This window comes from Pseudomonas sp. GW460-LB5 (genome assembly GCF_059423245.1).
Genome location: NZ_JBWKXT010000005.1, coordinates 50,192 through 93,429, shown reverse-complemented (window position 1 = coordinate 93,429; position 43,238 = coordinate 50,192). Strand labels below are relative to the sequence as shown.

General features: G+C 62.6%; 48 protein-coding genes. 20 read left to right on the top strand and 28 right to left on the bottom strand.

Going from position 1 to position 43,238, the window contains the following annotated elements; genetic code table 11:
- Positions 1 to 83 precede the first annotated feature (83 nt).
- The 5 genes from AC07XM_RS05785 to AC07XM_RS05765 are packed head-to-tail and all read right to left on the bottom strand — an operon-like array spanning position 84 to position 3,967.
- Complete coding sequence (locus AC07XM_RS05785; protein WP_096425432.1) at positions 84 to 716, bottom strand: SCO family protein; 633 nt, start codon at positions 714 to 716, stop codon at positions 84 to 86.
- Positions 713 to 1,606: a heme o synthase gene (gene cyoE, locus AC07XM_RS05780; RefSeq protein WP_016484263.1), complete on the bottom strand. Its 894-nt coding sequence runs from the start codon at positions 1,604 to 1,606 to the stop codon at positions 713 to 715. Before cyoE ends, AC07XM_RS05785 begins: the two co-directional genes overlap by 4 nt.
- The gene (locus AC07XM_RS05775; RefSeq protein ID WP_016484262.1) at positions 1,591 to 2,670 is read right to left on the bottom strand and encodes a COX15/CtaA family protein; all 1,080 of its coding nucleotides are present in this window, start codon (positions 2,668 to 2,670) and stop codon (positions 1,591 to 1,593) included. Before AC07XM_RS05775 ends, cyoE begins: the two co-directional genes overlap by 16 nt.
- A 9-nt stretch (positions 2,671 to 2,679) precedes the next feature.
- The gene (locus AC07XM_RS05770; protein ID WP_023047106.1) at positions 2,680 to 3,261 is read right to left on the bottom strand and encodes a PA_0111/PP_0108 family redox-active disulfide protein; all 582 of its coding nucleotides are present in this window, start codon (positions 3,259 to 3,261) and stop codon (positions 2,680 to 2,682) included.
- Positions 3,230 to 3,967: an SURF1 family protein gene (locus AC07XM_RS05765; protein ID WP_095116362.1), complete on the bottom strand. Its 738-nt coding sequence runs from the start codon at positions 3,965 to 3,967 to the stop codon at positions 3,230 to 3,232. Before AC07XM_RS05765 ends, AC07XM_RS05770 begins: the two co-directional genes overlap by 32 nt.
- Before the next feature lie 51 nt (positions 3,968 to 4,018).
- On the opposite strand from AC07XM_RS05765, the gene AC07XM_RS05760 reads away from it, so the two are divergent.
- On the top strand, positions 4,019 to 4,222 hold the full coding sequence (locus tag AC07XM_RS05760; protein WP_016484259.1) for a twin transmembrane helix small protein: 204 nt from the start codon (positions 4,019 to 4,021) through the stop codon (positions 4,220 to 4,222).
- Positions 4,223 to 4,251: 29 nt separating this feature from the next.
- Here the strand turns inward: AC07XM_RS05760 and AC07XM_RS05755 are convergent, their stop codons facing one another.
- The 4 genes from AC07XM_RS05755 to coxB are packed head-to-tail and all read right to left on the bottom strand — an operon-like array spanning position 4,252 to position 8,493.
- Complete coding sequence (locus AC07XM_RS05755) at positions 4,252 to 5,139, bottom strand: cytochrome c oxidase subunit 3 (RefSeq protein WP_016484258.1); 888 nt, start codon at positions 5,137 to 5,139, stop codon at positions 4,252 to 4,254.
- A gap of 16 nt (positions 5,140 to 5,155) precedes the next feature.
- Positions 5,156 to 5,722, bottom strand: a complete 567-nt coding sequence (locus AC07XM_RS05750; RefSeq protein WP_102689249.1) for a cytochrome c oxidase assembly protein — start codon at positions 5,720 to 5,722, stop codon at positions 5,156 to 5,158.
- A 10-nt stretch (positions 5,723 to 5,732) separates the two neighbouring features.
- Entirely contained in the window at positions 5,733 to 7,322 is a 1,590-nt protein-coding gene (ctaD, locus tag AC07XM_RS05745) for a cytochrome c oxidase subunit I (RefSeq protein WP_016484256.1), read from the bottom strand.
- Between the two features lie 43 nt (positions 7,323 to 7,365).
- Complete coding sequence (coxB, locus tag AC07XM_RS05740) at positions 7,366 to 8,493, bottom strand: cytochrome c oxidase subunit II (RefSeq protein ID WP_016484255.1); 1,128 nt, start codon at positions 8,491 to 8,493, stop codon at positions 7,366 to 7,368.
- Positions 8,494 to 8,862: 369 nt separating this feature from the next.
- Here coxB and AC07XM_RS05735 point away from each other — a divergent pair, with 369 nt between their 5' ends.
- Positions 8,863 to 9,504: a hypothetical protein gene (locus AC07XM_RS05735; RefSeq protein ID WP_016484254.1), complete on the top strand. Its 642-nt coding sequence runs from the start codon at positions 8,863 to 8,865 to the stop codon at positions 9,502 to 9,504.
- A gap of 126 nt (positions 9,505 to 9,630) precedes the next feature.
- Here AC07XM_RS05735 and AC07XM_RS05730 read toward each other — a convergent pair whose 3' ends face one another.
- The 5 genes from AC07XM_RS05730 to prlC all read right to left on the bottom strand — a co-directional run bounded on the left by AC07XM_RS05730 (position 9,631) and on the right by prlC (position 16,001).
- Positions 9,631 to 11,163 carry a SulP family inorganic anion transporter gene (locus AC07XM_RS05730; protein ID WP_023047108.1) on the bottom strand — a complete coding sequence of 511 codons (1,533 nt, stop codon included), beginning with the start codon at positions 11,161 to 11,163 and terminating at the stop codon, positions 9,631 to 9,633.
- A 191-nt stretch (positions 11,164 to 11,354) separates the two neighbouring features.
- Positions 11,355 to 12,074, bottom strand: a complete 720-nt coding sequence (locus AC07XM_RS05725; protein ID WP_102689248.1) for a carbonic anhydrase — start codon at positions 12,072 to 12,074, stop codon at positions 11,355 to 11,357.
- A gap of 422 nt (positions 12,075 to 12,496) precedes the next feature.
- Positions 12,497 to 13,555, bottom strand: coding sequence for a PA0069 family radical SAM protein (locus tag AC07XM_RS05720; protein ID WP_102689247.1), 1,059 nt, complete (start codon positions 13,553 to 13,555; stop codon positions 12,497 to 12,499).
- 80 nt (positions 13,556 to 13,635) lie between these two features.
- Positions 13,636 to 13,917: a YheV family putative zinc ribbon protein gene (locus AC07XM_RS05715; RefSeq protein WP_016484250.1), complete on the bottom strand. Its 282-nt coding sequence runs from the start codon at positions 13,915 to 13,917 to the stop codon at positions 13,636 to 13,638.
- Positions 13,914 to 16,001: an oligopeptidase A gene (prlC, locus tag AC07XM_RS05710; RefSeq protein ID WP_060519840.1), complete on the bottom strand. Its 2,088-nt coding sequence runs from the start codon at positions 15,999 to 16,001 to the stop codon at positions 13,914 to 13,916. The genes AC07XM_RS05715 and prlC overlap by 4 nt, the downstream gene beginning before the upstream one ends.
- 66 nt (positions 16,002 to 16,067) lie before the next feature.
- Between prlC and AC07XM_RS05705 the strand changes: the two genes are divergently transcribed.
- Together AC07XM_RS05705 and AC07XM_RS05700 are read left to right on the top strand one after the other, a co-directional pair.
- The gene (locus AC07XM_RS05705) at positions 16,068 to 16,616 is read left to right on the top strand and encodes a gamma carbonic anhydrase family protein (RefSeq protein ID WP_016497395.1); all 549 of its coding nucleotides are present in this window, start codon (positions 16,068 to 16,070) and stop codon (positions 16,614 to 16,616) included.
- A gap of 20 nt (positions 16,617 to 16,636) precedes the next feature.
- On the top strand, positions 16,637 to 17,287 hold the full coding sequence (locus AC07XM_RS05700; RefSeq protein WP_016484247.1) for an HAD family hydrolase: 651 nt from the start codon (positions 16,637 to 16,639) through the stop codon (positions 17,285 to 17,287).
- Positions 17,288 to 17,321: 34 nt separating this feature from the next.
- Here the strand turns inward: AC07XM_RS05700 and AC07XM_RS05695 are convergent, their stop codons facing one another.
- The gene (locus tag AC07XM_RS05695; RefSeq protein ID WP_016484246.1) at positions 17,322 to 18,395 is read right to left on the bottom strand and encodes an aminopeptidase; all 1,074 of its coding nucleotides are present in this window, start codon (positions 18,393 to 18,395) and stop codon (positions 17,322 to 17,324) included.
- Positions 18,396 to 18,479: 84 nt separating this feature from the next.
- Between AC07XM_RS05695 and AC07XM_RS05690 the strand changes: the two genes are divergently transcribed.
- Positions 18,480 to 18,893 carry a PA0061/PA0062 family lipoprotein gene (locus tag AC07XM_RS05690; RefSeq protein ID WP_016484245.1) on the top strand — a complete coding sequence of 138 codons (414 nt, stop codon included), beginning with the start codon at positions 18,480 to 18,482 and terminating at the stop codon, positions 18,891 to 18,893.
- A 55-nt stretch (positions 18,894 to 18,948) separates the two neighbouring features.
- Positions 18,949 to 19,362 (top strand): PA0061/PA0062 family lipoprotein, encoded by a 414-nt coding sequence (locus AC07XM_RS05685; protein ID WP_016484244.1) that lies wholly within the window; start codon positions 18,949 to 18,951, stop codon positions 19,360 to 19,362.
- A 34-nt stretch (positions 19,363 to 19,396) separates the two neighbouring features.
- On the opposite strand, the gene AC07XM_RS05680 is transcribed toward AC07XM_RS05685, so the two are convergent.
- Positions 19,397 to 19,630 (bottom strand): DUF1161 domain-containing protein, encoded by a 234-nt coding sequence (locus AC07XM_RS05680; RefSeq protein ID WP_102689246.1) that lies wholly within the window; start codon positions 19,628 to 19,630, stop codon positions 19,397 to 19,399.
- A 73-nt stretch (positions 19,631 to 19,703) separates the two neighbouring features.
- Complete coding sequence (locus AC07XM_RS05675; RefSeq protein WP_016484242.1) at positions 19,704 to 20,129, bottom strand: OsmC family protein; 426 nt, start codon at positions 20,127 to 20,129, stop codon at positions 19,704 to 19,706.
- Between the two features lie 154 nt (positions 20,130 to 20,283).
- Between AC07XM_RS05675 and AC07XM_RS05670 the strand changes: the two genes are divergently transcribed.
- Positions 20,284 to 21,288: an LLM class flavin-dependent oxidoreductase gene (locus AC07XM_RS05670; protein ID WP_016484241.1), complete on the top strand. Its 1,005-nt coding sequence runs from the start codon at positions 20,284 to 20,286 to the stop codon at positions 21,286 to 21,288.
- Between the two features lie 98 nt (positions 21,289 to 21,386).
- Here the strand turns inward: AC07XM_RS05670 and AC07XM_RS05665 are convergent, their stop codons facing one another.
- Positions 21,387 to 21,608: a DUF1161 domain-containing protein gene (locus AC07XM_RS05665; RefSeq protein ID WP_016484240.1), complete on the bottom strand. Its 222-nt coding sequence runs from the start codon at positions 21,606 to 21,608 to the stop codon at positions 21,387 to 21,389.
- A gap of 100 nt (positions 21,609 to 21,708) precedes the next feature.
- Positions 21,709 to 21,924, bottom strand: coding sequence for a dodecin (locus tag AC07XM_RS05660; RefSeq protein WP_012269893.1), 216 nt, complete (start codon positions 21,922 to 21,924; stop codon positions 21,709 to 21,711).
- Positions 21,925 to 22,072: 148 nt separating this feature from the next.
- Between AC07XM_RS05660 and AC07XM_RS05655 the strand changes: the two genes are divergently transcribed.
- A complete protein-coding gene (locus AC07XM_RS05655) occupies positions 22,073 to 22,396 on the top strand; it encodes an ElaB/YgaM/YqjD family protein (RefSeq protein WP_016484239.1) in 324 nt (107 codons plus the stop codon).
- On the opposite strand, the gene AC07XM_RS05650 is transcribed toward AC07XM_RS05655, so the two are convergent.
- Positions 22,393 to 23,289, bottom strand: coding sequence for a LysR family transcriptional regulator (locus AC07XM_RS05650; protein ID WP_060519829.1), 897 nt, complete (start codon positions 23,287 to 23,289; stop codon positions 22,393 to 22,395). The genes AC07XM_RS05655 and AC07XM_RS05650 overlap by 4 nt on opposite strands.
- A 110-nt stretch (positions 23,290 to 23,399) precedes the next feature.
- Between AC07XM_RS05650 and trpB the strand changes: the two genes are divergently transcribed.
- On the top strand, positions 23,400 to 24,617 hold the full coding sequence (gene trpB, locus AC07XM_RS05645) for a tryptophan synthase subunit beta (RefSeq protein ID WP_016484237.1): 1,218 nt from the start codon (positions 23,400 to 23,402) through the stop codon (positions 24,615 to 24,617).
- Entirely contained in the window at positions 24,614 to 25,423 is an 810-nt protein-coding gene (gene trpA / locus AC07XM_RS05640) for a tryptophan synthase subunit alpha (protein ID WP_016484236.1), read from the top strand. The genes trpB and trpA overlap by 4 nt, the downstream gene beginning before the upstream one ends.
- A 111-nt stretch (positions 25,424 to 25,534) precedes the next feature.
- On the opposite strand, the gene AC07XM_RS05635 is transcribed toward trpA, so the two are convergent.
- On the bottom strand, positions 25,535 to 25,867 hold the full coding sequence (locus AC07XM_RS05635) for a DOPA 4,5-dioxygenase family protein (RefSeq protein ID WP_016484235.1): 333 nt from the start codon (positions 25,865 to 25,867) through the stop codon (positions 25,535 to 25,537).
- Between the two features lie 52 nt (positions 25,868 to 25,919).
- Between AC07XM_RS05635 and AC07XM_RS05630 the strand changes: the two genes are divergently transcribed.
- Positions 25,920 to 26,474 (top strand): NAD(P)-dependent oxidoreductase, encoded by a 555-nt coding sequence (locus AC07XM_RS05630; RefSeq protein WP_102689245.1) that lies wholly within the window; start codon positions 25,920 to 25,922, stop codon positions 26,472 to 26,474.
- A 31-nt stretch (positions 26,475 to 26,505) separates the two neighbouring features.
- Here AC07XM_RS05630 and AC07XM_RS05625 read toward each other — a convergent pair whose 3' ends face one another.
- Positions 26,506 to 27,405 carry a choline sulfate utilization transcriptional regulator gene (locus tag AC07XM_RS05625; protein WP_102689244.1) on the bottom strand — a complete coding sequence of 300 codons (900 nt, stop codon included), beginning with the start codon at positions 27,403 to 27,405 and terminating at the stop codon, positions 26,506 to 26,508.
- Between the two features lie 108 nt (positions 27,406 to 27,513).
- On the opposite strand from AC07XM_RS05625, the gene betC reads away from it, so the two are divergent.
- From betC to AC07XM_RS05610, 3 genes are all read left to right on the top strand, one after another.
- Positions 27,514 to 29,031 (top strand): choline-sulfatase, encoded by a 1,518-nt coding sequence (betC, locus tag AC07XM_RS05620; RefSeq protein WP_060519825.1) that lies wholly within the window; start codon positions 27,514 to 27,516, stop codon positions 29,029 to 29,031.
- Between the two features lie 14 nt (positions 29,032 to 29,045).
- Positions 29,046 to 29,969, top strand: a complete 924-nt coding sequence (gene choX / locus AC07XM_RS05615; RefSeq protein WP_102689243.1) for a choline ABC transporter substrate-binding protein — start codon at positions 29,046 to 29,048, stop codon at positions 29,967 to 29,969.
- Between the two features lie 126 nt (positions 29,970 to 30,095).
- Complete coding sequence (locus AC07XM_RS05610; protein WP_016484230.1) at positions 30,096 to 31,661, top strand: SulP family inorganic anion transporter; 1,566 nt, start codon at positions 30,096 to 30,098, stop codon at positions 31,659 to 31,661.
- Between the two features lie 130 nt (positions 31,662 to 31,791).
- On the opposite strand, the gene aroE is transcribed toward AC07XM_RS05610, so the two are convergent.
- Positions 31,792 to 32,616 carry a shikimate dehydrogenase gene (gene aroE, locus AC07XM_RS05605; protein WP_016484229.1) on the bottom strand — a complete coding sequence of 275 codons (825 nt, stop codon included), beginning with the start codon at positions 32,614 to 32,616 and terminating at the stop codon, positions 31,792 to 31,794.
- A 25-nt stretch (positions 32,617 to 32,641) separates the two neighbouring features.
- On the bottom strand, positions 32,642 to 33,553 hold the full coding sequence (gene hemF / locus AC07XM_RS05600; RefSeq protein ID WP_102689242.1) for an oxygen-dependent coproporphyrinogen oxidase: 912 nt from the start codon (positions 33,551 to 33,553) through the stop codon (positions 32,642 to 32,644).
- Positions 33,554 to 33,687: 134 nt separating this feature from the next.
- Between hemF and AC07XM_RS05595 the strand changes: the two genes are divergently transcribed.
- Positions 33,688 to 34,665, top strand: a complete 978-nt coding sequence (locus AC07XM_RS05595; RefSeq protein ID WP_023047734.1) for an NADPH:quinone reductase — start codon at positions 33,688 to 33,690, stop codon at positions 34,663 to 34,665.
- 354 nt (positions 34,666 to 35,019) lie between these two features.
- Here AC07XM_RS05595 and AC07XM_RS05590 read toward each other — a convergent pair whose 3' ends face one another.
- From AC07XM_RS05590 to dprA, 4 genes are all read right to left on the bottom strand, one after another.
- Positions 35,020 to 35,328 (bottom strand): hypothetical protein, encoded by a 309-nt coding sequence (locus AC07XM_RS05590; RefSeq protein WP_023047733.1) that lies wholly within the window; start codon positions 35,326 to 35,328, stop codon positions 35,020 to 35,022.
- 484 nt (positions 35,329 to 35,812) lie between these two features.
- Positions 35,813 to 36,256, bottom strand: coding sequence for a hypothetical protein (locus AC07XM_RS05585; RefSeq protein ID WP_016489943.1), 444 nt, complete (start codon positions 36,254 to 36,256; stop codon positions 35,813 to 35,815).
- Between the two features lie 317 nt (positions 36,257 to 36,573).
- Entirely contained in the window at positions 36,574 to 37,131 is a 558-nt protein-coding gene (tsaC, locus tag AC07XM_RS05580) for an L-threonylcarbamoyladenylate synthase type 1 TsaC (RefSeq protein ID WP_011953122.1), read from the bottom strand.
- 42 nt (positions 37,132 to 37,173) lie between these two features.
- Positions 37,174 to 38,271, bottom strand: coding sequence for a DNA-processing protein DprA (dprA, locus tag AC07XM_RS05575; protein ID WP_016489942.1), 1,098 nt, complete (start codon positions 38,269 to 38,271; stop codon positions 37,174 to 37,176).
- A 206-nt stretch (positions 38,272 to 38,477) separates the two neighbouring features.
- Between dprA and def the strand changes: the two genes are divergently transcribed.
- Genes def through AC07XM_RS05550 form a run of 5 tightly spaced genes read left to right on the top strand, consistent with a single transcriptional unit; the run spans position 38,478 to position 43,001 of the window.
- Entirely contained in the window at positions 38,478 to 38,984 is a 507-nt protein-coding gene (gene def, locus AC07XM_RS05570) for a peptide deformylase (protein WP_012269876.1), read from the top strand.
- A 60-nt stretch (positions 38,985 to 39,044) separates the two neighbouring features.
- Positions 39,045 to 39,977 carry a methionyl-tRNA formyltransferase gene (gene fmt / locus AC07XM_RS05565; RefSeq protein WP_102689241.1) on the top strand — a complete coding sequence of 311 codons (933 nt, stop codon included), beginning with the start codon at positions 39,045 to 39,047 and terminating at the stop codon, positions 39,975 to 39,977.
- Positions 39,974 to 41,284: a 16S rRNA (cytosine(967)-C(5))-methyltransferase RsmB gene (rsmB, locus tag AC07XM_RS05560; RefSeq protein ID WP_102689240.1), complete on the top strand. Its 1,311-nt coding sequence runs from the start codon at positions 39,974 to 39,976 to the stop codon at positions 41,282 to 41,284. Before fmt ends, rsmB begins: the two co-directional genes overlap by 4 nt.
- 23 nt (positions 41,285 to 41,307) lie before the next feature.
- A complete protein-coding gene (gene trkA, locus AC07XM_RS05555; protein ID WP_016489939.1) occupies positions 41,308 to 42,681 on the top strand; it encodes a Trk system potassium transporter TrkA in 1,374 nt (457 codons plus the stop codon).
- An 11-nt stretch (positions 42,682 to 42,692) separates the two neighbouring features.
- The gene (locus tag AC07XM_RS05550) at positions 42,693 to 43,001 is read left to right on the top strand and encodes a tetratricopeptide repeat protein (protein WP_023048056.1); all 309 of its coding nucleotides are present in this window, start codon (positions 42,693 to 42,695) and stop codon (positions 42,999 to 43,001) included.
- The last annotated feature ends 237 nt before the right edge of the window (positions 43,002 to 43,238 follow it).

Sequence of the window (43,238 nt, the reverse complement as noted above, 5' to 3'; positions counted from 1 at the left end):
CCGCTCCCACCAAGTAAGGCGTACGCCGATCCATGTGGGAGCGGCCTTGCGCCGCGAAAGGCCTGCGCAGCAGGCCCGAAATCTCAATCCCGCTTCAAAAGCCCAGGCAACTGCGCCACCAGCTTCTGGTTGTTGAAGGGCGCCCGAATGAACCCACGCTGACGCCCATCCGGCCCGACAACCGCCAGGTTGCCGCTGTGGTCCACGGTGTACCCCGGCTTGCTGGTATCGGCCGGGATGAACGGAATGCTCAAGGCATTGGCCAGCTTCTGGGTATCTTCGATCGACCCCGCCACCCCGACAAAGTCCTTGTCGAAATAGCCCAGGTACTGCTTCAGCTGGTTCGGCGTATCGCGGTTCGGGTCCACGCTCACCAGCACCACCTGCAGCCGGTCGACGGCTTCCTTGGGCAGCTCGCTCTTCACTTGGCGCAACTGGGCCAGAGTGGTCGGGCAGATGTCCGGGCAGTAGGTGTAGCCGAAGAACAACAGCGACCATTTGCCTTTCAGGTCATCCAGCTGCACGGGCTGGCCGTCCTGGTTGGTCATGGTCACGTCGGCCACGCTGCGGCTCTGCGGCAGCAGGATGATGCCGGCATCAATCAGCTCGGCGGGGTTGGCCTGGTCGCGGCCATTGAGCACCTTGTTGACGGTAAGGCCCAGGATCAACGCGACCAGGGCGACGAGGATGAAGACGGTTTTCTGGGTTCGGGTCATAGGTTCAGCAACAAGTAGTGGTCGAGGAGCAACGCGATGAACAGCGCGAACAGGTAGCCAATAGAGTACTTGAAGGTACCGATCGCCGCGTGCGGCCGGCTGCCACGGTACAGCACCCAGGCCCATTGCAGGAAGCGCAGGCCCAACGCCAGGGCAGAGGCCAGGTACAGCAAACCGCTCATGTGGATGGCATACGGCAGCAGGCTCACCGCCAGCAGTATCAGGGTGTACAGCAGGATATGCAGCTTGGTGTAGCGCTCCCCGTGGGTCACCGGCAGCATCGGGATATCGGCCTTGGCGTATTCTTCCTTGCGGTGAATGGCCAGCGCCCAGAAGTGCGGCGGGGTCCAGGCGAAGATGATCAGCACCAGCAGCAAGGGTTCAGCGCTGACATGGCCGCTTACCGCCACCCAGCCGAGCAGCGGCGGGGCGGCGCCGGCCAGGCCGCCAATGACGATGTTCTGTGGCGTGGCCCGTTTGAGAAAGCCGGTGTAGAGCACCGCATAACCCAGCAGCGAAGCCAGGGTCAGCCAGGCAGTGAGGGCGTTGGTGAACACCAGCAGCAGGGCCATGCCCAGCAGCGCCAGCGCCAGAGCGAACAGCAACGCCGGTAGCGGTTCGACCCGGCCTTGGGCCAGCGGCCGCTTGTGGGTACGGGCCATCAGCGCATCGATGCGCCGGTCCACCACATGGTTGACCACCGCCGCAGCGCCAGCGCACAGGCCGATGCCCAGGTTGCCGAACAGCAGCACGCTCCAGCCGACACCCGCCCGTGTGGCCAGGAACATGCCTGCCAGCGAGGTGATCAGCATCAGAACCACCACCTTGGGCTTGGTCAGCTCCAGGTAATCGCGCCAACTGGCCCGCCGTGCGCTCAGAAGCGTCGCCACGAATCGTTCCTCATGTGATGGGAGATGCCCACACCGGCCACCGGCCGCAGGCGCCAGCCTTGGCCGACGCCCACGCGAACCTTGTCGACCACTCGAATGCGGTAGTTCACCAGCACCATGCTCAGCAGCAGCAGCGCCCCGCCGGCATTGTGCGCAACAGCTACCGCCAGCGGCAGGTGAAACACCACGTTGCTGATACCCAGGCCCACTTGCAGGGCCAGCGCCAGCATTACCAGCCGCGCCAGGCCGGGGAGGCCACAGCGGTGCAGCTTCCAGCTGAGCATCAGCAGCACGCAAGTCACCAGTAGCGCGCCCAGGCGGTGGCTGATGTGGATGGCCGTGCGGGCATCACTGTCCAGTTGCCCGCCCAGGTAATTGGGGCCGACGTGCTGCGTCAGGTGGAAGCCATTGCTGAAGTCCGCCGCCGGCCACCACTGGCCGTGACAGGTAGGCAGGTCGATGCAGGCGACTGCTGCGTAATTGGCACTGACCCAGCCCCCCAAAGCGATCTGGCCGATCACCACCAACAAGGCCAGCGCAGCGATCCGCCGCAGGCTCAACGGCAGTTTCGGCAAAGGCGCAAAGGCACGGGACAGGCGCAGGGACAACAGGAACAACAAGCTCAAGGTAGTAAAGCCACCCAGCAAATGCGCCGTGACCACCTGCGGCCACAGCTTCAGGGTAACCGTCCACATGCCGAAGGCTGCCTGGGCCAGCACCACACCCAGCAGCAGCACCGGCAGGCGATACGGTTGGCCATCGCGGGCATGCCGACGCAGCGCCTGGAAGGCGAGCAGGGCAATCACCATGGCCAAGGTACCTGCGAAATACCGATGGACCATCTCGGCCCAGCCCTTGGCCTCTTCCACCGGGTGATCGGGGAAGTGCAGCTCGGCATGGGCGAGCTGGGCCTCGCTCTTGGGTACGCTGATGAAGCCATAGCAACCCGGCCAGTCAGGGCAGCCAAGGCCGGCATGGGTCAGGCGGGTATAGGCACCGAGCAGGACAACCAGCAGTGCCAGCAGGGTGGCGAACACAGCGATGCGGAATCCAGGTCTGGCCATGGCAGGCTCCTAGCCGATGTTGGACAGCTTGAGCAGGTGGCGCAGGTCATCCAGCACATGCTTGCCGTTGGCCTTGCCGTCGTAACGCAGCACCAGGTTGCCGTGGGGGTCGACGATCCACAGTTGCGGGCCAGGCTCGCCCACCTTCTGCAAATAGCGCGGGGCATCCAGCGGGTAGCGTTGCAGCTGCGGGTACTCGCGGCCCAGCAGCGCCTGGTAGTCGGCGCTCAGCGGCTGGGCTGTGGCCAGTGCATGGCTGGCACGGCTGGCGTCGCGGCCCAGGCCCACCTGGATCTGCCGGGCGAGGTACACCAGGCGCTGGCAGTCCTCGGCACAGGCTTCCGGGGCGCTGACCAGCAATTGCCAGCGCTCGTCCTCGCCTGACACGCCGATATCAGTACGGCTCTCACCGTTGCCGATCATATCGCCGTGGTAGCTGCGGCCCTCCGGCACCCAGAACTTCAGCTTGTACATGCTGGTGGCCAAAATCATCGGCCCGAGCACTACCAGCAGGATCAGCAAAAGCTGCAAACGCCCGCGGGCTCTGGGTTTGCTACGTTCAGGCACGTCCAGTGGAGTGGCGGTGGCCATGGCGTTTCTCCTTGTTGTGGTGCCAGCCGAAATAGAGGTAAAGCAGAACCAGTGCACCCGCCAGGGCAAACCACTGCACGGCGTAGCCCAGGTGTTTTTCCGGGCCCATGGCGACAACCGGCCAGTCCAGGCGATAGGCCGCCGGGCCGGGCTCCAGGCGCAACTCATGGGCATAGCCTTCGCGGGCTAGCTGCGGCCATAGCTGCGCGGCAGCAACGGCGGTGAGCAGATGCGGCCATTGGCCGCCTTCAGGGTCGGGATGCAGCTGGAACGTGCTGCCGGGCGACACATACACCGAAGCGTCCAGTGCCAAGGCCTGTGGAGGGGTATTGAAATGCACCGGCACGCGGCGGTCTGGCCATGGCAGCCAGCCGCGGTTGATCAGCAGCCACTGGCCACTGGCCTGGTCATGGAAGGGTTGCAGCAGTTCGACACCGGCCTGGCCATCGCGCATGCGGTTGTCCAGCAGCACGCTGTGCTCGGCATCGAAGCGGCCGTACAGGTGCACGCGGCGGAAGGCGTTGTCGTCGTTTGATGCGAGCTGGGCCGTGGCGATCGGCGCTTCGACCCGCCGTTCGGCATAAGTGGCCAGCAGCACGCGCTTTTCCTCGGCCCGGCCGAGTTGCCAGCAGCCAAGCGCGATCAGCCCTGGCAGCAGTGCAAGCACCACCAGGGTCGGAATCCAGCCTGGGCGAAACCGCCTCACGGGCGCCTCGCTATACTTATCCACATCACCGCATCCCCCCGGAGTAGCGCCATGCTCAAGGCCGCGATTGTCCTGATGCTGTTGGCCACGATTGCCAGCCTGTTCAGTGGCCTGGTGTTTCTGGTCAAGGACGATGAAAACTCGACGCGTCTGCTGAAGGCTCTGACCGTGCGGGTGACCCTGGCGGCCCTGACAATTGCCCTGGTCGCCTGGGGTTTGCTCAGCGGTCAGCTGGTTTCACACGCCCCCTTCTGAAACTGCACTCGTTTTGCCGGCGATTGGCCCTACAGCACATACACAAAAATGAACAACCCCACCCACACCACGTCGACGAAGTGCCAATACCAGCTGGCTGCCTCGAAGCCGAAGTGTTTCTCGGGGTTGAAATGCCCGCGCAAGATGCGCACGAACATCACGATCAGGATGATCGTGCCCAAGGTCACGTGGGCACCGTGGAACCCGGTGAGCATGAAGAACGTCGCGCCATAGATCCCCGACCCCAGCGTCAGCCCCAGCTTGGTATAGGCTTCGTGATACTCGAAGGCTTGCAAGGCAATGAAGCTGAGCCCCAGCAGGATGGTCAGGGCCATCCAGAATTTCAGCGGACCACGGTGGTCACGGCGCAGGGCGTGGTGGGCGATGGTGATGGTCACACTGGAACTGACCAGCAAGATCGTGTTGATCAGTGGCAGGTGCCACGGGTCGATTACTTCTTTGGGCGGCGGGAACAGTTTCGGATCCGGCGTGTGCAGCAGCGGCCAGGTGAACTCGAAAGTCGGCCACAGCATGTGTGCAACCCCTTTAGCGCCTTCACCTCCCAGCCACGGCCCGGCAAGCACGCGCACGTAGAACAGCGCACCGAAGAAGGCCAGGAAGAACATGACTTCAGAGAAGATGAACCAGCTCATCCCCCAGCGGAACGAGCGGTCCAGCTGCGGGCTGTACAACCCGGCGCGGCTCTCCTTGACCACCGCCCCAAACCAGCCGAACAGCATGTAGGCAAGGAACAAAGCGCCCACGAAGAAAATCAGCGGGCCATGCGATTCCGGGTGGCCGGCCTTCATGTCGTTGAACCAGGTGCCCAGGCCAAACACCGTGATGAACATGCCGATGGTGGCGATGATGGGCCACTTGCTCTGCGCCGGAACGTAGTAGTGCTGATGACTTGCCATTGCTGTTCTCCTTCCCTTAACGGGCGCCCTGGACGTCCTGGGCCGCAACATGCGCGACCGGCGGGTGGCGAGCGGTGATGTCGAACAAGGTGTAGGCCAGTGTCAGGTGCTTCACGCTGGCCGGCAGGTCGCGGTCGACGATGAAGCGCACCGGCATCTCGATGCGTTCGCCGGGCTGCAGCACCTGCTGGGTAAAACAGAAGCACTCGGTCTTGTGGAAGTACGCCGCGGCCTCGGCCGGGGTGATGCTGGGTATGGCTTGCGCGCTCATCGGCCGATCGGTCGGATTGTGCGCAACGAATATCATCTGGTTCACCGCACCCGGGTTGACCTCCAGCTGGTCGGCAGTGGAATAGAAATCCCAGACCATGTCGCTGGCATTGGTCGACATGAACTGCACCCGCACCGAACGCGACGGGTCGCTAACCTGGCTGCCCTCGTATTGCCCACCGGTCTTGCCGTTGATGCCAAAGGCCTTGCACATCACGTCGTAGATCGGCACCAGGACGAAGCCGAAGGCGAACATCACCACCGTCAGCATCAACAGGCGCGTTACCAGGCGTTTCAGCGACAGGCCGTTCATGACAGGTTTCCTATTTCACTTCCGGTGGGGTCTGGAAGGTGTGGTAAGGCGCAGGGGAGGGGATCGACCACTCCAGGCCCTCGGCGCCATCCCAGGGTTTGGCCGGTGCCGGCGCGCCACCGCGAATGCACTTGATGACAATGAACAGGAAGAAGATTTGCGTGGCGCCGAACATGAAGGCACCGATCGACGACACCATATTGAAGTCGGCGAACTGCAGGTTGTAGTCGGGGATGCGACGCGGCATGCCGGCCAGCCCTACGAAGTGCATCGGGAAGAAGGCCATGTTCATGCCGATGAACGACAGCCAGAAGTGCAACTTGCCGAGGGTTTCGTCGTACATGTGGCCGGTCCATTTCGGTAGCCAGTAGTAAGCCGAGGCAAAGATGCCAAAAATCGCCCCGGGTACCAGCACGTAGTGGAAGTGCGCCACCACGAAGTAGGTGTCGTGGTACTGGAAGTCCGCCGGGGCGATCGCCAGCATCAGCCCGGAGAAACCGCCGATGGTGAACAGGATGACGAAGGCGATGGCGAACAGCATCGGCGTCTCGAAGGTGAGCGAGCCTTCCCACATGGTGCTGACCCAGTTGAACACCTTCACCCCTGTGGGCACGGCAATCAGCATGGTGGCGTACATGAAGAACAGCTCGCCCACTACCGGGATGCCGACCACGAACATGTGGTGGGCCCAGACGATGAACGACAGAAAGGCAATTGCGCCGGTGGCGTACACCATCGAGGTGTAGCCGAACAGCGGCTTGCGCGAGAACGCCGGGATGATCGAGCTGACCGCGCCGAACGCCGGCAGGATCATGATGTACACCTCGGGGTGGCCGAAGAACCAGAACACGTGCTGGAACAGCACCGGGTCACCGCCACCGGCCGCGCTGAAGAAACTGGTGCCGAAGTGAATGTCCATCAGCATCATGGTCACCACGCCGGCCAGCACCGGCATCACCGCGATCAACAGAAAGGCCGTGATCAGCCAGGTCCAGACAAACAGCGGCATCTTCATCAGGGTCATGCCTGGCGCACGCAGATTGAGGATGGTGGCAATCACGTTGATCGCGCCCATGATCGAGCTGATGCCCATCAGGTGGATGGCGAAAATGAAGAAGGTGACGCTGGCGGGTGCATAGGTGGTGGACAGCGGGGCGTAGAAGGTCCAGCCGAAGTTCGGCCCGCCACCCGGGCTGAACAGGGTCGAAACCAGCAGCAGGAACGCCGCCGGCAGCAGCCAGAAGCTGAAGTTGTTCATCCGCGGCAAGGCCATGTCGGGCGCCCCGATCATCAACGGGATCATCCAGTTGGCCAGGCCGACGAAGGCCGGCATCACTGCACCGAACACCATGATCAGGCCATGCATGGTGGTCATCTGGTTGAAGAACGCCGGCTCCACGATCTGCAAGCCTGGCTGGAACAGTTCGGCCCGGATGACCATGGCGAACGAGCCACCCAGCAGGAACATGATGAAGCTGAACCACAGGTACATCGTGCCGATGTCTTTATGGTTGGTGGTCAGCACCCAGCGCATCAGGCCCTTGGCCGGGCCGTGCGCATGGTCATGGCCGTGGGCTTGGTCGTCGATCACTGCACTCATGTCCTGTCTCCTGCAACCCATTGGTTGCCGCGAGTAACCCGGTTCACTTGGCTTCTGCCTGCTTCAGCGCCAGCACGTCCTTCGGCGTGACCATGTCGCCTTTGTTGTTACCCCAGGCATTGCGCTCGTAGGTGACCACAGCAGCGATGTCGACTTCCGACAGTTGCTTGCCAAAGGCGGCCATGGCCGTGCCGGGCTTGCCGTGGAAGACAATGCTCAGATGGCCTTCCTTCGGCCCGGTGGCAATCTTCGAGCCCTTGAGCGCCGGGAACATCGGCGGCAGGCCCTGGCCTTCGGCCTGGTGACAGGCCACGCAGGTGGTGTGGTAGACCTTGTCGCCACGCGCCACCAGCTCTTCCAGGGTCCATTCCTTGCTGGTCAGCTCCTTGAGCTTGGCGGCTTCAGCCTTGCGCTCGCCCAGCCAGGTGTCGTAGTCGGCCTTGGACTTGACCTCGACCACCACCGGCATGAAGCCGTGGTCCTTGCCGCACAACTCGGTGCACTGGCCACGGTAGATGCCGGGCTTCTCGATACGGGTCCAGGCTTCGTTGACGAAGCCGGGGATGGCGTCACGCTTGACCGCAAAAGCCGGCACCCACCAGGAGTGGATGACATCCGCGGCGGTCACCAGGAAGCGCACCTTGGCACCCACCGGCAGCACCAGCGGCTGGTCGACTTCAAGCAGGTAATGCTCGTCCTTGGGGGCCTTGTTGTGAATCTGATCGGCAGGGGTGGCGAGGTTGCTGAAGAACTCCACGTCCTGACCCAGGTATTTGTAGTGCCACTTCCACTGGTAGCCGGTGACCTGGATGTCGATGTCCGACTCGCTGGCGTCGTAGATGTCGATCAGGGTCTTGGTGGCCGGAATGGCCATCACCACCAGAATCAGGAAGGGCACCACGGTCCAGAGGATTTCCACCCAAGTGTGCTCGTGGAAATGCGCAGCCTGCTGGCCAGTGGAGCGGCGGTGGACGACCATCGACCAGAACATCGCGCCAAACACCACGATGCCAATGATCACGCAGATCCAGAAGATGGTCATGTGCAAGTCGAAGACGGCGTTGGAAACTTCCGTCGCCCCCGGGTGCATGTTCACGGTCCAGGCGGCATTGGCCTGACCAAAAACCGACCACAACAGGAGGCCCATCCAGACATGTGGATGTCGCATCATTGCGGGTTCCCCTTCTAATTCTTGTTGTCCCGGAGGCGTGGCCTGCGGCAAGAGGGAACGGCGGTCAAGACTGCCTGGCTTCGACGACCGAGCCCCTGCTAAAAGCAGTCGGGCCTCATCAACGAATCACGTTCAACGGGAGTATAGACAGCGACCAATGGCACGCAATGAAGCGTGTGAAATGAACTTCACGAAATGGCTGAATGGCCTGAAAGCCGCGTGCTTGATGGGGAATGGCGTAATAATGGCACGGCTATATGCCTGATAGCGCACACGTTTGCGCGACTTATAACAAATACGTCTTAGGTATTCTGTATACCGAGCTAATTTAGTGTCTTCCGTTTGAAACGTAATGTCCCTGGAGTTGTCATGAACATCGCTGCTGTACGCGAGCAGGTAAGCCAAGCCCATCAACATGAAGGCCAGACCGGCCAATTGAAAGAGCGTCTCGAGCTGCAACTGCCCCACCTGCATCCCTCGATCCAACTGCCTGAGCAGGACGCCCAGGGTACTTTGGCGCGCTTCGTCAGCGCCTACATCGATCAGGTTCCGGAACTGCTGGAGGCCGCCCACGCGGTCGCCCGCGAAGCCGGGATCGAATCGCAGATCAAACCCGTACTGAAAATTGCCGAAGCCTACTTCCTGCAGCCGCCCAGCGTGATGCAAGGGCATGTCGGCCTGGACTGCTTGCTGGATGAGGCCTACCTGGCGCACCGCCTGGTGGAAGAGGTGAATGACTTGTACATCCGCCACTTCCAGCAGCCATTGATCCCGGTCGACACCACTGTCGCCAACCTGATTGCCCACCAGTTGATTGGCGAAAGCTTTGCCAACCAGCTGGATGAAGTGGTGCACCACTCGGTTGACGAAATGCTCAATGACGAAAGCTTTGCGGTGGAGTCGGTGGAGGCGTACCGCGAGAAGCTGAGCAGCCCGGCAACCGGCGAGGCGTGGAAGCGCTGGCCTTGCCTGTCGCGCCAGCTGGGTGTGGAGCTGGGTCAACCAGCCTGATATTCCAGTAACGGCCTCTTCGCGGGCTCGCCCGCTGCCACAGGTACTGCACAGCATTGAGTGTCTGCGCGGTCCCTGTGGCAGCGGGTTCACCCGCGAAGAGGCCAGTTCAGGCGATAGAAGTTTTCAGGCCCCAACCCCCGCCGTAGTCCGCAACCGCCCCTCGATCCGCCGCTTCAGGCGCCGCTGCTCTATCAGCAACCGTGACCCATTGGCCGAATTGCTGCGGCTCCAGTCCTCCAGCAACTCAAGGCACGAGTGATCGATATAGCTCAGGTTACCCAACGGCACATGCAGCGTAGTGCCCGCCGGTACCGTATCCAGCACCTGGGTCAGCGCCGGCACCTTGAGGAACGTCGCCGCGCCACTGAGGCGCAGTTCCATGTGCCCGGCCTTCTCCAGGCTCACCAGGTTGATCTTCAGCCGCGCCGCCTTGAACGCCAGCTTCAGCAGGGTCAGGGCAAAGCCCAGCAGCACGCCGGTCAGCAGGTCGGTGAAGATGATCGCCAGGGCTGTCGCCGCATAGGTGAACATCGGCATGCGGCCATAACGGCCCAGGCCACGAAACGCCTTGAAATCAACCAACTTCACCCCGGTAAACACCAGCACACCCGCCAGGCTCGCCACCGGAATCTGCTGCAGCACGCTGCTCAACACCACCACGAAGGCCAACAGCCACAGCCCGTGGAAGATCGCCGATGCCCGTGTCTGCGCGCCCGCCTGCACATTGGCCGAACTGCGCACGATCACGCCCGTCATCGGCAGCGCTCCGAGCACGCCACAGAGCATGTTGCCGATACCTTGGGCCGACAGCTCACGGTCGAAGTCCGAACGCTGGCCGCTGTGCATCCGGTCCACCGCCGCAGCCGACAGCAAGGTTTCGGCGCTGGCGATGAAGGCCAGGGCAAAGGCGGCAACCAGCAGGGTAGGGTCGGCCAGTTGCATCAGGTCACCCGGGCGGATCCAGTCGACGGCCTCGGACAGGTCTGCCGGCACCTGCACACGGTTTACCGGCAAGGCCAGCCACATACTGATGACGGTCATGGCTGCAACACCCAACAGGGCCCCAGGGACGAAGCGCAGCCGCTGGGGCCGCAGGCGCTCCCAGCCCCACATGATAGCGATGGTACCCAGGCCGAGCGCACCCGCCATCCAGCCGGAGCCTGAGCGTTCCTGTGGCAGGGCTGCGGCCACGGTGGACGGGAATTCCAGCAGGTTCTGCAGCCCCGAAGGCTGCGGCGCTGTATCGAACATCACATGTATCTGCGACAACACGATCAGCACGCCGATGCCCGCCAACATGCCGTACACCACCGCTGGCGCAGTGACGCGAAACCAGCAACCCAGACGCAGGCGCCCAGCCAGCAACTGCAGCAGCCCCGCCAGCAACAAGATCGGCCCGAGCATGGCCACGCCATGCTGGCGCACCAGCTCGAACACCAGTACCGCCAAGCCGGCGGCCGGGCCACTGACCTGCAATGGCGAACCGGCGAGGAAACCCACCACAACGCCGCCGATAATGCCGGTAATCAGGCCCTTGGCCGGCGGCATGCCCGATGCAATCGCGATACCCATGCACAATGGCAGGGCCACCAGAAAGACCACCACCGACGCCAGCAACTCACGCGGCAGGGCCGCTTTCAACTGTGTAATGTTCACCGTGTTTCTCCTTTCTTTGTCACACGGTCATTCCTCTGACCGTGGGCACGTTTGCCCCTGACTAGCGCGCAAGCGCGGGCCGCCAGCGGGCTTGCCGGCAGGGCAGTCAGGGAATTCAAGGCAGCCGAAGGCCGCGCCACACCCCAGCAGGGTGCAGCCGGCTATCAAGGTTCTAGCGGTGGATGGGTCGCTTAGTAGCGGCCTCTCGGAGTAGCGCAGGGGACCGGCTCGCCAGCAGCCAGGGGCAGGAAGCTGTCGCTGATGGCGTCGTAGGCTTCGATCTTGCTGGTTTCGATGTCGTAAACCCAGCCATGAATGAACAGCTCACCGGCTGCAAGGCGCGAAGCAACCGAAGGGTGGGTGCGCAGGTGATGCAACTGGGCGATCACGTTTTCCTTGGTCAGCACCTGCATGGTTTCGTGTTCGGTACCGCACGAGCAGTTGTTCTCGACCACGGTACGTGCCACTTCGGCATGGCGCAGCCAGGCAGAAACAGTCGGCATCTTGGTCAGCGATTGCGGGTTGAGTACCGCACGCATGGCGCCACAGTCGGAGTGGCCACAGACGATGATGTGGTGCACTTTCAGCGCAAGCACGGCGTATTCGATGGCGCTGGAAACGCCGCCGTTCATCTGGCCGTAGGGCGGTACCACGTTACCCACGTTACGGGTTATGAACAGGTCGCCGGGCGAGCTCTGGGTGATCAACTCGGGGACGATGCGCGAGTCGGCGCAGGTGATGAACATGGCACGCGGCGTTTGCGCAGTGGCGAGCTTCTTGAACAGCTCTTGCTGCTCGGGGAAGACGTCATGGTGAAAGCGCAGGAAGCCGTCGACGATGTGCTTCAGGGCGGCATCGGCGCCCTCGGCGGGTACATCCGGAACGACCTTGGATGGGTCCTTGACGGGCATGATTCATCCTCTTGACGGTGTGGTGGTAAATCCATTTTACCGGGGAAAGATTATGGCTATGCAGGGTTTTAGATGACACGCACGGGCCATAGATCACAGTCGGTGTGGACTGATTGCCTACGCTAGCGGGGAAAACTTAACTGAAACTTAATTCGGAGGCTCTAGAACGGGTGTTCCAGATGTAAAAGGCGGGAGCTGGATAATAGCAAAAAAACATCAACTGCCAATATGTATTAGCGCAATTATTAACTCGGATTAGTTGTATTGAGGGCTGGCAATAGGCCCCATTTGGGAACCTGAGACCTCCAAGGTACCTGTGGGAGCGGGCATGCCCGCGAAAAGGGCAACTCGGTATATGGCACCGGCTGCGCCGGTGTTCGCGGGCACGCCCGCTCCCACAAAAACCGTGATCTGTTCAAAGATCAAAATAGGGGCATCTGCCCACCGGGCGGGCAGAAGGCAGAGCAATCCAGCGTCTGTGCCTCGCGCCCTTCAAAATCCAGCCGCTTCATGGCTTTGGCAAAGCGCTGAGCCAACAACTCGGCAAATACCCCTTCACCGCGCCTGCGCGCACCAAACCGGCTGTCATACAGCTCGCCGCCCCGGCTCTGGCGGATCAGGCTCAACACATGGGCCGCCCGTTGCGGATAATGGTCCTGCAGCCACTGCTCGAACAGAGGCGCCACTTCCAGTGGCAGGCGCAGCATCATGTAGGCCGCGCTCTGTGCGCCAGCTTCCTTGGCAGCCTCCAGCAAGCGCTCCAGCTCACTGTCGTTGATCATCGGAATCATCGGCGAACACAGCACCCCCACTGGCACACCCGCCTCGCGTAGCACGCGGATGGCCCTCAACCGGGCATTGGGTGACGCCGCCCGCGGTTCCAGAACCCGCTTGAGGTCGTCGTCCAGCGTCGTCAGGCTGATCATCACTCGCGCCAGTCGTTGCCGGGCCATTTCGGCCAGCAGGTCGAGGTCACGCAACACCAGCGAGCCCTTGGTCACGATGGTCACCGGGTGACGAAAACGCAGCAACACTTCGAGCAGGCGCCGTGTCAGCAACTGGTCCCGCTCGATCGGCTGGTACGGGTCGGTATTGGAGCCCAGGTTGATCGGCGCGCACACGTAGCCCGGTTTGCTCAACTGCTGCGCGAGTATCTCGGCGGCATTGGTCTTGGCGATCAGCTTGGTTTCGAAGTCCAGGCCGGGGGAGAGGTCCCAATAGGCATGGGAAGGCCGGGCATAGCAGTAGATGCAGCCATGCTCGCAGCCGCGGTAAGGGTTGATGGAGCGGTCAAAGGGCAGGTCGGGCGATGTATTGCGGGTGATGACCGATTTCGCTGTCTCGCTGCGCACTTCGGTGCCTTGGGTCTGCGGCACTTCCTGATACCAGCCGTCGTCCTCGACCACCGAATGGTTGGGGGCAAAGCGGTTATGCGGATTGTGCGCCGTGCCACGGCCCTTTAATGGTGCTGGAGGATTCATGGCTAACCCCTATACTGTATTTACATACAGTATCGCGACTACCATGAATCCACCAGCGCCTCTGATCCGACAGCCAGTGCTTACTCTGTCGGTTTCTTCAGCTTCGGATTAGGGAAGAACTGCACCGTCTGTACTTTGGCCGGCGCCGCCTTGGGTGCCAGGTGGTTAACCCGGGTACCGAGCTCCTTGGGCACCGACAAGCCCTGCTCGTTGAGGGTGTCGGTGAACCCGCAGGCGACGCACTCGCGGTGCGGTACGTCGTCTTCGCTCCACATCATCAGCTTGTCAGGCTCGCTGCATGCGGGGCATACCGCCCCGGCAATGAAGCGCTTCTTGGTCTTGTTCACAGCTACCTCGCTCACGCCGCAGCGCCTTCGGTAAGGCCGCTGTGCCGCAGCAGCGCATCAATGGAAGGCTCACGGCCACGGAAGTCGACAAACAGCACCATCGGCTCGCGCGAACCGCCACGGGCCAGGATAGCCTCGCGGAAGGCGCGGCCGGTCTCGGCATTCAGCACACCTTCTTCCTCGAAGCGCGAGAAGGCGTCAGCCGACAGCACTTCAGCCCACTTGTAGCTGTAGTAGCCCGCCGCATAACCGCCAGCAAAGATGTGCGCGAAGCTATTGGGGAAGCGGTTGTACGCCGGTGGGCGCATGACCGACACCTCGTCGCGCACGCCTTCGAGCACCTGCAGCACGCTGCGGCCGTCGCCATGGCTGGCGTGTAGCTCGAAGTCGAACAGCGAGAATTCAAGCTGGCGCACCATCATCATGCCCGACTGGAAGTTCTTCGCCGCCAGCATTTTGTCCAGCAGGTCCTGAGGCAAGGCCGCGCCGGTTTCGTAATGGCCGGAGATCAGTGCCAGGCCTTCTGGCTCCCAGCACCAGTTTTCCATGAACTGGCTCGGCAGCTCGACCGCGTCCCAGGCCACGCCGTTGATACCCGAAACACCGGCATGCTCGATGCGGGTCAGCAGGTGGTGCAGGCCGTGGCCGAATTCGTGGAACAGGGTGGTGACTTCATCATGGGTCAGCAGTGCCGGCTTGCCGGGTGCGGCCGGAGTGAAGTTGCACACCAGGTTGGCCACCGGGCTCTGCAGTTCGCCACCGGCAGTACGACGACGGTCGCGGGCGCCATCCATCCAGGCCCCGCCGCGCTTGTTGGCGCGGGCGTAAAGGTCGAAGAAGAAGCGGCCGACATGCTGGCCGTTTTCCTTGATCTCGAACAGGCGTACGTCCGGGTGCCAGCTGTCGAAGCCCTTGAGTTCGGCGATTTCGATGCCGTACAGGCGCTGCACAATGCTGAACAGGCCACCCAGCACCTTATCGATCGGGAAATAGGCACGCAGGGCTTCCTGCGACACGCTGTAGCGCTGCTCGCGCAGCTTCTCGCCAAAGTAGCCGGCGTCCCAGCTGGCCAGTTCAGGGCAGCCTTGCTCAGCGGCGTAGGCCTTGAGCTGCTCCAGGTCCTGGGCTGCAAAAGGCTTGGAACGCTTGGCCAGGTCACGCAGGAAGCTCAGCACCTGGTCGCTGGACTCAGCCATTTTGGTGGCCAGGCTCAGCTCGGCGTAGTTCTTGTAGCCCAGCAGTTCGGCCAGCTCCTGGCGCAGGTCAAGGATTTGCTGCATGACCGGGCCGTTGTCGAACTGGCCGGCATTCGGGCCCTGGTCCGAGGCGCGGGTGCAGTAGGCGGCGTACACTTCTTCGCGCAGGGCGCGGTCGCTGGCGTAGGTCATCACGGCGTAGTAGCTGGGGAATTCCAGGGTAATCAGCCAGCCTTCAAGGCCCTTGGCCTGGGCCGCAGCGGCCATCTGCGCCTTGGCCGAGTCGGTCAGGCCGGCCAGCGCGGCTTCGTCGGTAACGTGCTTGGTCCAGGCCTGGGTAGCGTCGAGCAGCTGGTTGGAGAAGCGGCTGCCCAGCTCGCTGAGCTTGCTTTGCACTTCGGCATAGCGCTGCTGCTTGTCCGCCGGCAGGTCGATACCCGACAGGCGGAAGTCACGCAGCGCATGCTCGAGGATAGTTTTTTGCGCCACGTCGAAACCGGCGGCTTCAGGGCTGTTGATCAACGCCTGGTAGGCGTCGAACAGCGCACGGTTCTGGCCCAGTTCGGTAGAGTAGGCGCTCAGCGCTGGCAGGCACGACTCGTAAGCCTCGCGCAGCTCTGCGCTGTTGCACACTGCGTTGAGGTGGCTGACCGGGCTCCAGGCAGCGCCCAGGCGGTCGTTCAGTTCGTCTATCGCCAGCACCAGGCCAGCCCAGGTAGGGGCCTTGCCCTGCTTTTCGAGGATCTCGGCAATGGCTTTACGGTTGTCGGCCAGGATCGCTTCGATCGCCGGCAACACGTGTTCGGCACGGATTTGCGAGAAGGGCGGCAGATCGTGGGATTGCAAAAGCGGGTTGTTCGCAGTCACGGTTTGGATACCTTGGCAGAAGAAACACTGCCCCATCTTAATTACAATCGACGCCGACCGCAGCAGGCAGCCTGCCTATCGGCACAGATGAGAGACGCTATCATGGCCATCCGAAGCTTCCAGCAACACACTCCGAAAGTGGGACTCCGTGCCTTCGTCGACCGTTCGGCGGTGGTGCTGGGCGACGTGGAGATTGGTGAAGACAGCTCGATCTGGCCCATGACCGTGGTGCGCGGCGACATGCACCGCATCCGCATCGGTGCGCGCACCAGCGTGCAGGACGCCAGCGTGCTGCACATCACCCACGCCGGCCCGTTCAACCCGGACGGCTTCCCGCTGATCATCGGTGACGAGGTGACCATTGGCCATAAGGTGATGCTGCATGGCTGCACCCTGGGCAACCGCATCCTGGTCGGCATGGGCAGCACCATCATGGATGGCGCCATCGTTGAAGACGAAGTGATCATCGGTGCAGGCAGCCTGGTACCACCGGGCAAACGCCTGGTCAGTGGTTACCTGTACATGGGCAGCCCGGTGAAACAGGCCAGGTTGCTGAACGACAAAGAGCGCGCGTTCTTCTCCTACAGCGCCGGCAACTACGTGAAGCTCAAGGACCAGCACCTGGCCGAAGGCTACGACCAACCGGAATAAACCCGACTAACGAGACGAACATGCAACAGCAAAACATCCTCTTCGACCTCGACGGCACCCTGACCGACCCACGCCTGGGCATCACCCGCTCGATCCAGTATGCCCTGGCCAAGCTGGGCATCGACGAGCCGGACCTGACCCGCCTCGAGCACTTCATCGGCCCACCCCTGCTGCAGGCCTTCATGCAGTTCTACAGCTTCGACGAAGCAAAGGCTTGGGACGCGGTCAACTTCTACCGGGAGCGTTTCCGCGTCACCGGCCTTTACGAGAACCTGGTGTTCCAAGGTGTGCCTGAGTTGCTTGAAGCCCTTAACGGGCAGGGCCGCACGCTGTATATCGCCACTTCCAAACCGTGGGAATTCGCCCGCGAAATCGCCCGGCATTTCGCTTTCGACCAACACTTCAAGGTGATCTACGGCAGTGAACTGGACGGCACGCGTACCAACAAGGTCGAGCTGATTCGCCATCTGCTGGATGAAGAAGGACTGGACCCGGCGCAGACCCTGATGATCGGCGACCGCAAACATGACCTGATTGGCGCGCGCAGCAATGGCTTACAGGCGGTGGCGGTGGGGTATGGGTTTGGTAGCCGGGAAGAACTGATGGCAGAAGAGCCGGCCTACCACTTTGCGACCTTGGCCGAGATGCATCAGGCATTCATCAAGGCTTGAGTGCCCTAGGGGGCCGCGTTGCGGCCCCAAAATCTCACAGGCTAACCACCAGACGCTGCAGCGCCGCTTTCCTTTCTTCAATCGGCAACCGCCCCAACTGCTCGACCCGCTGGTAAAACCGAAGCCAGTCCCCACCCACCTCACGAAACACCGCCGCAAACGCCGGCACCCACTGGTCATACAGCCCGAACGGCAACAACTTGGCATTACTCATCGGCCCATACATCCAGGCGTCATAGCGCTTGTCGCCGCCCCACTGGCCATCACGCACCTGCCGGTACTCACGCCTCAAACGCTCAAACTCGGCCTGCTTGGCCAGCCGCTTGTGTGCATCGTCCAGCGGCCCGGCATAAATCGCCTGCAACCGCTCGCGGCTGGCCAGCACCAGGCGGATGAACTGGTCACGCTGGCGCCCCTGGTTTTCGCCAATGGCAGCCAGCCCTCGCGCCGCACGCCATTGGCGTGTGCCTTCCTGCTCTACGAACGAGGCAAACGATTCGTTGAACTCGGTATCGTCCTGCACATAAAAGCGCTGGTGGGCCAGCTCATGAAAAATTAACGTCGCCAGGCGTTCATCACCCCAACCCACCATCGATGACAAGATCGGGTCGTCGAACCAGCCCAGGGTCGAATAAGCCTCCACGCCACCGACATACACATCCAGGCCGTCTTGGCGCATCAATGCCGCCGCCCCGCGTGCTGCACCTTGCTGGTAGTAACCGCGATAAGCCACGCACCCGGCAATCGGGAAACAGTGCGTCACCGGCTGCAGCGACAGTTCGGGCGTGGCGAACACATTCCACACCACATAAGGCCGGGCTATGTCGGCATACACCCGATAGCTACGGTTATCCGGCAGTTTCAACTGCTCGCTGGCGAAAACCCGCGCCTGTTCAGCGTGCGCAAGACGCGAGCGTAATTGCGGTGACGTGGCCGGGTCGGCCACCACCTGCGCAACAGGCTGACGCGCACGCAGCAACTGAAACTGGCCCTCGGCCAGCTGCCCATAGTAGGCGACGCTGCTGCAACCGTTCAGCAGGATCGCCCCCAGCAGGGGAACCAAACGGGTGAAAACGCGGTCGAGTGCCCCAGGGCCTGAGCGCTGCATAAAAAAAAGTCGAAGCATCCGGGCTGTATGACTCGCTCAAGGCCAATTCGCTCCAAGACTATCTCGCCAAGGGGGAGTTTCGCCATGCGTGCATTGCTGGTCGCCGGTTCACTGTTGCTGATATCCGCCTGTTCCACGTTGCCAGCCCCGGACCCGAACCAGGCCTGGATCGACCTCACCCCCTACGACAACACTTCGCTGGACGCCGTGCAGGTCGATGAACGTGACTGGGCCGACAGCCGCTATTTCGAAGTACAGCCCGGCAGCCACGAGCTGACCGTGCGCTATCAGTTCCCGGTCACTCCCAGCAATATCGGCCCGGTCGACGAGCCGTTGTGGCGCGATTGCCAGGTCAAACTCACCTTCAAGGACTTCGGCGCCGGCCAGCGCTATCAGCTGCACGCTGGCAGTATCGGCTTCCGTCCCTGGATCAAGCTCTACGACGACCAGCAAAAAATGGTCGGCCAAGGCTTGCCGGCAGGCTGCCAACGCACCTGAACCGTACAAACGGCGCTATGCTTGTAACGTGTAAATCGCAAGTGGGAGTTTTGCCATGCGCCAGCCCATGATGCTGATCGCCCTCAGTGCACTGGGGGCTTGCGCCAGCCCCTTGCCACCCGTCGACCCCAAACAGGCCTGGGTCGATCTGTACACCATGACCCCTGGCCGGGTGATCATGGCCGACCGCCTCGATGGCAAGCGCCTGGAGGACGGCCGTTACTTCCAGGTAACGCCGGGCAAGCACGAACTGGTGGTGCGCTTTGATTACGAAATCTATTCAGGCGGCATCATGTCTGAACCCAGGGACCGAACCTGCTACCTGACCGTACGCTTTGACGACTTCAAGGCCGGCGAGCGTTACCGCCTGGAAGCGCGGGCGCCGGTGATGGAACCGCAGGTGCTGCTGTATGACGCGAGCCGCAAGGTACTGGTGAACGAGCCTAGCAACGTGTTCTGCATTCCGTGAGTCGGGGCTGCTTTGCAGCCCCACAATCCCGAATCTACTGATCATTCTTCTGGTAAATGATCTTCTTCGTGCCGCCATCGCAAGTGCCGACGACCATGTTCTGGTCCTTGACCTCACTGTTGGGCACGATCTCCAGGGTGTAGGACGGCACACCCTGAGCCTGGATCTTGGCCTCGATCTCGGCCTTGAGCTCCTCGCACGGCTTGACTGCCGCCCACGTGGATGTGGCGACCAGGGAAGCCAACACGGCGATTGCTACGCGAATCATGGAACGGCTCCTGAAAAGGCAGCGTGCTGCCGACGCTGTTTAGACTACAGCAAACCGCTGCCGTTGCGCCGCTTCAGCCCACGAGCGCCGCATCCAGGCTGATTTTGGCGTTCAGCACCTTGGACACCGGGCACCCTTCCTTGGCCTTTTTGGCAATGTCCAGGAACTGCGCCTCGCTGGCCCCAGGCACCTTGGCCCTGAGCACCAGATGCACGGCCGTAATGGCAAAACCGTCAGGCTGCTTGTCGAGTGTCACCTCGGCAGCGGTGTCGATCCGGTCCGCTGTCAGCCCTGCTTCCCCAAGCATCATCGACAACGCCATCGAGAAACAGCCGGCATGCGCCGCGCCAATCAGCTCCTCCGGGTTGGTTCCAGGTGTACCCTCGAAACGGGTGTTGAAGCCATACGGGTTCTGCTTGAGCGCCCCGCTTTCGGTAGAGAGCAGGCCCTTGCCATCTTTCAAGCCACCTTGCCAGATCGCCGATGCTGTCTTTTTCATACTGCCTCCTGGTCATTCGGTTATGTGGTTATGGATTCAGAGGCCAGCGGCTTACGGCAAGTTCAGACCAATCGCACAGCAAACATTGAATCCCCCGAATATGCCCATACAGAGTTACAAAGGCCTCTGGCCAACCACCTTTACGGAGGCTCCCATGACGCAGCTGCGTGACCTGAAAATATCCACCCTCGACCTGGTACCCGTGCGCGCCGATGCAGGCCCGGCGCAATCGCTGCGCAACTCGCTGGACCTGGCGCAACACGTCGAGCGTTTTGGCTACAACCGCTTCTGGGTGGCCGAGCACCACAACATGGACGGCATCGCCAGTTCAGCGACTTCGGTGCTGATCGGCTACTTGGCCGGGGGTACTTCGACCATTCGCGTGGGCTCTGGCGGAGTGATGCTGCCCAACCACGCACCGCTGGTGATCGCCGAGCAATTCGGCACCCTGGCCAGCTTGTACCCGGGGCGTATCGACCTGGGCCTGGGCCGTGCGCCGGGTTCAGACCAGATGACGGCTTATGCTTTGCGCCGCGACCGTGCTGGCGGCCCGGACGACTTCCCGGACGATGTCGAGGAGCTGTCGCGCTACCTCGGCCCACGTACCGACGATCAAAAAGTGATCGCCGTGCCGGGGCACGACACTGACGTGCCAATGTGGCTGCTGGGTTCCAGCCTGTTCAGCGCCCAGCTGGCAGGCATGCGCGGCATGCCCTATGCCTTCGCTTCGCACTTTGCGCCGCGCTACATGCACGAGGCCATTCGCGTGTACCGCAATCATTTCAAGCCATCGACCACACTGGACAAGCCGTATGTGATGCTGGGCATCCCCATGGTGGTGGCAGAAACCGACGAAAGGGCCGAATACCTGGCCACCTCGGTGTACCAGCGTATCCTGGCGCTGATTCGCGGCCAGAGCCTGATGCAGAAGCCGCCGGTAGAAAGCATGGATGGGCTGTGGTTGCCCCATGAGCGGGATACGGTAGGCAGTTTCCTCGGCCTGGCGATGATCGGCAGCCCGCAGAAGGTAAGGGCCAAGGTGGAGGTGCTGTTGGAGCAGACCGGGGCGGACGAGCTGATCTTTACCTGTGACCTGTATGAGCATGCGGACCGGATCCGGTCCTATGAGCTGTTGGCGCAGGCCCTCAAGACCGCCTGACCTTCTTCGCGGGCTCGCCCGCTCCCACAGGACTGCACGGGTGCCTGACCCTGTGTATTACCTGTGGGAGCGGGCGAGCCCGCGAAAAAGCAAACGCATCAACCGCGACGGTACACAATCTCTTTGGTACCCGCCTCGCAGCTGCCAATCACCTTGCCGGCCGGCTCGCCCTTGTTGACGATCTCCAGCTTGTAGCCAGTAACCCCTTTGGCATCGAGCTTGGCGGCAATCTCCGCCTTCAGTTCCTCGCACGGCTTGCCCGCCGCCAGCGCACCACCGGCCAGTGTCATCAGGCCAAGCGCCAGAATCAGTTTATTCATCGATCGCTTTCCTTGTGCAGATGAAATCAGAAAAGGCGCCGCCAAGGCGCCTCTCTTCTAAATACCCCATCAAGCCGGGATCATCCAGTCCCGCAATGTTTCAGCTATTGGCGATACGGAAGCCCACCTTCAACGTGACCTGGAAGTGCGCCGCCTTGTTGTCGCGGATATGCCCACGGGTATCCACCACTTCGAACCATTCCAGGTGCTTGATGCTCTTGCCGGCTTCAGCCAGGGCATTGTTGATTGCGTCTTCGATACTGGTTGGCGAGGAGCCCACCAGCTCGATCTTCTTGTACGTGTGATGGTCAGTCATGTTCACGCTCCTTGGTAACGGTGAAATTCAGCCTAGCAGCGTAGGCCCGGTTTACCTGCGAGCCGTCCGCCAAGGTGAAAGTTCGATCGCACTTTCGCGCAAGCCAAGGGTCGCAACCTTACAGCCCATACTGCAAAGGAGAGTCAACATGCACCGCAACTCGCTGCGTAAATCATCCCTGGAAAGCATGGAAGCAGAGATCGAGAGCCTTCTGAAAAGCCTGGAAAACCTCAAGCATGACGCATCGGAAGAGTCCCAGAAGTCGGTGAAGGCAATCCGCAGCAATGCCGAAAGCGCGCTGAAACATTCGCGTAGCTTGCTCAGCGATGCCTATGAGGAGGTAAAGACCCGCACTCGCCAGACCGGGATCGCCACCCGTGAGTACGCACAGGAGCACCCGGTTACCACAGCGGGCGTGGCGATTGGCGCCCTGGGTCTGCTGGCGGCCTACCTGCTGACCCGTCGCAACTAAGCCGCCTGCCGTTCCAATTCGCGGCGCAGCCACTGCGCCAACTGCTCGGCGCGCCCATCTGCGGCGCGCCGGGGCACCCACAAGGCCAGCGCTGCCCGGGTAGGGGAAAAGCCCCATGGCGCGCTGAGGCGCCCGGCCCGCAAGTCATCAGCCACCAGTGGTTGTGGCGCGATGGCCACCCCAAGGCCAGCAACCGCAGCCTCCAGCAAATAGTACAAATGCTCGAATGCCTGGCCATACTGCAACCCGGCCGGGTCCAATCCCTGTTGCCCTGCCCATGTCGGCCATGCTTGTGGCCGCGAGGTGGTATGCAACAGGGCCTCGTCCAGCAGGGCTTTGGCGGGCGCATCTCGCAAGCGATCGAAGCCGGCAAAATGCGGGCTAAGTACCGGCCCGATACGCTCCTCAGCCAGCACATGCACCTGCATGTCCGCCGGCCACGGGGGTTCAGCGTACACCAGCAATGCATCGAGCCCTGGACGACGTGGGTCGAGATCACCTTCCCCTGCGGACAAGTGCAGACGCAGCTCAGGCAAATCCGCCTTCAGGCGACCAAGCCTTGGGATAAACCAACGCGCCAGCAGGCTCCCCGAGCAGCCCAGCACAAATGGCGCCTCGCTGACATCGCGGCTGAGTTCTGTACACACGCTGCGCAACCGGTCGAAGGCCTCACCGCTGGCATCGCGCAGACGCACACCGGCATCTGTGAGTTTGATGCCACGCCCGTCCTTGACGAAAAGCGCCACCCCCAGGTGCTCCTCCAGCACCTTGATCTGCCGACTGACAGCGCCATGGGTAACATGCAGCGCTTCAGCCGCCTGGCTGACGCTGTTAAGCCTGGCGGTAGCCTCGAAGGCGCGCAGAGCATTCAGGGGAGGGAGATCGTGGGCCATTTTACCTGTGAGTTTTTCTGACAAGTTTGCGCAATCTTATCGGTTTTCAGCCGGACGTGCCGTGGTTACAGTAAAGCCCATCACTCATTCATTACGCCCTGGAGCGCCCCATGACCCAGTCCCAATACCGCCCCGGCCCCGACGCCAATGGCCTGTTCGGCTCGTTCGGCGGCCGCTACGTGGCCGAAACCCTGATGCCACTGGTGCTGGACCTGGCCCGCGAATATGAAGCGGCCAAGGCAGACCCCAAGTTTCTCGAAGAGCTGGCCTACTTCCAGCGTGACTACATCGGCCGCCCCAACCCGCTGTACTTCGCCGAGCGCCTGACCGAGCACTGTGGCGGTGCGAAGATCTTCTTCAAGCGTGAAGAGCTCAACCACACCGGCGCGCACAAGGTGAACAACTGCATCGGCCAGGTGCTGCTGGCCAAGCGCATGGGCAAAAAGCGCCTGATCGCCGAAACCGGCGCCGGCATGCACGGCGTGGCCACCGCCACCGTCGCTGCCCGCTTCGGCCTGCCGTGCGTGATCTACATGGGCGCTACCGACATCGAGCGCCAGCAGGCCAACGTGTTCCGCATGAAACTGCTGGGCGCCGAAATCGTCCCGGTCACGGCCGGTACCGGCACCCTGAAAGACGCCATGAACGAAGCCCTGCGCGACTGGGTCACCAACGTCGAAGACACCTTCTACCTGATCGGCACTGTCGCTGGCCCACACCCGTACCCGGCCATGGTCCGCGACTTCCAGTCGATCATCGGCAAAGAAACCCGCGCCCAGCTGCAAGAGAAGGAAGGCCGCCTGCCAGACAGCCTGGTTGCCTGCGTGGGTGGTGGTTCCAACGCCATGGGCCTGTTCCATGAGTTCCTCGAAGAACCAAGCGTACAGATCATCGGCGTCGAAGCCGGTGGCCACGGCGTGCACACCGACAAGCACGCCGCCAGCCTGAACGGCGGCGTGCCGGGGGTACTGCACGGCAACCGCACCTACCTGCTGCAAGACTCGGACGGCCAGATCACTGACGCCCACTCGATTTCTGCAGGCCTGGACTACCCGGGCATCGGCCCTGAACACGCCTACCTGCACGAAGTAAAACGTGTCGAATACGTCAGCATCACCGATGACGAAGCGCTGGATGCGTTCCACGCCAGCTGCCGCCTGGAAGGCATCATTCCAGCTCTGGAAAGCTCCCACGCCTTGGCCGAAGCCATCAAGCGCGCGCCGAAGCTGCCCAAGGACCACCTGATGGTGGTGTGCCTGTCGGGCCGCGGCGACAAAGACATGCAAACCGTCATGAGCCACATGGCCGCCCAGGAGAAACAGGCATGAGCCGTCTTGAACAACGCTTCGCCGAACTTAAGGCCGAAGGCCGTTCGGCACTGGTCACCTTCGTCACCGCAGGTGACCCGGGCTACGACGCCTCGCTGCAGATCCTCAAGGGCCTGCCAGCAGCCGGCGCCGATGTGATCGAACTGGGCATGCCGTTCACCGACCCGATGGCCGACGGCGTGGCCATCCAGCTGGCCACCTTGCGCGCGCTGGAAGCTGGCCAGACCTTGGCCAAAACCCTGCAGATGGTGCGCGAGTTCCGTGTGGATAACCACACCACGCCAATCGTGCTGATGGGCTACTACAACCCGATCCACCGCTTTGGTGTGGACACGTTCGTGGCAGAAGCCAAGGAAGCGGGCGTCGATGGCCTGATCATCGTCGACCTGCCGCCAGAGCACGACGCCGAACTGGCCACCCCGGCCCAGGCTGCAGGCATCGACTTCATTCGCCTGACCACCCCGACCACCGACGATGCGCGCCTGCCGCGCGTGCTGGAGCGCAGCTCCGGGTTCGTCTATTACGTGTCGGTGGCCGGTGTGACCGGTGCCGGCTCAGCGACCACCGAGCACGTGACCGAGGCCATAGCCCGCCTGCGCCGGCATACCGATCTGCCAATCAGCGTTGGTTTCGGCATTCGTACCCCGGAGCAAGCTGCGAACATCGCCCGTCTGGCGGATGGTGTAGTGGTGGGCTCGGCGCTGGTCGACAAGATTGCCCAGGCCAAAAGTGCCGATCAGGCGGTGACTGATGTATTGAGCCTGTGCTCGGCACTGGCTGAAGGCGTGCGCTCAGCTCGCAATTGATCGCGAGGGCTCCGCCCTCGTTCGCGGCACAAAGCCGCTCCTACAGGGTATTGCGATCACCTTTCAGGAGCGGCCTTGTGCCGCGAAGAGGCCGGCACAGGCAATACACATCTACCCACCAAATATCGACAGCTTCAATGGCCGCACGGCCCCCATCCAGATCGCATGATCCCGGTGGTCCGCCAGTTCATCCCCGGTTTCCGGGTGCATGAATACCACCAAACCCTTGCGGTACAGCGCCAACCAAGGCAAAACCACCCCCACCACTTCAGGCCCGAACGCCAGCTGGCAGCTCCAGTCCGGATGCGGCCCCACCGGCTTTTGATGCATGCGCCCCATGGTCACGGGAAACAGCCGCGTCGCCTCCTCGCACAGCTCCCGCGCCTGCTCCATGGTCGCTGCGTCGTAATAAACGTGGGCGTGGTAACCCTTGATCCTCTGCACGATAACTCCTGATTGCGGTCCAACCATCACCACCTGCAAAGGAAGTGATGCAGTGAAAAACGCCGAAACCCCAGTATTCAAACTGGTCCTGTTCGGGCCTGAAAGCAGCCTGGGCAAAGCCATGATGGCCGAGCTGCTGTCGCGCCAGCACGAAGTCACCGCCGTGGTCGATGACCTCAACCGCCATACCGCACGCCCGGGCCTGCACTTCAAGATAGGCGGGCTGGACGATGCCGACCAGGCAGAGCAGAGCGCGGCAGGCGGCTCGGCGGTAATTGCCCTGTTGTCGGCGCTGGCGCCAGGTGACTTGCCGGGGCAAGCACGCCTGAGCGAGGCGCTGGTGGCGGGGCTTGAGCGTACGACTATACGCCGGCTGTTGCTGGTGGGCGATTTCGCCGTGCTGGATGAGCCGGCCAAGTACAGTGAGGTAGAGCGGGCATATGTGGACCAGGTGGTTGATCGGTTGCAGCGCAGTGCTTTGCACTGGACCTTGATCAATATGCCGCAGGCGTTGCCCGATGAGGGGTGGGCACGCGTGGCGGCGGGGATGGCGGATATGCTGGAACTGGACCTGCACCGGGGCGAGCATCTGAACTTTGTGGTCTAGATCGTCGGGGCTGCTGCGCAGCCCCAAAATCTCAAAGGCTGCGCTCATCCTCCAGCCACCCCACAAACCGCTCGATCAGCGCCCCACGCCGCTTGCGCGGCGGCAGCACCGCGTAATACCCGCGCTGCGAGCGCAAACTCCCCTGCAGCGGCCGGCACAGCAACCCTTGCTCCACCAACCCATCCACCAGGTGCCCCCAACCGATCGCCACCCCTTGCCCGGCAATCGCTGCCTGAATCAGCAACGTATAGTTATCGAACCGCAACTGCCCCGCAGGCGGTGGGCTGGCCACGCCAAACCCGCGAAAAACGCCGGCCCAGTCAAACCAGCGGCTGGCCTGCTCCCCCTTCAAATGCAGCAAGGGCAACCGTTGCAAACCCACGGCTGACAAGGGTTTGCCAGCGGTCAGCCGGGGGCTGCACACCGGGAACACTTCCTCATCGAACAGCCAACGGCTTTCACCCTGATGAAAGCGCCCATCACCAAACAGCACCGCCACATCCACGTCCGGGCGCAACATCCCCTGGCTGCGTTCACCGGTCACCAGGCTCACATCCACCTGTGGATAAGCCTCGTGAAAGCGTTGCAGCCTTGGCATCAGCCAGAACGCGGCAAAGGCAAAGTCGGTGGCCACCTGCAGCACTTCGCGCTGACCGCGCCCGCTGGCTTGGGAAATGCCGTCATCCATGGCTTGCAGGCCCTGGTGTACCTGTTCAAACAACAGCTGGCCGGCCTCGGTGAGCTCGATGCCCCGATAAATACGGTCGAATAGGCGCGTGCCCAGCTGGGCTTCCAGGCGTTTCACCTGCTGGCTTACTGCCGGTTGCGTGGTGCCCAGCTCCAGCGCCGCAGCTGTAAACCCCCGCAGGCGGGCCGCGGCTTCGAACACACGCAAGGTATCCAGCGACAGCTCGGCAAGGTGCTCAAACATAAGCTCAGCTAATCCCAGTCATTGCCCGCCATGGGCTTTACCCATGTTATCCGCAGTCGCATCTTGGAAGGCAAGCAAATCGCATAACCCTCAACGATGGAAGCCACCATGACGCGCCCGAATATCCTGTTCATCATGGCCGACCAGATGGCCGCACCCTTGATGCCCATCTACGCCCCTTCGCCCGTCCAGATGCCGCACCTGAGCCGCCTGGCCGAGCAGGCGGTGGTGTTCGATTCAGCCTACTGCAACAGCCCCCTGTGCGCGCCGTCACGCTTCACCCTGGTCAGCGGCCAGCTGCCCAGCCGCATCGGCGCCTACGACAATGCCGCCGATTTCCCCGCCGATATACCGACCTATGCGCACTACCTGCGCCGTCTGGGCTACCGCACTGCGCTGTCAGGCAAGATGCACTTTTGCGGCCCGGACCAGCTGCATGGCTACGAAGAGCGCCTGACCAGCGACATCTACCCGGCCGACTATGGCTGGGCAGTGAACTGGGACGAACCGGATGTGCGCCCAAGCTGGTACCACAATATGTCCTCGGTGCTGCAGGCCGGCCCGTGCGTGCGTACCAACCAGCTGGATTTCGACGAGGAGGTGGTGTTCAAGGCACGCCAGTACCTGTACGACCATGTGCGCGAAAACGACGGTCGGCCGTTCTGCCTGACCGTTTCGATGACTCACCCGCACGATCCGTACACCATTCCCAAACGCTACTGGGACCGGTACGAGGGTGTGGATATCCCCATGCCCCGTGCAGAGTTGAGCCAGACAGAGCTCGACCCGCATTCGCAGCGCCTGCTGAAAGTCTACGACCTGTGGAACAAGCCGCTGCCTGTGGACAAGATCCGCGATGCCCGCCGCGCCTACTTCGGCGCCTGCAGTTACATTGACGACAACATCGGTCAGCTGCTGCAAACCCTGGATGAGTGCAACCTGGCCGACGATACCCTGATCGTGTTCTCAGGCGACCACGGCGACATGCTTGGCGAGCGTGGCCTCTGGTACAAGATGCACTGGTTCGAGATGTCGGCGCGGGTACCGCTGCTGATCCATGCGCCCAAGCACTTTGCGGCGGCTCGGGTCAGTGCCTCGGTATCGACCTGCGACCTGCTGCCAACCTTGGTAGAACTGGCTGGCGGCATTGTGGATAACAACCTGCACCTGGACGGCCGCTCACTGCTTGGCCACCTGCAAGGGCAGGGCGGCCACGATGAAGTGATCGGCGAATACATGGCCGAAGGCACCGTCGGCCCGCTGATGATGATCCGCCGCGGGCCTTACAAGTTCGTGTACAGCGAAGACGACCCATGTCTACTCTATGACCTGAGCCGCGACCCGCACGAGCGGGAGAACCTCGCCGGCAGCCCGGACCACCAGGCGCTGCTGCAGGCATTTGCCGATGAAGCACGACAGCGTTGGGATATCCCCAGCCTGCGCCAGCAGGTACTCGCCAGCCAGCGGCGCCGCCGCCTGGTGGCCGAGGCGCTGGCTATCGGCACGCTGAAAAGCTGGGACCACCAACCGCTGGTGGACGCCAGCCAACAGTACATGCGCAACCACATCGATCTCGACGACCTCGAGCGCAAGGCACGTTATCCACAGCCCGCACCCCTGGATTGAAAAGAGAGGCCGCCATGCACAAGTTCTCCGCCGCCGTGTTCGCCCTGGCCCTGGGCGCCGCCACGGCCCACGCCGCCGACAGCGACGCGCAATGCAGTACCGTAAAAATGGCCGACCCCGGCTGGAGCGATATCGCCACAACCAATGCCGTGGCGCGGCTGTTACTGGAAAGCCTGGGCTACCAGGTGAAAATCGACAGCCTGGCCGTGCCGATCATCTACGGCGGCCTCAAGGACGGCCGTGTCGACGCCTTCCTCGGCAGCTGGATGCCCGCGCATCAAGGCTTCCATGACAAGTTCATCGCCAACGGCGATGTGCAGCAGCTGTCGCGCAACCTGGAGGGAACCGAGTTCACCCTGGCGGTGCCCGATTATGTGTGGAATGCCGGGATAAAGGATTTTGCCGACCTGCAGAAGCATGCCGACCAGTTCGACAAGAAGCTGTACGGGATCGGCTCCGGCGCACCGGCCAACCTGTCGCTGAAGGCAATCATCGACAAGAATGAATTCAACCTTGGCCAGTGGAAACTGGTGGAGTCCAGCGAGCAGGCGATGCTGGCCCAGGTCGACCGGGCGGCGAAGAAACAGCAGTTCATCACCTTCCTTGGCTGGACCCCGCACCCGATGAACGTGAAGCTGAAAATGCATTACCTGACCGGTGGGGAAAAGTGGTTCGGCACCAAGGGCGAAGTGTACACGCTGACCCGCAAAGGTTATCCACAAGCCTGCCCGAATGCGGCGAAGCTGCTGGGTAACCTGAAATTTACCCTGGACATGGAAAACGCCATCATGGCGGAGGTTGTGGATAACAAGATCAGCTTTGATGACGCGGCCAGGGCTTGGATTAAAACGCATCCCGAGTTGCTGGAAGGGTGGTTGGCTGGGGTGACTACCAAGGCCGATGGCAATGCCCTGGAAGCCGTGAAAGCCAAACTGTAGTTTCAGACACGACGCGCCCCCTGTGGGAGCGGGTTCACCCGCGAATGCTGCGTTGCATGTACCGACGCTTTCGCGGGTAAACCCGCCCCACAGGGGACAGTGGACCTTTGGAAATGTGAATATCTCATGCATCGCATCATCCACCTGCTGCCCTTCCTCTCCTGGCTCCCCCGCCAATCGGGCCGCAGCCTGCGCCAGGACCTGCTGGTCGGCCTGAGCGGTGCCATCCTCGCCCTGCCACAATCCATCGCCTACGCCCTGATTGCCGGCCTGCCCGCCGAATACGGCCTGTACGCCGCCATCGTGCCGGTGCTGATCGCCTGCCTGTGGGGCTCGTCCTGGCACCTGATCTGCGGCCCCACCGCCGCCATTTCCATCGTGCTCTACGCCAGCATCAGCCCGCTGGCCGTGGCCGGCAGCGCCGATTACATCACCCTGGTACTGTTGCTGACCTTGCTCGGCGGCATCTTCCAGTTGCTGCTCGGGCTTATGCGCTTTGGCGCGCTGGTCAATTTCGTCTCCCACTCGGTAGTGCTCGGCTTCACGCTGGGGGCTGCCATCGTCATTGCCTTGGGCCAATTGCCCAACCTGCTGGGCATGGACCTGCCCAGCCAGGCCACGGCACTGAAAACCGTACAGGACCTGGCCAGCCATGCAGGGGAGGTCGACCTGCCTTCCTTTATTCTGGGCCTGGCCACTGTCGTGATCGGTGTAGCCTTCAAACTGTGGCGCCCACGCTGGCCGAGCCTGTTGATAAGCCTGATGCTGGTCAGCCTGCTGGCTTGGCTGTTGCCGGGCTACTTTGGCCATGTGCCAAGGGTGGCGGCGTTTACCGGGCAACTCCCACCCTTCAGCCCGCTGCCTTTGCTGGATCTGGAACTGATGCTGCGCCTGCTGCCCAGCGCCGTGGCGGTAGGCATGCTGGGGCTGGTCACCAGCCTGTCGATTGCCCGCTCGTTGTCGGCACGTTCAGAACAACTGATCGACCCCGACCAGGAAATCCGCGCACAGGGCCTGTCGAACATCGCCGGTGCATTTTTCTCCGGTTACCTGTCTGCCGGTTCCTTCACCCGCTCAGGCCTGAGTTATGAGGCAGGTGCCCGCTCGCCCATGGCTGGGGTGTTCTCGGCGCTGTGGGTGGCGTTGTTTGCCGTTACCGGCGCCGGCCTGATCGCGCACCTGCCGATACCCGCCATGGCTGGCAGCATTCTGCTGATCTGCTGGGGGTTGGTGGACCATCGGGCGATTCGCGCGCTGTTTCGGGTCAGCCGCTCGGAGTTTCTGGTGATGGCGCTGACGGCGGCGGCGACATTGTTGCTGGAGTTGCAGACGGCCATCTATGCAGGCGTGCTGGCTTCACTGTTCTTTTACCTCAAGCGCACGTCACGGCCACGGGTGCAGCAAAGCCGGGAAGGGGACGCGGATGTGTTGCGGGTGGGCGGGTCGATTTTCTTTGGTGCGGCGCATTACCTGCAGGTGCGCTTGCAGCGCTGCCAGGGGCCGCATGTAGTGATCGATGCCCGGCAGGTGAATTTTATCGATTACTCGGGTGTGGATATGTTGCACCGCGAAGCGCGGCGGTTGCGGAGATTGGGCGGGAGTTTGACCCTGCACCGGGCCAGGCCGCAGGTGATCGAGGAATTGCAGAAGCTGGAAGGGGTGGAGTTGTGTCCGATCCGGTTTGAGGAGTGACGCTGAGATCCTGGGGCTGCTGCGCAGCCCATTCGCGGCACAAGGCCGCTCCTACAGAGGATCGGCGTACGCAGTACTTTGTGGGAGCGGCCTTGTGCCGCGAATGGGCCGCAAAGCGGCCCCGGCAATTTCAGCCCCGAGCCAGTTGCCGGCGCAGCTCCGCCAACACCGGCGCCGTATCCGGTCGCACCCCACGCCAGATAAAGAACGCTTCAGCCGCCTGCTCAGCCAGCATCCCCAACCCATCGAGCACCTTGGCCGCACCCAGCCGGGTAGCCCACGCGCAAAACGGCGTCGGCTCCTTGCCATACATCATGTCGTAGCAAACCGTGCGCCCCGCCTCGACCAGGCTGTCGGCAATCGGCGGCATTTCTCCGGCCAGGCTTGCCGAAGTGGCGTTGATAATCACATCCACCGGCTCCTGCAACCAGGCAAACCCGCTGGCCACCACCGGCCCCAGCTCATCGAACTCACGCGCCAGCTGCTCGGCTTTCTCCACAGTGCGGTTGGCAACCACAAGGGACTGCGGGTTGTGCGCCAGAATAGGCTCCAGCACGCCTCGCACGGCGCCACCGGCACCGAGGATGAGAATGCGCTTGCCAGCCAGTTCGACGCCGGCATTTACCGTCAGGTCGCGCACCAGGCCAGCGCCATCGGTGTTGTCGCCTTGCAGGGTGCCATCAGCCAGCTTGCTTAGCGTGTTCACTGCGCCAGCGCGCTGGGCACGCGGGGTCAGGCTGTCGCACAGGCGGTAGGCCTCTTCCTTGAATGGTACGGTGACGTTGCCGCCGCTGCCTTGCTTGAAGAAGCCGCGCGCGCAATCGCTGAACTCGTCCAGCGGCGCCAGCAGGGTGGCGTATTCCAGGTCCTGGCCGGTCTGCTCGGCAAACAGGCGGTGGATCAGCGGCGACTTGCTGTGGCCGATGGGGTTACCAAAAACGACGTACTGGTCCATGACGGCTCCTTGGTTATCCACAGGCTTACTGGCCGAGCCAGTCGCGGTCTTGCAGGAAGTACTCGGTCAGGCGTGCTTCTTCGCTGCCGGGTGCGGCCTTCCAGTCGTAGCCCCAGCGCACCTGAGGCGGCAGCGACATGAGGATGGACTCGGTGCGGCCACCGGATTGCAGGCCGAACAAAGTGCCACGGTCGTAGACCAGGTTGAACTCCACGTAGCGGCCGCGGCGGTATTCCTGGAACTCACGCTGCTGCGGGGTATAGGGCGTGTCCTTGCGGCGCTGTACGATCGGCAGGTAGGCGTTGATGTAAGCATCGCCGATGGCACGGATGAAGGCGAAGCAAGTGTCGAAGTCCCACTCGCTCAGGTCATCGAAGAACAGGCCGCCGATGCCGCGTGGCTCGCCACGGTGCTTGAGGTGGAAGTAGCGGTCGCACCAGGCCTTGTAACGCGGGTACACGTCGGCGCCGAACGGTGCGCAGGCCTGTTCGGCCACGCGGTGCCAGTGAATGCAGTCTTCTTCGTTGCCATAGTATGGGGTCAGGTCGAAGCCGCCGCCGAACCACCATACGGCCTCTTCACCTTCCTTTTCGGCGATGAAGAACCGCACATTGGCGTGGGAAGTGGGCACATGCGGGTTGTGCGGGTGGATCACCAGCGACACTCCCAGGGCCTCGAAGCCCCGGCCCGCCAGTTCAGGCCGGTGGGCGCTGGCCGAGGGGGGCAGACCGGTACCAAACACATGGGAGAAGTTGACCCCGCCTTTCTCGATCAGCTTGCCGTCGCCAATCACCCGCGTGCGGCCCCCGCCACCGGCTTCGCGCACCCAGGCATCCTCGACGAAACGGGCGCCGCCGTCTTCTGTTTCGAGGGCAGAGCAGATGCGGTCTTGCAGGTCGAGCAGGTAGGCTTTCACGGCCTCGGTGCGGCTAGTCATCGGGTCACCAGGAACGGGCAGGGAAGAATTCGCGCGTAGCATACCACCGCCAGCGCGCGCGCCGCAGTTGACGGCGATCACGCAAAGGCGTCCGATAGAAGGCCTTTTCCCGATCCCGACTACAGGAGTGCGAGATGGCCAAGCGTATCCAGTTCAGCCAGCATGGCGGCCCGGAAGTGCTGCAGTTTGTGGAATTCGAACCCACCCCGCCCGGGCCGCAGCAGGTGCGCGTGCGTAACCACGCCATCGGCCTGAACTTCATCGACACGTACTTTCGCAGCGGGCTGTATGCTCCGCCGTCCCTGCCTTCTGGCCTGGGTACTGAGGCGGCCGGCGTGGTCGAGGCTGTGGGCGAGGGTGTCACACGCCTGAAGGTGGGTGACCGCGTGGCCCATGCCGGCGGCCCGCTGGGTGCCTACAGCGAAGTACATACGCTGCCGGAGGCCAACCTGGTCAAGTTGCCCGACAACATCAGCTTCGAGCAGGCCGCAGCGGTGATGCTCAAGGGTTTGACCGTGCAGTACCTGCTGAAGCAGACCTATGAGGTGAAGGCGGGTGATGTAATCCTGTTCCACGCCGCAGCGGGTGGCGTCGGTTCGCTGGCCTGCCAGTGGGCCAAGGCCCTGGGCGCCAAGCTGATCGGCACCGTGAGTTCTGCCGAGAAGGCCGAGCGGGCCAAGGCGCTGGGGGCATGGGAAACCATCGACTACAGCCACGAAGATGTGGCCAAGCGGGTACTGGAACTGACCGACGGCAAAAAATGCCCGGTGGTGTATGACGGGGTAGGCGCCGATACCTGGCTCACCTCGCTGGACTGCCTGCAGCCACGCGGGTTGATGGTGAGCTTTGGCAATGCCTCGGGCGCGGTGAGCGGGGTGAACCTGGGGATCCTGGCGCAGAAAGGCTCGCTGTACGTCACCCGGCCGACCTTGGCGACCTATGCCAATAATGCCGAGAACACCCAGGCCATGGCCGATGACCTGTTTGCGATGATTGCAAGTGGCAAGCTGGTTGTGGATATCCAGCAGCGGTATCCATTGAGCGAGGCGGCCAAGGCGCAGGCAGAGCTGTCGGCGCGCAGGACTGTGGGGTCGACTGTTTTGTTGCCTTGAGAAAAGCGGGGAATTGCGTCAGGGCGGCCCGGCGCACGCCTTGAGAGTTTCAGCGCCTGTGACATCGAGCGCCGCCCGCGCGGCGCTTCGCGGGGCAAGCCCGCTCCCACATCTGTTTCGGGCCAATTATTCCTGTGTCAGGTGGGTTGCAGCTTTGGTGCATGGCTGCAGATCGAGGAACCGCAGTTGCGCAACCCTCGATATCAAATGGAACAAACAAAGCGGGCAGCGGTGACTTCCCAGGAGGGATTGGCCCGAAACAAATGTGGGAGCGGGCTTGCCCCGCGAAGCGCCGCGCGGGCGGCGCTCGATGTCACAGGCGCTGAAACCCTCAAGGCAGGCACCTGTCAGCCCTCACACCTTCTTTTGCGGCTGCGGTGTCGACTCGATGCCATCGAGTATCGCCTCAATCACACCCTCCGCCATTTCAATCGCATGCAGGTTCGACCAGAACATGCCACGGCCCTCTTCGCGCATGTAGTCCAGGGCTTTGTAGCCGGTTTCGTAGGCGCTGCGCAGGTACAGGGCTACGTGGACCAGAGCGTCCTCGGCGGAAATGTTCGGGTTGACGGTGAAGAGCGGGTCATGGCCGGCGTCGCAGCGGCCGAAGGGGCGGGTGGAGGTGCATGGAAGGGGTGGATCGGGGACTATTTTCTTGCTCATGGGAATTCACCTGATCAGGGCGGCCGCTCAATCCGTTACCACACGAAATGGGTGGCAGCTGCACGCGGGGTGGTAAACCGGACGAATCCCAAACCCGGCAGGCTCGAAAGCCTCCCGCGCACAGCCGCCATGGCTGCCATTCAGAATTCGCACATCCGGGTTACCACACCCGATCGCCAAGTTATTCGGCGACGGTTTAAGCCTAAGGGCAGAGGTTCCCACTGAGAAGGTGATGGCAGAGGACGCGGCTCGTAGGATATTTCCGAAGTGGCCAACTGGACAGCCATTTTGGCAAAAATCAGAAAACCCTGATCCAGTAAAAGCCAACATGAAGCGCATGCACAGCGCGCTAGAAAAAGGTCCCGGCTTGACCGTAAAGATTCGGAAGGGTAGCCTTTGTGCTTGTGGATGTACTGGTGCGCCGGTTGAGTTTCAAGTTATCCGGGCGAGTGCATCCCCACCCTTTAGGCCGCTTAAGCGGCCTTTATTTTTTGGGCTTGTTTCTATCCCCTTTAGGGATGATGGAATAGAGCTCTGCCTTGGGCTTGCGGGCCGTCAGTTCAAAAATCGCCTCATCAAGGACCTCATTGCCATAGCCATCATTGCGGCCAATCGTGCTGCGAAGGGCCGTCATGTGCGTGGCGCCTTTCCAGATCGATGTCACCGCCAATGCTGCCTCAATCTGCAGAACCATGTCATCGATGGTGTAACCATCCCGTAATACCCGGCTCCTGTAGGCATGGCTACCAATAAAGACGATGCCTGGGTCCTCCAGCAGCGGCAAATCCTGCCCTTCTTTCTGCCTATTGATCGCTTCGAACTGATCGGCGGTGAATCTACCGATTTCCACCGCTCTGACCCGATGGTTGGACGCAAGCTGCTCGAGATTCGCCCTTATCAGGTATTCGGCATTTTCGAATAGCGGCATTTGTCCCAGTGCTCCCGCCGAATGACGACGGCCTTTGCTAGCGCAAAGATCGAGCGCCGCCCATGCGACGCCTGGCCATCAAGCTAGAGGGAGGGGGTTCTGCAGGGAAGGTGACGACTGACGACGCGGGCAGTAGGAATTTTCCCGAACTACGTGCCGGCCAACCATTCGAGACAAAATCAGAAAAATCTGCAGGGGTTTGCCGCCCAATCGCCGGCAAGCCAGCTCCCACACCGAGCGCACCGGCTTCAAGCCATGTGCAGTACCTGTGGGAGCTGGCTTGCCGGCGATCGAGGGCGAAGCCCTCGCCAGCGGTATCAGCCCGGGCGCACAACCTCGCCGGTTGCCAGGTTGCGAATCACACTCGGGTTCTTCCGCCCGCCCAGCGCCCCGCCAAGCACTAGGTCCAGCTGGCCGTGGAAGTACTGCTCCACCCGCAACCGGGTCTTCGCCGCCGGGCGCCCGCCGGGGTTGCACGAGGTGGAAATCAGTGGCCCCACCAGTGCGCACAGTTCACGCACCACCGGGTGGTCACTGACGCGCAGCGCCACCGTGTCATGCTGCCCGGTCACCCACTCGGGCAGCAGGTCCTGGTGCGGCACCAGCCAGGTATTCGGCCCCGGCCAGGTGCTGCCCATGCGGTCGATCCAGTCTTCGGGAAAGTCCTCGAACAAAAAGTCGAACTGGCGGATGTTGTCAGCGATCAGAATCAACCCTTTATCCACAGGCCGCGATTTCAGCGCCAGCAGGCGATACACCGCGTCCTCGTTCCACGGGTCGCAGCCCAGGCCCCAGACCGCTTCCGTCGGGTAGGCGATAACTGCGCCCGCCCGGATCTCACGTGCGGCTTGTTGCACACGAAAACTGCTCACCATTGCTGCTTCTCCGCCTGAATACCTTGCTTATGCGCAGTGTACTTAGCCCGCGCGGGCAAACCAACGCCCTGCTTCATTGCTGACCCGGCCTTCCAGCTCCAGCTCGGTCAGCTGCGCCAACACTTCGGCCAGCGGCAGCTCGCTGCAGTGTGCGAGGCTTTCGCTGGTTTGAGGCGCTGCATGCAGCAGGGCAAGCAGGGGATGGTCGAACCTGTCCACAACTGCAGGCGGCAGGTTCTGCCAACCCTTCAGGCTTTCCAGGATCTGCTCCACACTTTCCACCAGCAGCGCCCCATCACGGATCAGCTGGTGACAGCCCTTGGCCCCCGGGTGGTGAATGGAACCCGGAATGGCATACACCTCACGGCCTTGCTCGGCCGCCAGGCGCGCCGTGATGAGCGAGCCACTGGCCAAGCTGGCCTCGACCACCAGCACGCCCAGCGACAAGCCGCTGATGATGCGGTTGCGCCGTGGGAAGTTGCCGGGCAGTGGCCCGGCGTCCAGCGGATACTCGGAAACCAGCGCACTGCCGTTGTCGATCATCGCCTGCGCAAGCTCTTGATGGCGCTGTGGATAAAGTTTTTGCAGCCCCGTGCCGAGCACGGCAATCGTGCACCCACCAGCCTGCAACGCAGCCCGATGAGCGGCACCGTCGACGCCTACCGCCAGCCCGCTGGTAATGGTGAAACCTGCCTGCGCAAGGTAGCGGGAAAATGCCCGGGCTGTGTCGAGCGCCGGGGGTGTGGCACGTCTGCTGCCCACGATGGCCAACTGAGGGCGGTCGAGCAAGGCCGGGTCGCCAGCAACAAAAAGCAGCGGCGGGGCATCGTCGATTTCTGCCAGCAAGGCTGGGTAGCCAGCGCCGTCCCACATCAGCAAATGCTGGCCGGGGCGCTCTAACCAGGCCATTGCGGCCAGCGCGCCATCGCGGACCTCGGCACTGCGCCGGGCATCGATGGTGGCTTGGGGGATGCCCAACGCTCGCCAGGCCGAACCGGGAGCGCTAAGCGCGCTAGAGGCGCTGCCGAACGCATCCAGCAAGGTGCGAAAACGTCGCAATCCTGTCTCGGGCAGGCGATGCAGGCGTAATCGCGCCTCCAGTTCGGCAGGCGGGCAGAGCGACGAATGGTAACTGGGCATGGGGATCGTCCTTGATCGAAACAGGGCCATCTACGTGGCACAACCTGTGGATAACTCTGTGAGTAACACTTTGAAAACCTGTCCATTGGCTGGGGGCTATCAAGCCCATAGACACCCTAGACGAGCTTGCCAGGTGCCGAAATCCCCGTTTCCCTTTATTATGTGTGCTCAGTTTTCAACCGAACGCACAGTGACTGCCTGACCTTATGGCCATCTTGAACATTCTCGAATTCCCGGACCCGCGCCTGCGCACTATCGCCAAACCGGTGACGGAGTTCGACGACGCCCTGCGTCAGCTGATCGACGACATGTTTGAAACCATGTACGAAGCCCCTGGTATCGGCCTGGCCGCCACCCAGGTCAACGTGCACCTGCAGGTCGTGGTCATGGACCTCAGCGAAGACCGCAGCGAGCCGCGCGTCTTTATCAACCCCACGGTCGAAGAGCTGACCCACGACATGGGCCAGTACCAGGAAGGCTGCCTGTCGGTGCCTGGCTTCTATGAGAACGTCGACCGCCCGCTGCGTGTACGGGTCAAGGCCCAGGACCGCGACGGCAAGCCGTTCGAGCTGGAATGCGAAGGCCTGCTGGCGGTGTGCGTGCAGCACGAATTCGATCACCTCAACGGCAAGCTGTTCGTTGACTACCTGTCGCAGCTCAAACGCGACCGGATCAAGAAGAAGCTGGAAAAGCAGCACCGCCAGCAAGCCTGATCCCCCCCTTCCTGAAGGCTTGCTCCGGCAAGCCTTTTTCTATTTTGAAGCGAGAACTCCATGCGCATCGTCTTTGCAGGCACTCCAGAGTTTGCCGCCGAACACCTCAAGGCCCTGCTCGACAGCCCGTACGAGATCGTGGCCGTCTACACCCAGCCCGACCGCCCGGCCGGTCGTGGCCAGAAGCTGATGCCAAGTGCGGTCAAGGCACTGGCCGTCGCCCATGACATCCCGGTGTTCCAGCCGCAGACCCTGCGCAACGCCGATGCCCAGGCCGAACTGGCCGCGCTGCAGCCGGACCTGATGGTGGTGGTCGCCTACGGCCTGATCCTGCCGCAGGCAGTGCTGGATATCCCGCGCCTGGGCTGCATCAACAGCCACGCCTCCCTGCTGCCACGCTGGCGCGGTGCGGCGCCGATCCAGCGCGCCGTGGAAGCCGGCGACGCCGAGAGCGGGGTAACCGTGATGCGCATGGAAGCTGGCCTGGACACCGGCCCAATGCTGCTCAAGGTGGTCACCCCAATCAGCGCCGACGACACCGGCGGCACCTTGCATGATCGCCTGGCCGAAATGGGCCCGCCCGCAGTCGTTCAGGCCATCGCTGGCCTCGCCGACGGTTCGCTGCAAGGTGAAACGCAAGACGATGCCCTGGCCACCTACGCCCACAAGCTGAACAAGGACGAGGCGCGCATTGACTGGACCCGCCCGGCCGTCGAGCTGGAGCGCCTGATCCGCGCCTTCAACCCGTGGCCGGTGTGCCACAGCACCCTCGATGGCGAAAGCGTGAAGGTGCTGGCCGCCAACTTGTCCACAGGCAAGGGCGCCCCGGGCAAAATCCTGTCCGCCAGCAAGGACGGCCTGGTCGTTGCGTGCGGCGACCAGGCGCTGAGCCTGACCCGCCTGCAATTGCCCGGCGGCAAGGCGCTGAACTTCAGCGACCTGTTCAACAGCCGCCGCGAGAAGTTCGCCGCTGGCAAGGTGCTGGGCCAATGAACCCACGTCTCGCCGCTGCCCGTGCCCTTGCCGCTGTACTCAGTGGCAAGGCCTCGCTGAACAGCTCGCTGCCAGCACAACTGGACAAGGTCGATGAACGCGACCGTGGCCTGACCCAGGACTTGGCGTTCGGCACCGCACGCTGGCAGCCACGCCTCGACCTGCTGGCCGCGCAACTGCTGCAAAAGCCTTTCAAGGCCGCCGACGCAGATGTGCAGGCGCTGCTGCTGGTCGGCCTTTACCAGTTGTTTTACACCCGCATTCCGGCCCACGCCGCCATCGGCGAAACCGTGGGCTGTGCCGACAAGCTGAAAAAGCCGTGGGCCAAGGGCATGCTCAATGCCGTGCTGCGCCGCGCCCAGCGCGAAGGCGAAGAACTGCTCGCCGGCATGGAGCGCGACCCAGTGGTACGCACCGCCCACCCGCGCTGGCTGCAGAAGGCACTGAAAGCCTTCTGGCCGGAGCAGTGGGAAGCCATTTGCGCCGCCAACAACGCCCACCCGCCGATGATTCTGCGGGTCAACCGCCGTCACCACAGCCGCGATGCGTACCTTGCACTGCTGGCCGACGCGGGCATTGACGCCAGCGCCTGCCAGTACAGCCGTGACGGCATCGTGCTGGCCGAGGCCTGCGACGTGCGCGGCCTGCCCGGCTTCGCCGAAGGCTGGGTGAGCGTGCAGGACGAAGCCGCGCAGCTGTCTGCCGACTTGCTCGAACTGGCCCCCGGCCAGCGCGTACTGGACGCCTGCTGCGCCCCAGGGGGCAAAACCTGCCACTTGCTGGAGGCCGAAGCCGGCCTGGCGCAGATGGTGGCCATCGACCTTGAAGCCAAGCGCCTGACCCGCGTGCGCGAGAACCTCGACCGCCTGCAACTGGACGCCGAGCTGATCGCCTGCGATGCCCGCGACACCGCCAGCTGGTGGGACGGCAAGCCGTTCCAGCGCATCCTGCTCGACGCGCCGTGTTCGGCCACCGGCGTAATCCGCCGTCACCCGGACATCAAGCTGACCCGCCAGGCCGACGACATCCCGGCCCTGGCAACACTGCAAGGCGAGCTTCTCGACGCCCTGTGGCCGACCCTGGAAGTAGGCGGCATGCTGCTGTACGCCACCTGCTCCAGCCTGCCGACCGAGAATACCGAAGTGATCGGCGCCTTCCTGGCCCGCACCCCGGGCGCCCGTGAACTGGACCTGGCCACCGAGGCCGGCCTGCGCCAGCCCCACGGCCGCCAGTTGCTGGCCCAGGAGGGCGGCCACGACGGCTTCTACTATGCCAAGCTGATCAAGATCGCCGCCTCACGCGGATAAGACCAAACGGTAGGGAGTAGCGGATGAAGATCATCATCCTCGGCGCAGGGCAGGTAGGCGGTACGCTGGCAGAGCACCTGGCCAGCGAAGCCAACGACATCACCGTGGTCGACACCGATGGCGAGCGCTTGCGCGACCTCGGTGACCGCCTGGACATCCGTACCGTGCAGGGCCGCGGTTCGCTGCCGACGGTGCTGCGCCAGGCGGGTGCCGACGACGCCGACATGCTGGTGGCAGTGACCAACAGCGACGAAACCAACATGGTCGCCTGTCAGGTGGCCTATTCGCTGTTCCACACCCCGACCAAGATCGCCCGGGTGCGTGAATCGTCCTACCTGACACGCGAAGAGCTGTTCGACAACGACCATATCCCGGTCGACGTGCTGATCAGCCCAGAGCAAGTGGTGACCAACTACATCAAGCGCCTGATCGAACACCCAGGCTCACTGCAGGTGATCGACTTCGCCGAAGGCAAGGCCCAGCTTGTGGCGGTGAAGGCTTACTACGGCGGCCCACTGGTCGGCCAGCAGTTGCGCCAGATCCGCGCGCACATGCCCAACGTCGACACCCGCGTGGCGGCGATCTTCCGCCGCGACCGGCCAATCACCCCACGTGGCGACACGGTGATCGAAGCTGACGACGAAGTGTTCTTCATCGCCGCCAAGAAGGACATCCGCGCCGTGATGGGCGAGCTGCGCCGCATCGACGAAACCAATAAACGCATTGTGATCGCCGGCGGTGGGCAGATCGGCGAACGCCTGGCCGAAGCCATCGAGAGCCGCTACCAGGTGAAGATCATCGAGATGAACCCGGCCCGATGCCGGCACCTCTCCGATACCCTGGAAAGCACTGTGGTGCTGCAGGGCAGCGCCTCGGACAAGGACTTGATGCTCGAAGAGAACATCGCCGACGCCGACATCTTCCTGGCCCTGACCAACGATGACGAAGCCAACATCATGTCGTCGCTGCTGGCCAAGCGCCTGGGCGCGGGCAAGGTAATGACCATCATCAACAACCCGGCCTATGTCGACCTGGTGCAGGGCGGTGATATCGACATCGCCATCAGCCCGCAGCTGGCCACCATCGGCACCCTGCTTGCGCACGTGCGCCGGGGCGACATTGTCAGCGTGCACTCGCTGCGCCGTGGTGCGGCCGAGGCCATCGAGGCGGTGGCGCACGGGGATTCGAAGTCGAGCAAGGTTGTGGGCAAGGCCATCGAAGACATCGCCCTGCCACCGGGTACCACCATCGGCGCCATCATCCGCGACGAAGAGGTGATGATCGCCCACGACGACACCGTGATCGCGTCGGGTGACCATGTGATCCTGTTCGTTGTGGATAAAAAACACATTCGGGATGTGGAGAAGCTGTTCCACGTTGGCTTGAGTTTCTTCTAGGAGAAGAGGGCATGCGCGAATCGCTGGAGAAGATGCTGGCCAAGGGTGTGGATAACCCATTGCTGCGGTTCGGGCTGGGGAAGGCCTGGCTGGATGAAGGCAATGGCGCTGAAGCGGCGGTGCACCTGGCACGGTGTGTGGAGCAGGATCCCAAGTACTCCGCAGCGTGGAAGTTACTGGGCAAAGCGCATCAGTTGCAGGGTGACCTGGCGGCAGCGCGCAGGGCCTGGGAAGACGGGATCGTGGCGGCGCAGGCCCATGGGGACAAGCAGGCCGAGAAGGAGATGGCCGTGTTCCTGAAGAAACTCAACAAGGCCTGAGATTGCCGGGGCTGCTTTGCAGCCCATTCGCGGGGCAAGCCCGCTCCCACAGAGATAGCGTGGGCTGCGCTGAACATCGCGACACAAGGCCGCTCCTTCAGGTGACCGCGATCCCATGTGGGAGCAGGCCGAGAAGGAGATGGCCATGTTCCTGAAGAAGCTCAACAAGGCCTGAGATTGCCGGGGCTGCTTTGCAGCCCATTCGCGGGGCAAGCCCGCTCCCACAGAGATAGCGTG

Excerpts from the sequence above, each read along its gene's own strand:
- trpA (WP_016484236.1), top strand. The coding sequence starts at position 24,614 with ATGAGCCGTCTTGAACAACGCTTCGCCGAACTTAAGGCCGAAGGCCGT.
- dprA (WP_016489942.1), bottom strand. The coding sequence starts at position 38,271 with ATGCCCAGTTACCATTCGTCGCTCTGCCCGCCTGCCGAACTGGAGGCG.
- ctaD (WP_016484256.1), bottom strand. The coding sequence starts at position 7,322 with ATGAGTGCAGTGATCGACGACCAAGCCCACGGCCATGACCATGCGCAC.
- AC07XM_RS05675 (WP_016484242.1), bottom strand. The coding sequence starts at position 20,129 with ATGAAAAAGACAGCATCGGCGATCTGGCAAGGTGGCTTGAAAGATGGC.
- def (WP_012269876.1), top strand. The coding sequence starts at position 38,478 with ATGGCCATCTTGAACATTCTCGAATTCCCGGACCCGCGCCTGCGCACT.
- AC07XM_RS05585 (WP_016489943.1), bottom strand. The coding sequence starts at position 36,256 with ATGCCGCTATTCGAAAATGCCGAATACCTGATAAGGGCGAATCTCGAG.
- choX (WP_102689243.1), top strand. The coding sequence starts at position 29,046 with ATGCACAAGTTCTCCGCCGCCGTGTTCGCCCTGGCCCTGGGCGCCGCC.
- AC07XM_RS05660 (WP_012269893.1), bottom strand. The coding sequence starts at position 21,924 with ATGACTGACCATCACACGTACAAGAAGATCGAGCTGGTGGGCTCCTCG.
- AC07XM_RS05700 (WP_016484247.1), top strand. The coding sequence starts at position 16,637 with ATGCAACAGCAAAACATCCTCTTCGACCTCGACGGCACCCTGACCGAC.
- AC07XM_RS05725 (WP_102689248.1), bottom strand. The coding sequence starts at position 12,074 with ATGCCCGTCAAGGACCCATCCAAGGTCGTTCCGGATGTACCCGCCGAG.
- AC07XM_RS05760 (WP_016484259.1), top strand. The coding sequence starts at position 4,019 with ATGCTCAAGGCCGCGATTGTCCTGATGCTGTTGGCCACGATTGCCAGC.
- AC07XM_RS05625 (WP_102689244.1), bottom strand. The coding sequence starts at position 27,405 with ATGTTTGAGCACCTTGCCGAGCTGTCGCTGGATACCTTGCGTGTGTTC.
- fmt (WP_102689241.1), top strand. The coding sequence starts at position 39,045 with ATGCGCATCGTCTTTGCAGGCACTCCAGAGTTTGCCGCCGAACACCTC.
- AC07XM_RS05770 (WP_023047106.1), bottom strand. The coding sequence starts at position 3,261 with ATGGCCACCGCCACTCCACTGGACGTGCCTGAACGTAGCAAACCCAGA.
- AC07XM_RS05755 (WP_016484258.1), bottom strand. The coding sequence starts at position 5,139 with ATGGCAAGTCATCAGCACTACTACGTTCCGGCGCAGAGCAAGTGGCCC.
- betC (WP_060519825.1), top strand. The coding sequence starts at position 27,514 with ATGACGCGCCCGAATATCCTGTTCATCATGGCCGACCAGATGGCCGCA.
- AC07XM_RS05550 (WP_023048056.1), top strand. The coding sequence starts at position 42,693 with ATGCGCGAATCGCTGGAGAAGATGCTGGCCAAGGGTGTGGATAACCCA.
- AC07XM_RS05670 (WP_016484241.1), top strand. The coding sequence starts at position 20,284 with ATGACGCAGCTGCGTGACCTGAAAATATCCACCCTCGACCTGGTACCC.
- AC07XM_RS05775 (WP_016484262.1), bottom strand. The coding sequence starts at position 2,670 with ATGGCCAGACCTGGATTCCGCATCGCTGTGTTCGCCACCCTGCTGGCA.
- AC07XM_RS05750 (WP_102689249.1), bottom strand. The coding sequence starts at position 5,722 with ATGAACGGCCTGTCGCTGAAACGCCTGGTAACGCGCCTGTTGATGCTG.
- AC07XM_RS05735 (WP_016484254.1), top strand. The coding sequence starts at position 8,863 with ATGAACATCGCTGCTGTACGCGAGCAGGTAAGCCAAGCCCATCAACAT.
- tsaC (WP_011953122.1), bottom strand. The coding sequence starts at position 37,131 with ATGGTGAGCAGTTTTCGTGTGCAACAAGCCGCACGTGAGATCCGGGCG.
- AC07XM_RS05655 (WP_016484239.1), top strand. The coding sequence starts at position 22,073 with ATGCACCGCAACTCGCTGCGTAAATCATCCCTGGAAAGCATGGAAGCA.
- AC07XM_RS05695 (WP_016484246.1), bottom strand. The coding sequence starts at position 18,395 with ATGCAGCGCTCAGGCCCTGGGGCACTCGACCGCGTTTTCACCCGTTTG.
- AC07XM_RS05590 (WP_023047733.1), bottom strand. The coding sequence starts at position 35,328 with ATGAGCAAGAAAATAGTCCCCGATCCACCCCTTCCATGCACCTCCACC.
- AC07XM_RS05685 (WP_016484244.1), top strand. The coding sequence starts at position 18,949 with ATGCGCCAGCCCATGATGCTGATCGCCCTCAGTGCACTGGGGGCTTGC.
- AC07XM_RS05595 (WP_023047734.1), top strand. The coding sequence starts at position 33,688 with ATGGCCAAGCGTATCCAGTTCAGCCAGCATGGCGGCCCGGAAGTGCTG.
- AC07XM_RS05720 (WP_102689247.1), bottom strand. The coding sequence starts at position 13,555 with ATGAATCCTCCAGCACCATTAAAGGGCCGTGGCACGGCGCACAATCCG.
- rsmB (WP_102689240.1), top strand. The coding sequence starts at position 39,974 with ATGAACCCACGTCTCGCCGCTGCCCGTGCCCTTGCCGCTGTACTCAGT.
- coxB (WP_016484255.1), bottom strand. The coding sequence starts at position 8,493 with ATGATGCGACATCCACATGTCTGGATGGGCCTCCTGTTGTGGTCGGTT.
- hemF (WP_102689242.1), bottom strand. The coding sequence starts at position 33,553 with ATGACTAGCCGCACCGAGGCCGTGAAAGCCTACCTGCTCGACCTGCAA.
- AC07XM_RS05610 (WP_016484230.1), top strand. The coding sequence starts at position 30,096 with ATGCATCGCATCATCCACCTGCTGCCCTTCCTCTCCTGGCTCCCCCGC.
- prlC (WP_060519840.1), bottom strand. The coding sequence starts at position 16,001 with ATGGGGCAGTGTTTCTTCTGCCAAGGTATCCAAACCGTGACTGCGAAC.
- aroE (WP_016484229.1), bottom strand. The coding sequence starts at position 32,616 with ATGGACCAGTACGTCGTTTTTGGTAACCCCATCGGCCACAGCAAGTCG.
- AC07XM_RS05705 (WP_016497395.1), top strand. The coding sequence starts at position 16,068 with ATGGCCATCCGAAGCTTCCAGCAACACACTCCGAAAGTGGGACTCCGT.
- AC07XM_RS05680 (WP_102689246.1), bottom strand. The coding sequence starts at position 19,630 with ATGATTCGCGTAGCAATCGCCGTGTTGGCTTCCCTGGTCGCCACATCC.
- trkA (WP_016489939.1), top strand. The coding sequence starts at position 41,308 with ATGAAGATCATCATCCTCGGCGCAGGGCAGGTAGGCGGTACGCTGGCA.
- AC07XM_RS05665 (WP_016484240.1), bottom strand. The coding sequence starts at position 21,608 with ATGAATAAACTGATTCTGGCGCTTGGCCTGATGACACTGGCCGGTGGT.
- trpB (WP_016484237.1), top strand. The coding sequence starts at position 23,400 with ATGACCCAGTCCCAATACCGCCCCGGCCCCGACGCCAATGGCCTGTTC.
- AC07XM_RS05785 (WP_096425432.1), bottom strand. The coding sequence starts at position 716 with ATGACCCGAACCCAGAAAACCGTCTTCATCCTCGTCGCCCTGGTCGCG.
- AC07XM_RS05650 (WP_060519829.1), bottom strand. The coding sequence starts at position 23,289 with ATGGCCCACGATCTCCCTCCCCTGAATGCTCTGCGCGCCTTCGAGGCT.
- AC07XM_RS05690 (WP_016484245.1), top strand. The coding sequence starts at position 18,480 with ATGCGTGCATTGCTGGTCGCCGGTTCACTGTTGCTGATATCCGCCTGT.